Raw genomic sequence first — 54,663 nt, 5'->3', positions numbered from 1 at the left:
ACGGGGACGTGTTGACGGAGGCGGCTTCCGAGGCGAGCGCGGTCGGCCCGCCGGCGCGGCGGACGACCGGTCGCCGTCGGGCAGCGGGTGCCGGATCCTCCGGCGGTGACTCGTTCGCCGCACAGGCCGGAAAGAGGGCTTGGGTCCCGCTACCGGTGCATATGGCGTGATGCGCGTCGCCGACCGGAGGGAGGGTGTTCCGGACGCCCGGGTGGGGCGCCGGGGCCCGCTCGCCGGGCTGCCGGGCCGTGTCCGTGATCGCCCGCCTGACCAGCGGGACTTCGATGCAGCGCGCAGCCATCTCCGCCACGGCGGCGGGCGGGGAGCGGCGGCCGGGGGTGCCGTGCCGCCATATCGGACCAAAAAAGATCGGCATAACCTCGAGGGCCTTGGGTAGCTGCGCGCCCATGGCTCCACCACACAGAACCCCTCCATGGGGCATATCCGTCCGAAGGTCCGGGAGTTCGGGGCCCACTCGCCGATCGCTGCTCGCGGGGGCCGCGGCGCTCGGCGCACTGGGGGCCGCGGGCTGCTCACGGGTCGCCACCGCGTCGAACGTGAAGGGCGGCGACCTGCTCGACCGGCTGAGGGCCCAGGGCGTGGCCCGGCTCGGCATCGCGGGCGAGATCCCCTTCGGATACATCGACAGGAACGGGGAGCTGACCGGCGAGGCGCCGGAACTGGCGAAGGTCATCTTCAAGCGGCTCGGAGTGGACCGCGTGCAGCCGGTCCCGACGGAGTTCGGCTCCCTCATCCCGGGGCTGGCGTCGCAGCAGTTCGACGTCGTGGCGGCCGGCATGTACATCAACCCGGACCGCTGCGAGCAGGTCATCTTCTCCGACCCCGACTACCAGATGCTCGACTCCTTCATCGTGCGCAAGGGGAACCCCCTGGGCCTGCGCGACTACAAGGACGTGGTGGAGAAGAAGGCCAAGTTCGCCACCGGCACCGGGTACGCCGAGATCCAGTACGCCGTCGAGGCCGGGTACAAGGAGGGCGACATCCTCATCGTCCCCGACCAGGTGGCCGGCCTGAACGCCGTCGAGGCCGGGCGCGTGGACGTCTTCGCGGGCACGGCGCTGACCACCCGCGAGGTGGTGAAGAAGTCGTCGAAGGCCGAGGTGACCGAGGCGTTCAAGCCGGTCGTCGGCGGCAGGCCGCACGTCGACGGCGGCGGCTTCGCCTTCCGGCCGACCGAGACCAATCTGCGGGACGCCTTCAACGTCGAGCTCCAGAAGCTCAAGAAGAGCGGCGAACTGCTGCGCATCCTCAAGCCGTTCGGGTTCACCGAGGACGAGATGACCGATCTGACCGCGAAGGAGCTGTGCGGCGGATGACATCCGGACTGTGGGAACTCGTACTCCAGGGCGTCTGGGTCACCGTCCAGCTGCTCTTCTTCAGCGCCCTGCTGGCGACGGCCGTGTCCTTCGCGGCCGGCGTCGCGCGCACCCACCGGCTGTGGATCGTCCGCTTCCTCGCGGGCTTCTACACCGAGGTGTTCCGCGGCACCTCCGCGCTGGTGATGATCTTCTGGGTGTTCTTCGTGCTGCCGCCGGCCTTCGGCTGGCAGCTGGTGCCCATGTGGGCGGGCACGCTGGCGCTGGGCCTGACCTACGGGGCGTACGGCTCCGAGATCGTGCGCGGCGCGCTCGGCGCGGTCGACCCGGCGCAGAGGGAGGGCGGCATCGCCCTCAGCTTCACGCCCTGGCAGCGGATGCGGCTGATCCTGCTGCCGCAGGCGGTGCCGGAGATGATCCCGCCCTTCTCCAACCTGCTGGTCGAGCTGCTCAAGGGCACCGCCCTGGTGTCGATCATGGGCATGGGCGACCTGGCGTTCAGCGGCAACCTGGTGCGCCTGGCACTTCAGGAGAGCGCGGAGATCTACACGTACGTCCTGCTGATCTACTTCGTGATCGCGTTCCTGCTCACGCGGATGATGCGCGGTCTGGAGAAGAAGCTGAAGGCGGGCGTCGGGAAGGCGGTGCCCGAGCGGAGCACCGTCACCCCTGAGCCGGCCGAGATCGGGGGTGTCCGATGAAGTGGGACTGGAACGCGGTCTCCGAGTTCATGCCGCACTTCTGGGACGGCCTGCTGGTCACCCTCCAGATCCTGGTGCTCGGCTCGCTGATCTCCTTCGCCCTGGGCCTGGTGTGGGCGCTGCTGATGCGGACGCCGTCCCGCTGGGTGACCTGGCCGGTCGGGGTCGTCACGGAGTTCGTGCGCAACACCCCGCTGCTGGTGCAGCTGTTCTTCCTGTTCTACGTGCTGCCCGAGTGGGGCGTGACCGCCTCGGCGCTGACCACCGGCGTGATCGGCATCGGCCTGCACTACTCGACTTACACGATGCAGGTCTACCGGGCCGGCATCGAGGCCGTGCCGGTCGGCCAGTGGGAGGCCGCCACGGCGCTGAACCTGCCGCTGGGCCGGACGTGGACCGCGGTGATCCTGCCGCAGGCCGTCCGCCGGGTGGTGCCCGCCCTCGGCAACTACGTGATCTCGATGCTGAAGGACACACCGCTGCTCATGGCGATCACGGTGCTGGAGATGCTCGGTGAGGCGCGTCTGTTCTCCCAGCAGAACTTCCAGTTCACCGAGCCCCTGACGGTGATCGGCGTGGCCTTCATCATCGTCTCCTACCTGGCCTCCCTTGCCCTGCGAGCCCTGGAGCGACGCCTTGCCCACTGACACCCTCCCCAATCCCGAGAAGAGCCCCGAGCGCAGCACCGGCGAGCTGATCCGCCTGGAGCAGGTCACCAAGCGGTTCGGGGACAACACCGTCCTCGACCACCTGGACTTCTCCGTCGACGCCGGCAAGCACGTCACCCTGATCGGCCCGTCCGGGTCGGGCAAGACGACGATCCTGCGGCTGCTGATGACGCTGCTCAAGCCCGACGAGGGCACGATCACCGTCGACGGGCAGCAGCTGTTCCCGGCGAACGAGAAGCAGCGCCGCGAGGTGCGCAAGCAGATCGGGATGGTGTTCCAGCAGTTCAACCTGTTCCCGAACATGAGCGTGCTGCGCAACATCACCGAGGCGCCGGTCACCGTGCTCGGCATGTCCCGGGACGAGGCGGCGGAGCGGGCCAAGGGCCTGCTCGACATGGTGGGCCTGGCCGACAAGTGCGACGCCCGCCCGTCCCAGCTCTCCGGCGGACAGCAGCAGCGGGTGGCGATCGCGCGGGCGCTGGCGATGCGGCCCAAGGTGCTGCTGCTGGACGAGGTGACCTCCGCGCTGGACCCCGAGCTGGTCGCGGGCGTCCTCGACCTGCTGCGGGACATCGCGCGCAGCACCGACATCACCATGCTCTGCGTGACCCACGAGATGAACTTCGCCCGGGACATATCGGACCAGGTCCTGATGTTCGACTCGGGGCGGGTCATCGAGGCCGGCGCGCCGGAGAAGATCTTCAGCGAGCCGGAGCACGACCGGACCCGGGAATTCCTCAGCGCGGTGCTGTGAGGCGGGCGTGCCCCGGCGTCCGAGGTCGGGACGCCGGGGCACGCCACCGGCATATGCCGATCGCCGACGACGCGGCCGGGAGCGCCGGAATCCGGCCAACACCCCCTCGCTCGCGGCTCATTGACGGCTATCGTGAAGGTGACCCGCTGTCCGGACCAGGGCCTACGAAGCGAGCGCAGGGGGAGACCACCGTGGCGCTGCAGCACAAGCCGACCGCGCCGCACCACTCGGTCCAGGACGCCCTGCGCGCCCTGGAGACGGTGACGCGGCACAGCACCGGAATCACCGACACCGAACTGGCCCGCCGGACCGGCCTCGGCCGGGAGCGGCTGACCCCGCTCCTGCTCATGCTGCGCCGCGAGGGCTACGTCGAGCGGACCGCCGACGGGGCCTACGTCACGGGCGCGGCCCTGGCCCGCCTGGGCTCCGCGCAGGGCCGCGAGGAGGCCCTGCGCGACAAGCTCCAGCACACCCTGGACCGGCTGCGCGACTCGGTGGGCGCCGCCGTCTACATCAGCCGCTACGTCGACGGCGAGGTCAGCGTCACCCAGTACGCCGACAGCCCGGCCGCGCCCCGGGTGAACGAGTGGGTGGACTTCCGCGTCTCGGCGCACGCCACCGCGGTCGGCAAGAGCCTGCTGACCCAGCTCGACCACGCGGGCCGCCGCGACCACCTCGCCCGGCACCGGATGGCCCGCCTGACCTCGCGCACGATCACCAGCGATCGCCTGCTGCTGTCCCGGCTGGAGTCCCAGCCGCCCACGGTGCCCGTCCTCGACCTCCAGGAGTACGCGCTGGGCACGGTCTGCGCGGCCGTCCCGCTGACGGCGGGCTCCGCCGCGGGCTGCCTGGCCCTGTCCCTGCCCGTCGCGCACGCGCACCGGCTGCGGCAGGCCGCGGACGCCCTGAACCGGGGCGCGGCACCGGTCCTGCTGTCGATGGCGATCTAGGGTCCGGGGACGTCCGGCCCCGCGGGCGGTGGTCGTGAGCACCCCCGCGGACCAGGTAGTATTTACGTCGTCGCCGACCGCGGAAAGCGGAAGGCGGGAGTCATGCGCCGCTAGCTCAGTTGGTTAGAGCAGCTGACTCTTAATCAGCGGGTCCGGGGTTCGAGTCCCTGGCGGCGCACAGCAGAGGGCCCCTCGCACACGCGAGGGGCCCTCTTCCGTTCGTTCAGAAGGTCACGTCCGAGCAGGCGTAGAACGCGTTGCCCGTGTCGGCGACCGTCCACACCGACAGGATGACGTGGTGGCCGCTCAGCCCGGACGGCAGCGTGCCGCTGTGGGAGAGCGTGGCCGGCGGCTGCTTGCCGCCGTAGGGCACCGTGAAGAACGGCGTCAGGTTGAGGTCGGACCGGGACAGGCCGTGGTCCTGGTTCCAGCCCGGCTTGGTGACGTAGTACTTGAAGTCGGTCGTGGCGTGCCGGGCGGTGAACTGCCAGCGGAAGGTGTAGCTCTGTCCGCCGTTCACCTTGGTGGTCGGCCACGCCTGGCCGTTGGGCTGCCTGGGGGCGTTGAGCGGGGCGAAGGTGCCGTGCCCCGCGGAGCAGATCTGCCCGTCGGCCGGTCCGGCCGCCGGGAAGCCCTTGGGGCCCTCGACGCTCTGCGGCTCCCACTGGATGGAGCCGCAGCCGGTGACGGTGCCGTTCTGGCACACCTTCTGCCGGCTGACGGGGAGGTCGGTGTAGCCGTGGCCGCTGGCGCCGCCGGAGGACAGCACGAGGGCTCCGGTCGTCGCGATGCCCACCGCCGCGGCGGACAACTTGATCCTTTTGCGCATACTGCTTCTCCTGTGACGTGGGGGAAGGGCAGCGAGCTTTTCTGGTCTAGACCAAGTCTCAGGTTATGACCGTCACTTGAACATGTCCATACCAATCGAAGAACCCGGTCCCGGTCCCGCCGCGGCCCCGCTCACGCCCCCGGCTCACCCCGCCCGGCGCAGAACGCGACCGTCAGGTCCTTCACCAGCACCTTGCGCTCGTAGTCGTCGAGCTCCACCAGCCCGCGCATCGTCAGCCGGGTCACCGTGTCCTCCACCGAGTCCACGACCGAGGTGAGCACGCTCGCCCGCTGCGCCGCGTCCAGGGCGGCGATCCGGCGCCGGTGCATCGCGGCGGCCACCTCCGGGGCGTACTCCACCCGGACCGGCCGCACCGAGAACACCTCCAGACCGACCGGCGCCGCGTCCGCCGCCACCAGCCGGGTCAGCGTCTCCCCCGCCACGTCCGCCGCGCCGCGGACCGTGCCCGCCGGCTCCACCGGGATCCGGGCCAGCGCCGCCTCGACGCACTCGCGCAGGTACGCCTCGTGGTCCTCGACGCCCAGCGTGGCCCGCACGGTGTCCCGCACCCGCCACACCACCAGCGTCACCGTCCGGAGCGCGACCCCGTTGCCGTCGGCCGCGGGCATCGGCTCGCTGCGCCAGTGCCGCAGCCGCACATCGACCCGGCGCCGCAGGAACAGCGGGTTCACCCACATCAGACCGGTGCGCCGGACGGTGCCGCGGTAACGGCCGAACAGACCGAGCACCCAGGCCTGCCCGGTCCGCCCCCGGGCCAGCCCGCCGAAGCCGAACAGCCCGAGCGCCCCGGCGGCCGCGTACGCCGCCCACTGCGCGGGCCCGAGCCCGGCACCCGCCTGCGCCGGCACGCCCAGCGCCTCGACGGCGAGCGGCGGCACGATCCCGGCCCACCAGGAGGTGACCGCACAGCCCGCCACCCCGCAGGCCCCGGCGGCCACGCCCGCCGTGCCGGGCAGCACCCGGGCCGGACGCTCCGTCAGCTCCGGGTCGACCGCGGCCACCGGCCGGGGCCGCGCCGCGGTGGGGCGCCGCATCCGCGGCTGCTCCCCCGTGCCCTGCCTGCGGCCGACGACCGCGGCCCGCAGCGGCACCGGCGCCGGGGCGGGGTCGTCCCGGAACAGCAGGTGGACGGGGATCTCCGTGGTCGCCTCGTTGTGGATGATCCGCGCGGACCGGACCGCGCCCTCCCCGGGCCCACCGGCGCCGGGAGCCGGAGAAGCCGGGTCCGAAGCCGGAGCCGACGCCGAAGCCGGAGCCGGAGCCGGCTCCGACGGCGAGGGAGAGGCCGGGACCGATGCCGGGACCGGTGCCGGGGTCGTCGAGGGTGTCGTCGAAGAGGTCGTACTCATGCGTGCTCCAGCCTCCGCGCCAGACGCGCCATGAACGGATGATCACGAACGGTGGCCCCCGGGGCCGGTCACGAGAAGAGCCGCCGCCAGGTCTCCGGGCCCGGGTAGCCGTCCGCCGCGCCGCCGCGCCAGCCCTGGGCGCGCTGGAAGGCCTCGACGTTCCGCCGGTCCGCCTCGCCCCAGCGCGGTCCCGGTCCGTTCGTGTAGTGCCTGCCGAAACCCTTCCTCACCAACTGCGCGCCGAGCCGGGTGACGTGCGGGCTGTCCGTGCCCGGGCGGAACGTCGCCCGGCCCGGATAGCCGGACACCCCGTGCGCGCCGGCCGGGACGTCCCCGCCCCCGCCGGTGGCCGCCGGCCGACGGGCCCCCGGTCCGGGCAGCCCGGCGGTGGCCTCGCCCGTCTGGGCCGTGGGGGCCGCCGCGGTGGCCGGTGCCCCGTCCGCCGCGGGCGTCGTCTCGCTCGTCACTCCCTTGTAGCGGTAGGGGAGGTACTTGGCGGAGTTGCTCCAGTAGGCGTAGGGCGTGGACTGCTTGCGGGTGCTCGGCGGGGTCTGCTCGTAGGCCGTGTAGGAGGTGTGCGCGGCGTCCGTCCAGCCGCCGAAGATCACCACGTGGGAGCCCTGCTGGGGGTCGGCCGTGTTGTGGAAGAGCAGGATGTCGCCGGGCTGGAGCTCCTCCTTGGTGATCCGGTCCGCGAAGGCGCCGAGGCTCCCGGTCCATTCGTTCGTGGGCAGCTTCCAGGCCATCGACACGTAGCCCGAGCAGTCCTGCCGGTAACCGTCGGACCAGTAGGCGGTCATGCTGTAGGGCACCTTCGCGGTGACCCAGGTCCTGGCCCGCTCGATGATGTCCGTACGGGTGATCGCGGGCAGCTGCGTACCGGCCGCGGGAGACGCCGGCCGGCCCGTCGGGCCGTGCAGCGGGGCCCTGGGGCCCTGCGGGGTGTCGGGCTGCCCGTCCGCGGGTACACCCGGCCGGTGGATCGTGGGGGCGGCCGGGGCGGCCGCCGCCTGGCCCGCCCCGAGGGCGGCGGTCGCGGTGGCCGCGGTGGCCACCACCAGGACGCGGTGGGCGGCCGGGTGGATGCCCCGGCCGGCCGGGGCCCGCGGCGGGACGGCGCACCGGGCCCGGCACCCGGGGCAGTCGCAGTCGCTCGCGGGATCGATCTCTTCGAATACCGGAGTCTCCATGCGATTCCCCTCACACAGCAGTGAAAAAGTCCGCGTAGGTGTGCGCAGCGGCGCACCGTGATCAGCCTCTCAACTGTCGTGTTCGCGCGCATGTTGACGGTCCGAATGACGTACCCGGGAGGTGCGCGCGGGGTAGGCCCTCCCCTGACGTGGTCGGGAGCACCCGCCGGCGTCGGGTAAAGTTGTCCGAGTCAGCAGGCGCCGCTAGCTCAGTTGGTTAGAGCAGCTGACTCTTAATCAGCGGGTCCGGGGTTCGAGTCCCTGGCGGCGCACAGACGGTCGAAGGCCCTCCGTAGCACACGGAGGGCCTTCGGCGTATCCGGAGCCGCGGCCTCTTGCGATCATGCCGAACGCCGTAGAAGCCTGGTCCGGGTCGGGGGTCCGGTTGCCGCGGGGGCATCATGCAACCGGGGGGCGCCGTTCCATGTCTATATAAGGTGTGGATGCCGTGGTGACAGCAACCCACCACTGAGACGTCCGTGACGGCAAGGGGGACCCGGCGGACGAAGCAAAGCGACGAAACACGCACTGACCCGCGTGTGGGGGGAAGACTCATGACGTCGACGCCGACGGGCGCCGGGCAGGACCACGACCCGTCCCAGACCACCCAGCTCAGGGTGCCCGCGCACCGGAACTGGAACACCGGCTCGTTCCGCCGGATCAAGAAGGCGCTGCCCAGATACGACTACGAGCACTACAGCCGGCTCGCGGGTCCCCTCACGCAGCCCGACCCGCACAAGCCGTACACGGTGCAGTACCGCTCGCTGCTCTCGCAGGAGCCGCACCGCATCCGGGTCGCCCTGATGCTGGCCGCGGCCCCGCTGCTGTCCGTGGTGCTGCTGGTCTGGCTGCTGCAGCCCGAGCACTGGACGGAGCGCGACTACCCGGCCTTCGACTGGCTGCCCGCCCTCGACATCGTCATGCTCGTCTCGATCGGCCTGATCGAGCTGTTCCGCTGCCTGAACGTGCTGTCGAACGCGCACGCCACACTGGTCGCCCGCGACCCGATACCCGTGGTGCCCGAGACCGGCACCCGGGTCGCCTTCCTCACCTCCTTCGTGCCCGGCAAGGAACCGCTGGAGATGGTGACGAAGACCCTGGAGGCGGCCGTCAGGATCCGCCACCGCGGCCTGATGCACGTCTGGCTCCTCGACGAGGGCGACGACCCCGAGGTGAAGGCGGTCTGCGAGCGCCTCGGCGTGCACCACTTCTCCCGCAAGGGCGTCGCGAAGTGGAACCGGCCCAAGGGACCGCACCGCGCCAGGACCAAGCACGGCAACTACAACGCCTGGCTCGAGGCGCACGGCGACGGCTACGACTTCTTCGCCTCCGTCGACACCGACCACGTGCCGCTGCCGAACTACCTGGAGCGGATGCTCGGCTTCTTCCGCGACCCGGACGTCGGCTTCGTCATCGGCCCGCAGGTCTACGGCAACTACGACAACCCGATCACCAAGGCCGCCGAGTCCCAGCAGTTCCTCTTCCACGCGCTGATCCAGCGCGCGGGCAACCGCTACGGCGCGCCGATGTTCGTGGGCACCTCCAACGCGGTGCGCATCAGGGCGCTCAAGCAGATCGGCGGCCTGTACGACTCGATCACCGAGGACATGGCGACCGGCTTCGAGATCCACCGCCACCGGAACCCGGCCACCGGCCGCAAGTGGCGCTCGGTCTACACCCCGGACGTGCTCGCCGTCGGCGAGGGCCCGAACGCCTGGACGGACTTCTTCACCCAGCAGATGCGCTGGTCGCGAGGGACGTACGAGACGATCCTCAAGCAGTACTGGAAGGGCTGGTACTCGCTGCCGCCGAGCAAGCTCTTCAACTACACGATGATGATCATCTTCTACCCGATGTCGGCCCTGAACTGGATCCTCGCGGCGATGAGCTGCGCGCTGTTCCTGGGCCTGGGCGCCTCGGGTGTGAACATCGACCCCACGGTCTGGCTGATGCTCTACGGCAACGCCTCCGCGCTCCAGATCGGCCTGTACGTCTGGAACCGCCGGCACAACGTCTCGCCGCACGAGCCGGAGGGCTCCGGCGGTGTGGCCGGCATGGTGATGTCCGCGCTGTCGGCGCCGCTGTACGCGAAGGCACTCGTCGACTCCGTGCTGCGGCGCAAGAGCAAGTTCGTGGTCACCCCCAAGGGCGACTCGGCGAGCCCGGACACCCTGTTCGGGACCTTCCGCTACCACTGGTACTTCATCGTCGTCTTCGGCGGCTCGATCACCGCCGGCCTGGTGCTCGGCCACTCCCACCCCGCCATGATCATCTGGGCGACGTTCGCGCTGCTGATCACCGCCTCGCCGATCCTCGCCTGGCGGCACTCCCTGCGGGAGGCGAGGAAGAAGCCCGCCGCGGCGGCTCCCGCGGAGCCGCGCACCCAGCCCGAGGACGCGGCGCCCGCGGGGCCGTACCAGCCGTATCCGCTGCCGGCCCGGGACGTGCCCTACGGGGCGCACGGGGCGCACGGTGCTCACGTGCCGCACATGCCGCACATGCCGCACATGCCGCACATGCCGCACATGCCGCACATGCCGCACATGCCGCAGCAGAAGCCCAACTGGGCCGCCTCCCCCGACGGGGACGGCGACCAGACCATGCAGATCGCCCTTGGTGGACTTGGGGGACGTAAGGAATGAAGGACCGTGCCGGCCGCCGCCGGGCCCGTCGCTTCGCGATAGGCACGGCGGTGGTAGTAGCGCTGGCCGGGATGAACGGACCGTGGCTCTACCGCTTCGGAACCGAGAAATACCACCAGTACGAGATCAACAAGCCGGAGTACAAGGCCGCCAACGGCAAGTGGGAGATCGTCGAGTTTCCCGAGGAGTACCGGCAGAACACCATCCACGCGGCGCTGCTGCGCACCGGCAAGGTGCTGCTCGTCGCGGGGTCGGGCAACAACCAGGACAACTTCGACGACAAGAAGTTCGACACCCGGATCTGGGACCCGGTCAAGGGGACCGTCAAGAAGGTGCCGACGCCCGCCGACCTGTTCTGCACCGGCCACACCCAGCTCGCCAACGGCAATCTGCTGATCGCGGGCGGCACCAAGCGGTACGAGAAGCTCAAGGGCGACGTCACCAAGGCCGGCGGCCTGATGATCGTCCACAACGAGAACCCGGACAGGCCGATCACGCTGCCCGCGGGCACCAGGTTCACCGGCAAGGAGAACGGCAGGACGTTCGTCTCCAAGGACCCGGTGCTGGTGCCGCGCGCCGAGAAGGTCTTCGACCCGGTGACCGGCGAGTTCGTGCGCAACGACCCGGGCCTCGGCCGGATCTACGTCGAGGCGCAGAAGAGCGGCGCCGAGTACGAGACCGGCACCGAGGACAACTACCGGATCCAGGGCCTGTCGGGTGCCGACGCGCGCAACACCTACGGCATCGCGCAGAAGCTCGCCCTCGACAAGAAGGACTTCCAGGGGATCCGGGACGCCTTCGAGTTCGACCCGGTCGCCGAGAAGTACATCAAGGTCGACCCGATGCACGAGGCCCGCTGGTACCCGACGCTCACCACGCTGAGCGACGGCAGGATCCTCAGCGTCTCCGGTCTCGACGACATCGGCCAGCTGGTCCCGGGCAAGAACGAGGTCTACGACCCGGACACCAGGAAGTGGACCTACACCGACCAGGTCCGCCAGTTCCCCACGTACCCGGCGCTGTTCCTGATGCAGAACGGCAAGATCTTCTACTCGGGTTCGAACGCCGGGTACGGCCCCGACGACGTAGGGCGCGACCCGGGCGTCTGGGACGTCGACACCAACAAGTTCCGCAGGATCCCCGGCCTGAGCGACCCGGACATGCTGGAGACCTCGGGCACCGTGCTGCTGCCGCCGGCGCAGGACGAGAAGTACATGGTGATCGGCGGCGGCGGGGTCGGCGAGTCGAAGCTGGCCAGCGAGAAGACCCGGATCGTCGATCTGAAGGCCGACGACCCGAGGTTCGTGGACGGGCCGTCGCTGGAGAAGGGCACGCGCTACCCGCAGGCCTCGATCCTGCCCGACGACACCGTGCTGGTCTCCGGCGGCTCGGAGGACTACCGGGGCCGCGGCGACTCCAACATCCACCAGGCGCGGCTCTACCACCCGGACACCAACCGGTTCGAGAAGGTCGCCGACCCCCTGGTGGGGCGCAACTACCACTCGGGCTCGATCCTGCTGCCCGACGGCCGCCTGATGTTCTTCGGTTCCGACTCGCTCTACGCCGACAAGGCCAACACCAAGCCCGGCAAGTTCGAGCAGCGCGTCGAGATCTACACGCCGCCGTACCTGTACCGGGACTCGCGGCCCGACCTGTCGGGCGGTCCGCAGACCATCGCGCGCGGCGCGTCGGGGACGTTCACCTCGCGGGCGGCCTCGACGGTCAAGAAGGTGCGGCTGATCCGGCCGAGCGCCTCGACGCACGTCACGGACGTCGACCAGCGGTCCATCGCGCTGGACTTCAAGGCGGACGGGGACAAGCTGACGGTGACCGTGCCGGAGGGCAGGAACCTGGTCCAGTCGGGCTGGTACATGCTGTTCGCCACGGACGGGGAGGGGACGCCCTCCAAGGCGCAGTGGGTACGGGTGCCGTAGCGCCTCGGGGGGATTCGCTCCCCCCGGGGCGTCAGCCCCCGGCCAGCTTCAGGGCGTAGTCGGGCCACCAGGCGCCCGCCTTCGGGCCGCCCTTGCACTCGCCGTCCGACTCACCGGGGCGCTTGATCCACAGGTAGGCGTCGACCAGGGGGTCGGCCGTCCGGACGGTCGGGGTCTCGCCGAGGGCGCGGCCCGGTGGGTTGCACCACTGCTTGTCGGGGGCGCCCCCGGTGTAGGGGCCGTTGCCGTTGCGGCTGGTGTCGACGACGAAGTGCTTGCCGCCCACCTTGGCGGAGAGCCGCTTGCCGTAGGCGATGGACTCCTGGGTGGAGTAGAAGTTGGACACGTTGACGGCGAAGCCGTCGGCCTGGTCGATGCCGGCCCGCCGGAGCGGCTCGAAGATCTGGTCGGGGTGGCCCCAGCCGGCGTTGCCCGCGTCCAGGTAGACCTTGGTGTTCTTCAGCGCCGTGAGCTTGGCGACGGCGCCCTTGAGGAGGTCGTAGCGCTCCTCGTGGAACTCGTCCGGGGTGCAGCCGTCGACCAGGTGGAGCACCGCGTCCGGTTCGAGGACGACGGTGGCGGCCCGGTCGCCGATGCCCTCGGCCACGCCGTCGACGAACGAGCGGTAGGTGTCGCCGTCGGCGGCGCCGCCCTGCGAGTACTGGCCGCAGTCGCGGTGCGGGATGTTGTAGAGGACGAGCAGCGCGGTGCGCCCGGCCTTGTCGGCGGCCTCGGTGAAGCCGCGGGTCTGCTCCTCCGGGTTGTCCGGGCTGATCCACTCGCCGGTCGGCTGCTCGGCGATCCTGCGGATCCGGTCGGCCTGGTCCTGCTTGCCCGCCTTCTCCAGGGACACCACCTGCCGGGCCGCGGTGCCGTCGGGATTGACCCAGAAGGGGTCGGTCTCCCTGGGCTGCTGGGTGATGCCGGCCCCCGCGTCCTTGTCCCCGTCCCCGTCGCCGGACGAGCACCCCGCGATCAGCAGCGCCGCCCCCAGCACCGCCGCGGACGCCCGCCTCGCGGTCGTCCCTCCGGCCCCCCTGCTGCCGTACATCCAACCCCCCGGTGCACTGTTCGGAGGCTCAATCCTGACATACCCGGGTCATGGGCCGGTGCCCGTGAGATAGGCCGAGACGACGACGTTGGCCGTGTAGCCGCCGGTGGCGCGGTCGAAGGTGCCGCCGCAGGTGATCAGCCGCAGTTCGGCCCGTCCCGTGGTCCGCGGCGCGTAGGCCTGGCGGGCGTCGAAGCCGTCGCGGTCGAGGACCCGGACGTCGTCGACGGTGAACTCGGCGGTCCCGCCGCCGTCGCGGACCACCCGGATCGTCGCGCCGGGTTCGATGCCGCTGAGCCGGTAGAAGACGGCGGGGCGGGTCTCGGTGTCGACGTGCCCGACCATCAGGGCGGCCCCGGCCTCCCCCGGTGTCACGCCGGCCGCGTACCAGCCGACGGCGTCGGCCCGGTCGAAGGAGGGCGGCTCGATCCCGCCCCTGCCGTCGAGGCCGCGCGCGAGCACCGGGGCGCTGATGCCGAGTCCGGGGACGTCGAGCCGTTCGGGCAGGGCGTCGCCGAGGGGCGCGTGGGCGGGCGGCAGCGGCAGGTCGGGGGGCCGGCCGGCCGCCGCCATGTCGCCGGTGGCCGGCCGGGACATGCCCGCGTGCACGTCGGTGGCGTCGCGGCCCCACAGCCACAGTCCGAGGAACAGCACCACCCAGGCGGTGCCGCTCACCAGGCGGCCGGGGCCGGCGGGGCGTATCGGGACCTCTCCCCGCCGTCGGTCCTGGTCGGACATGGTCAGTCCGCCCTGCGGCTCCGGCTGCGCACCCCGCGCAGCCCCACGGCGACGGCGGCGATCCCGGCGAGCACCAGACCGGTCACGGTGTGCGCGGTGCCGGGCGGGTCGACGCGCGCCCCGTCCCCGGCGTCCGCGGCGGCCGGCACCGCGGCACCGCCGCCGCCCGCGTCGACGGGGGCGACGGGAGAGGCGTGGCTGTCCGGGCGGTCCGCCGGGCGGTGCGGCCCGACGGTGATGGTGCCCCTGCGGGCGTTCTCGCCGCACGTGACCTGCACGGTGTAGACACCGACCGCCACCGTGGTGCGGACCCGGCCGGCGCCGACGAGGACGCCGTCCTCGGCGGCCACGGCGAGCCGTACGTCGGACTCGAACGCCGCGGACACGGCGACCGCCGTCCGCTCGGTGCAGCCGGGGACGCGGAGCGTGACGTCGGTGCCGGGCACCGGTGACGCCGGAGACACCGAGACCCCGCCCCCGTCCGCCGCGTACGCCGCCGGGGCGACCGGTGCGCACAGCGCGGCCAGCGCGGCTCCGGCACAGACAGTTACCTTCAGTGAGCCCATCATGTACCTCCAGTCACCTGGAGGCTGCCCCGCGACGGCCGCCCCCGCATCCGGGCGGGGGGCGACGCTGCTCCGAACGGGCGACGCGGGGAACGGGCCGGTCTCAGACCCGGTCGACGAGGTCCGCGATCGAGTCGACGACCTTGGACGGCCGGTACGGGAAGTCCTCGACCTGCTCGGACCGGGTCAGGCCGGTGAGCACCAGGAAGGTCTGCATCCCGGCCTCTATGCCGGCCAGCACGTCGGTGTCCATGCGGTCGCCGATCATGGCGCTGGTCTCGGAGTGGGCGCCGATCGCGTTGAGCCCGGTGCGCATCATCAGCGGGTTGGGCTTGCCGGCGAAGTAGGGCTGCTTGCCAGTCGCCTTGGTGATCAGCGCGGCCACCGCCCCGGTCGCCGGGAGCGGGCCCTCGGCGGAGGGGCCGGTCTCGTCGGGGTTGGTGCAGATGAACCGGGCGCCGGCGTTGATCAGCCGTACCGCCTTCGTCATGGCCTCGAAGGAGTAGGTGCGGGTCTCGCCGAGGACCACGTAGTCGGGCTCGTGGTCGGTGAGGATGTAGCCGATGTCGTGCAGGGCGGTGGTCATGCCGGCCTCGCCGATGACGTACGCCGAGCCGCCCGGCCGCTGGTCGTCCAGGAACTTCGCGGTCGCCAGCGCCGAGGTCCAGATCGCCTCGACCGGGACCTCCAAACCCATGCGGCGCAGCCGGGCGTGCAGGTCGCGCGGCGTGTAGATGGAGTTGTTGGTCAGGACGAGGAAGGGCTTGCCGGACTCGCGCAGCTTCCTGATGAAGGCGTCGGCGCCGGGGATGGGGACGCCCTCGTGGATGAGCACCCCGTCCATGTCGGTGAGCCATGACTCGATGGGCTTGCGGTCTGCCATGTGCGGGATCTCCTGCCGTACGCGGTCCAGCCTGCGCCCCACCCTAAACAGAGCGGGATCTTGGCGGAACGGCCGTCTCATGGACCGGCGGGGAGGAGCCGGCGGCCGAGGGTCCGGCGGCCACGCGTCAGCGGCGTCCGCGGGCGAGCAGGACGGCCGCGGTGCCGGTGGCGAGGAGCAGGGCGGCGGCCGCGAGGGCCGCGTCCAGGCGGCCCATGCCGGTGCCGGCGAGCTCGTCGGCGAACGGGAAGCCGGTGTCCCCGCCGTCGGGCGTGGAGGCGACGGAGGGTGCCACGGGCTCGGCGCTGCGGGTGCCGGACGGTGCGTCGGCGGGCTCGTCGGGCGCGCCGCCGGTGCCGATGCGGAAGCGGTAGTCGTTCGACTTGCCGACCCAGTCGCCGTCGTCGCCGCGGCGCCGGACGACGGCGGCGTTGGCGGTGACCTCGCCGGGCGCGGTGTCCGAGGTGAGCGCGAGCCGCACCTTCACGGTGAGGGTCCTGCCCGGGCCGACGGTGAAGCCGGGGAAGGCGGCGTCGCCCTGGCCCTCGCCGAAGGCGCCGATCAGCTCACCGCGGTCGGTCTCCTCGAAGGTGACGGGGCGGGGGTGGTCGCCGTCGAAGAACTCCAGGCGGGCCTGCGCCGGCCGGAGGGCCCGTAGCTCGTCGACCAGGACGACGACCGGGTGGACGGCCTCGCAGGTGCGGGACGTGGTGTTGGTGAGGTCCAGGTACCAGACGCCGTAGCCGCCGCCGGTCTCGTAGGCGCCCGGGCCGCCGTGGATGCGGGTGGTGAGCGGGAAGGTGTGGTCGTCGGGCGCCGTACAGGCGGGCAGCGGGGCGACGGAGCCCGGGGACGCGGCGGCGGCCGGGGCGGTGGGCGCCGGGGGTGCGGCGGTGCCCGGGCCGGGAGCGGCCGGGGCGGCTGGCGCTGGGGGCGCGGCGGCCAGGGCGATGGGGGCCAGGGGCGCGGCTGCGGCAGGCGCCAGAGGTGCGGCGGCCAGGGCGGCAGGCATCGGGGCCACGGCGGTGCCCGGGCCGGACGCGGCCGGGGCGGCTGGCGCTGGGGGCGCGGCGGCCAGGGCGATGGGGGCCAGGGGCGCGGCTGCGGCAGGCGCCAGAGGTGCGGCGGCCGGGCCGGCAGGCGTCGGGGCCACGGCGGTGCCCGGGCCGGACACGGCCAGGGACGCGGCGCCGGCCACGGCGGCAGGCGCCAGAAGTGCGGCGGTGCCCGGGCCGGACACGGCCAGGGGCGCGGCGGCGGCCACGGCGGCAGGCGCCAGAAGTGCGGCGGTGCCCGGGCCGGACGCGGCCAGGGGCGCGGCGGCGGCCGAGGCGGCCGGGGGCGCGGACGAGGTCGGGCCGGCGGGCGTCAGGGACGCTGCGGCGGCCGGGGCGGCGGTGGCCAGGAGGGCGGCTGCCGCTGCCAGGCAGGGGGTCGCGGGCGTGAACAGTCGCATAAGCACATGAGCGTGCCGGACCGCCCCGCCCGCCGGGACCGCCGTTCGGGGCGTGCCCCTCGAACGGCCCCCGCGATGCCCTCGTCCGGCGTACGCCCCGGCGGCCGTTCAGCCGCCGTCGCCCCGCCCGAACAGCGGCGCGAGCAGCAACTGGGCCGCGCCCTCCGCGACCCCCCGCACCCCGCCGGGCGCGATCCGCACCGGCACGGCGCCGTCGTGCCCGCCCTCCCTCCGGGCCCGGGCGTCGAGGACGGCGCCGACCCCCCGGACGAAGGCGTCGGGCGCGGCGGCGACGGTACGGCCGCCGAGCAGGACCAGGTCGATGTCCAGCAGCCCGGCGAGGTTCGCGGCGCCCGCGCCCAGGACCCGGGCCGCCTCCGCGAGGTCGCCCCGGGCGACGGCACCGAGGCACAGGGCCTCTATGCAGCCGCGGGCGCCGCAGGTGCAGGGCGGGCCGTCGAGCTGGACGACCTGGTGGCCGAACTCGCCGGCCCCGGTCCGGGCCCCCCGGTGCACACCGCCGCCGAAGACGAGGCCGGCGCCGAGTCCCGTGCCGAGGTGCAGATAGGCGAAGGAGCCGCCCTCGCCGCCCGCCTCGCCCCCGACCGCCAGTGCCAGGGCCGCCGCGTTGGTGTCCTTGTCCACCACGACCGGTACACCGAGGCGCCGGGTCAGCGCGTCCCGCAGCGGGAAGCCGTCCCACTCCGGGAAGCCGGTGACCCGGTGCAGTACGCCCCGGACGTGGTCGAGGGGCCCCGGCAGGGCGACGCCGAGCCCGAGGAGCGTGGGCGCGTCGGTCAGCCGTCCGCCGGGCGCGCGCAGCACGTCGGCGGCCAGCTCCCCGGCCGCCCGCGCCACCCCCTCCAGCACGGCCGGCGCCCCCGCGCCCAGGTCCAGCGGGTACCGCCGCTCCCCCACGGCCGTCCCCTCGAGGTCGACCAGCACGGCCCGCAGCTCGTCCCGGTCCAGGTGCACGCCCACCGCGTGGCCCGCCTCCGGCACCAGCCGCAGGACCGTGCGCGGCTTGCCGCCCGTGGAGGCGCGGCGCCCGGCCTCGGCGGCGAGGCCCTCCGCCCGCAGCCGGGCGGTGATCTTGCTGACCGCCTGCGGGGTGAGCCCGGTGCGCTCGGCGAGCTCCAGCCGGCTGATGCCCTCCGTCCCGGCGGTGCGCAGCAGGTCGAGGACGAGGGCGGTGTTGTGGCTGCGCAGGGCGAGCAGGTTCGCGCCGCCCGCCGCGGGCCGCACGCCCCCGGCGGCACGCCCGCCGCCACTCGCCGCGCCGCCGCGCGCGCCGTCGCCCGTTCCCTCGCCGTCAGCCCTGTTCACGCCCCCATTGTCCCCGCCGCTTGCACTTTGGCAACAGCGTTGCGAAAGTGGATGCCATGACTGGTACTCCTCCCGGCACCCCGCTGCGCGTCGGTCTCGTCGGCTACGGCCTCGCGGGCTCCGTCTTCCACGCCCCGCTGATCGCCGCCACCGAGGGCCTGGCCCTGGACACGGTGGTCACCTCGAACCCGGACCGGCAGCGGCAGGCCCGCGACGAGTTCCCGGACGTGCGGACCGCCGCCACGCCGGACGAGCTGTTCGACCGGGCCGCCGAGCTGGACCTGATCGTCGTCGCGTCCCCGAACAAGACCCACGTGCCGCTCGCCACGCGTGCCCTCGAGGCCGGTCTGCCGGTCGTCGTGGACAAGCCGGTCGCGGGCACGGCGGCCGAGGCACGCGGGCTGGCCGAGCTCGCCGAGCAGCGCGGCCTGCTGCTCTCCGTCTTCCAGAACCGCCGCTGGGACAACGACTTCCGCACCCTCCGCAAGCTCCTCGACGAGGGCACGCTGGGCGACGTGTGGCGCTTCGAGTCGCGCTTCGAGCGCTGGCGGCCCGAGCCCAAGGGCGGCTGGCGCGAGTCGGGCGACCCGGCGGAGATCGGGGGTCTCCTCTACGACCTCGGCAGCCACGTCGTCGACCAGGCGCTCGTCCTGTTCGGCCCGGCCACCCAGGTGTACGCGGAGTCGGTGGTGCGGCGCGCCGGCGCCGAGGCGGACGACGACACGTTCATCGCGATCACGCACGCGAACGGCGTCCGCTCGCACCTCTACGTCTCCTCCACCGCCGCCCAGCTCGGCCCCCGTTTCCGGGTGCTGGGCTCCCGGGCGGGCTACGTCAAGTACGGCCTGGACCCGCAGGAGGCCGCGCTGCGCGAGGGCAAGCGGCCGGGCCCCGGCTGGGGCGAGGAGGACGAGTCGCTGTGGGGCCGCGTGGGTTCAGGGGAGTCCCCCCTGACCGGCGGCGGGCGCGTGGAGGCGACCGTTCCGGGCGACTACCCGGCCTACTACGCGGCCGTCGCCGACGCGCTGCGCGGGCGGGGCCCCAACCCGGTGGACGTGCGGGAGGCGGCTGCCGCCCTGGACGTCCTGGAGGCGGCCCGCCGTTCGGCCCGCGACGGAGTGGCGGTGGCCCTGTGACGCGCGAGCAGCCCCCCGCCCCGACCGTGGCGGAGCTGGAGGAGCAGGAACGCCGCCTGGTCTTCCGCCGGTTCACCCACGAGGACGCGTGGACGCTGGGCTCACTCCTGGTCGAGCTGGCCCGGGAGCGCCGGGCGCCCGTCGCCGTCGACATCCACCGGGCCGGCCAGCAGCTCTTCCACGCGGCCCTGCCCGGCTCGACCCCCGACAACGACGCCTGGATCGCCCGCAAGCGCCGGGTGGTGGAGCGGTACGGCTCCGCGTCGTACCTGGTGGGTGCCCGTTTCCGGGCCAAGGGCACGACCTTCGAGGACTCCTCGCGGCTCGACCCCGACGTGTACGCCGCGCACGGCGGCTCCTTCCCGGTCACCGTGGAGGGCGTCGGCGTGGTCGGGGCGGTGACGGTGTCGGGGCTGCCGCAGGTGGAGGACCACCGGCTGGTGGTGGAGGCGCTGGAGCGGTTCCTGGGCGAGTAGCCCGGACGGCCGTCCCGGGAATCATCTCCGGCTCCCTCCGGTTGGCACGCGACAACAGACGATCACGTGCCACCGGAGGGATCGGAACCGATGAACGACGCGACGGCCGCACTGAAGGAATCCGTCGGACGGTACGGGATCTGGAGCCCGCACCTGCGCGCCGAGGGCCCGGAGGGCCGGGACGAACGGGCCGAGGCGACCGCCGAGTTGGAGCGTCTCGGGTTCGGCGCCCTGTGGCTGGGCGGCAACAGCTCGGCCCCGCACGCCGCCCCGCTGATCGAGGCGACCTCGCGGATCGTGGTCGGCACCAGTATCCAGAGCGTCTGGGAGCACGAGGCCCCCGCCACCGCGGCGGCCTTCGCCGAGCTGGAGGTGTCCCACCCCGGCCGCTTCGTGCTCGGCCTCGGGGTGAGCCACGGCCCGCGCGTCGAGGGGTACAGCCGCCCGTACTCGAAGATGGCCGGCTACCTCGACGAGCTGGACAGGGACGGGATGCGGTCCGGGCACCGGGTGCTGGCCGCGCTGGGCCCGAGGATGCTGGAGCTGTCCCGGGACCGGGCGGCGGGCGCGATCCCGTACCTGGTCACGCCCGAGCACACCGCGCGGGCCCGCGAGACGCTCGGCGACGGCCCGCTGCTCGCCCCGGAGTTCAAGGTCGTCCTCGACTCCGACCCGGTCCGCGCCCGCGCGACGGCCCGCGCCTATCTCGCCCGGTACCTCCAGTTCCCGAACTACACGCGGAACTTCCTGCGTCTCGGCTTCACGGACGCCGACCTGGCCGACGGCGGCAGCGACCGCCTGATCGACGCCCTCTTCGCCTGGGGCGACGACGACACGGTCCGCGCCCGCGTGACCGCCTTCCACGACGCGGGCGCCGACCACGTCGCCCTCCAGGTGGTGGAGGCCGACATGACGTCCGCCCCGAGGGAGGGGTGGCGCAGGCTCGCCGCACTGCTGGGCTGAGCGAGAACGCGCCCCGAAGGGGGGCGGGGCTGTGACACGTGCGGCTCCGCCGCGTGGGCGCGACCAGCCGCAACCGGCCCGCAGCCGACAACGCACCGCGGTTCCCCTCCATCCAGCGGAGCGCTTACGCGTCCTTCAGCTCCTGCCGCTGCCGGCCCAGTCCCCCGATCTCCAGCTCGACCACGTCGCCCGCCCGCAGGTACGGCTTGGGCTCCGGCCGGCCCATCGCCACCCCCGCCGGCGTCCCGGTGTTGATCACGTCACCGGGACGCAGCACCATGAACCGGCTCAGGTACCGCACGACCTCCCCCACCGGGAAGATCTGCTCCGCGGTCGTCCCGTCCTGCTTCAGCTCGCCGTTCACCCACAGCCGCAGCGGCAGCCGCTGCGGGTCGGGCACCTCGTCGGCGGTCACCAGCCACGGGCCCAGTGGGTTGAACGTCTCGCAGTTCTTGCCCTTGTCCCAGGTCCCGCCCCGCTCGATCTGGAACTCCCGCTCGGACACGTCGTGCGCGACCGCGTACCCGGCGACGCATGCGAGCCCCTCCTCGGCCGAGTCCAGGTAGCGGGCCGTGCGCCCGATCACGACCGCCAGCTCCACCTCCCAGTCGGTCTTGCGGGACCCGCGCGGCACCAGCACGGTGTCGTCCGGTCCGACGACCGTGTCCGGCGTCTTGAGGAAGACGACCGGCTCGGCGGGCGGCTCGGCCCCGGTCTCGCGGGCGTGGTCGTGGTAGTTCAGCCCGATGCACACGATCTTGCCGATGCGGCCCACGGGCGGTCCGACGCGCAGCCCCGTGGCGTCCAGGGCGGGCAGCTCGCCGGCGTCGGCGGCGGCCCGTACCCGGTCGAGTGCCGCGTCGTCGGCGAGCAGTTCGCCGTCGATGTCCGTCACCACGCCCGACAGGTCACGCAGGATCCCGTCGGCGTCGAGCAGGGCGGGACGTTCCGAACCCGCCGTACCGACTCGCAGCAACTTCATGATCCCCAACTCCCTCTTTCGCGGGCGCCCGCCCGATGGGGTGCGACCTGGTTGCGGCAGGGCGCGGCCATCGGGGGACTTGTTCGATCGTCCAAGGTCGGCTTCCACTCCGCAAGACCCGGTTCACGTACTGGACCGTAGGCAGGGGCCGGGGCCCGCCTCACCGGTACAGGGCGGCCCGTTCGAGGGCGCTCCACGTGGTGCTGGTGACGATGTACAGGGCGGCGGCCAGCGGCACGACGGCCACGGTGACGAGGGTGAAGAAGGACATGAACGGCATGACCTTGGTGATCGCGCCCAACCCGGGCACCTGCTGGTCCCCGTCACCGGCGGCGGGCAGCACGGGCCGGTCGGCCATGGTCCGCCGGGTGAGCCGGTAGCTGAAGGCGGCGACGCAGGCGACCAGCGCGAACAGCGCCACGTACACGAGCCCGGCGCCGCCGAGCATCCCGCCGTCCCCGAGCGCGTCGGCCCACCGTCCGCCGAGCGGCGCGGCGAGCAGCTGGTGGGACAGGAGGGCGTTGGCCTCGCCGCCGATCGTGCCGCTCGAGAAGAGGTGGTAGAGGAGGAAGAAGGCGGGGAGCTGGCACAGGCTGGGCAGGCAGCCCGACAGCGGCGACACCTTCTCCTCGGCGTGCAGTTCCAGGACGGCCTTCTGGAGTTTCTCGGGGTTCTTCGCGTGCTTGCGCCGCAGTTCGGCGATCCTCGGCTGGAGTTCGGTGCGCGCCTTCTGCCCGCGTGCGGCGGCCCGTGACAGGGGGTGGACGAGGAGCCGTACGAGGGCGGTGAACAGGACGATGGCGGCGGCCGCGGCGGAGGCGCCGAACAGCGGCTGGAGCAGGTCGGCGAGGTGCTCGACCAGGCTGGCGAAAACGGACATGGGTGAGGAGCCCTCCGGGGGTCTCGTCGTGCCGGGGCGATCGGTGATCGGGTGTGCGGCATGACGACCCGCGCGGGTGCACGGTCCTTGCGAGGTGAAGGGATGCCCTACGCGGCGGTCGCCGGGAGGGCGTGTCCGGGTGCTCGTGGCCGGCGGCGGCCGGCGGCGTCGGGATCGCGTTGCGGCAGGAAGGCCGTACGGCGGTCCCGGTCCCTGATGGCCGTGCGCACCCGGGTGGGCGGCACGGCGGGCACGCAGCGCGCGGCGATCAGGGCGCAGACGGCGAGCGCGGAGCCGGCCGCGGCGGTCGCGGCGAGCGCGACGGTGGCGGAGAGGCTGCCGACGTCGACGAGGGCGACGGGCAGGATCAGGAGCAGCAGCACGAGCAGGGGGCTCGGGACGGCCCGGTCGCGGGTCATCGGCGGCTCCTCCCCTCGTACGCGTGTTTGCCCCAGTTATACAGGACCCCGAGCGGCGCCCGACAGCGTGCGTGCGGGCCCCTGGCCGCCGCCTAGGCGGGATCCGGCTGCGACGGGCGGTCGCTGTCGCTCCGCGGATCGGTGTCGATCGGCTTCAGGAGCCGCCGCGGCTTGAGCAGGGCCTTGCTGACCGGGTCCGCCGGGTGCGGATCGAGTCCGGGTCCCGGCACCATTTCGACGTCCCGGACGGCCACGACGGTTCCGCAGGCGGGGCATTCGCCGTACGGGCCGAGCTCGGTGCCGCAGTCGGCGTGCCGGAAGGAGCGCAACGGCTGCCCGCCGAGGTGCTCGCGGCCCCACAGGCCGAGCGCGCGCAGGGCCGGCCACAGGGCGATGCCACGGTCGGTGACGACGTACTCGTCCCGGGGTGGCGACTCCTGGTACCGGCGCTTCTCGAGGACGCCTTCGGCGGTGAGCGTCTGGAGGCGGTTGGCCAGGACGGCGCGCGGGATGCCGAGGTGGACGAGGAAGTCGTTGTAGCGCCGGACGCCGTAGAGCGCGTCGCGGATCACCAGCAGCGTCCACCGTTCGCCGACGACCTCCAGCGCGCGGGCGATCGCGCATTCCTGCGCCGCGTAGTCCTTGCCCAGTGCCATGGGTTCCACTGTAGCCACTTTCCGACGAGTGGGTTCATTCACCGAACCAAGGGTGCTAGGTTGCCAGCCGGGGTGGGTTCATTCAAAGAACCGACTGACGCCCGGGCTTCCAAGGACCCCGGACCCAGCGGACCACCCACGGCCCCAGGGACCCACGGACCGAGAAGAGCGGACAGACATGACCGACATCGGCACGGACTCCACCGCGACCGCCCCCACCGGCAGCCAAGGCACCAGCGGCCAGGGCACCGGCGCCGTACGCCGGAAGGGCCGCCCCGACCGGCACGCGCCACCACGCCCCGGCCTCACCCTCGGCCTCACCAGCGCCGCGACCGCAGTGGCCCTGATGACGTACACCGCGCCGATGGTCACGCTCCCCGAGACGGCCGCCGACCTGCACACCCCGCTGTCCGCCCAGGCCTGGCTGCTGAACGGCACCCCGCTGGGCCTGGCCGCCCTGCTCCTGGTGGCCGGCTCCCTGGCCGACGACTACGGACGCCGCCGGATCTTCCTCTCCGGCACCCTGGCCCTCGGCATCACCACCGGCCTGGGCGCGTTCGCCACCACGACGTGGCTGTTCACCCTGGCCCGCGTCGCGCAGGGCGCGGCGAGCGCGGCACTGCTGGCCAGCAGCCTGGGCCTGCTGGTGCACGCCTTCCCCACCCCGGCCGGACGGCTGCGCGCGACCGGCGTGTGGGGCGCCTTCGTGAGCGGCGGCATCGCGGTGGGCCCCCTGGTGACCGGCGCGCTCCCGAACTGGCGGCTGTCGTACGGCATCCTCGGCGCGGCCACGCTGATCGTCGCGGCGCTGGGGGCGCGGTCCCTGTCGGAGTCGCGCTCACCGCGGGGCGGCCGGCCGGACCTCGCCGGGGCGGTGACGTTCGGACTGGCGCTGGTCGCGCTGGTGGCGGCGGTGACGCTGGGCCGGGACGGCTGGCTGCGGGCACCGGTGGGTCTGCTGCTGGCGGCGACCGTGCTGCTGGGCGGCCTGTTCGTCCTGCTGGAGCGCCGCGCGGCCACCCCGATGATCGACCTGTCCCTGCTGCGCCGCGCGCCCTTCCTGGCGTCCTCCGTCGGCGGCCTGTTCACGGGCCTGGCGGTGATCGGGCTGTTCAGCTTCCTGCCCGCGCTGCTGCAACAGCGGCTCGGTCTCTCCCCGATGGACACGGCGTGGCTGTTCCTGCTGTGGTCCGGCCTGTCCTTCGCCGTCGCCCTCCAGGCCCGCCGCATCGCCCACCGCGTGCCGCCGCGCCACCAACTGGCCGTCGGCTTCGCCCTGCACGCGGTCGGCGCCCTGACGATGCTCGGCGCGGTCGGCGCCGGTTCCTGGACCCGCCTGCTGCCCGGCCTGGTCGTGGCCGGAGTGGGCAGCGGCCTGCTGAACGCCGCGCTGCCGCTGCTCGCCGTGGAGTCGGTACCGGCGGCCCGGGCGGCGATGGGGTCGGGGGCGCAGCAGACGTTCCGCTACATCGGCTCGTGCGCCGGCGTCGCCCTGACCATCGCGATCGCCACGTCGGCGGGCGACCTGGGGCGGGGCACGGACGTCGCCCTCTGGGTGTCGGCGGGGCTGGCGGTGACGGCTGCGGTGCTGGTGGGGGTACTGCGGGAGCGGGGGTGAGCGGCGGGCGCGTCGGCGCGGGGGCGGGTGCCGGGGCCGCGCCTCCGCCCGGGCGGCACCGGGTGGCCCCGGACGGCCCGCGGAGTACCGCCGCCGGAGACCGCCCTAGGCTCTGCGCCCATGACCGCGTACTGGCTGCTGGCCCTCATACCCTTCCTCGGCGGACTCGCCCTCACGGCCGTGGAGGCCAGGATCGCGCTCACCGAGCACGTGGTGCGCCGCCTGGGCCGGCACGCCGAGGGCGTGGTGAGCGACCACGTCGCGTCCCGCGAGGGCACCTACCCGACGCTGCACCTGGTGGTCCGCTGGACCGACGCCGACGGCACCGAGCACGAGCACGCCCTCCCCGACGCGGCGGACGCCCACCGGATCGCCAAGGGCACCCGCGTCCACCTGCGCCATCTTCCCGGCGCCCCCGAGAGCGTGGTCCTGGACTCGCCGGAGCGCTACCGGACGGCGGTGCTCGGCATGTGGCTCGGCGTGCTGGTGTGGGTGGGGACGCTGACGGCGGTCCTGATCCGCATCGCGAACCTGTACACCTTCTAGCCTCCGCGTCGTCCCCGGCCACCGCCTCTGACCTGCGGGCCCCTGACTCCCGTCACCTCGCGGCAGTACGGTGTCACCCATGCGCCCCGACACGCCTGCCGAAAACGTCGACCACACCGCCGAAGCCGCCCGCCTGGAGCGGACCGCCGGCCTGTACCCGGAGGACGCCGAGGCCCTCCTGGTACGCGCCGCGGCCCACCTGGAGCTGTCCGGCGACCGCCCCTCCGCGACCAAGCTGTACGACCGCCTGCTGTCCTCGCCGGACGGGCTGGAGAACCCGTCCCTGGTCCGCGCCCTCAAGGCGTCGAACCTCTGGGAGTACGGCCACGAGGCGGAGGCCAGGGCGATCATCGAGGGCGTCCGCACGACGGCCCCGCGCGACCCGGCGCCGTGGGTGATCGTGGCCGAGGCCCTGGAGTCCCACGACGAACTGGAGGCGGCCCAGGAGACGTTCACGGAGGGCGCCCGCCTGCTGCTGTCGGACGTGGCCGAGCCCCCGTACACCACGCATCCGCTGCTGTACGGGCGTCACCGGGTGCGGCGCATGCTGGGCGTGCCCCACGACGACTGGGACCGGCTGGCGGACACCCTGCACTCGATGCCGGTGTCCCTGGACGAGCTGCACGACCCGAAGCGCGTCTGGTCCCTCGGCTCGGACGACCCGGCCGACCTGGAGGCGGAGATCTCCCGCCTGCGCGCCGAGCTGGGCGCGTACCGCGAGGCCCTGTCCCGTCCCTTCCCCGTGGCCATGCTGCACTGGCCGGCGGAGGAGCTGACGGAGCTGCTCGAGGCGTACCCGTCGCTGTCCGCCGAGTACCCCTCCTACGAGGAGCACCTGGCGACGATAGAGACGGCGCTGCGTGAACTCGCGTCGTCGGGCACCCCGAACCTGGGCGTCGTGCCCGGCACGGTCCCGTCGTACGAGGCGTTCGCGGCCTCGGAGGGCGCGTCCCCGGCCGACGCGACGCTGCTGCCGCAGTACGCGACGACCCTGGCGGCCCGGGGCCGCGCGACGGCGTGGCCCCCGCAGCGGGGTGCGGCCTGCTGGTGCGGGTCGGGCCGGGCCTACGGGGAGTGCCACGGGGAGGCCGCCTCGGCGGGGTGAGGTTCCGTCGCGTCCTCCGGGGGCGGGCGGGCGCCCCCGCCGGCCCTCGCCGCGCCCCACGGCCGGTGTCCGCGGCCGTACCGCGATGCGCGCCCCCCTCGGCCGCACGGCCGCGTCCGCACACCTTGGCGGACCCGCACCCGGAAAGTGCTCCCGGTCCCACCGATGAGATTCGGCGCCGGGGGACGTCTACCCGTGCGACCCCCTCACACGAGCAGTGAGGGCCCGGAACAGGAGGTACCCCATGAGCACCGAGCAGACCACCGCGGCCGACGGCTTCCCCTACGCCCTGACCCGCACCCTGGACGCCCCCGCGGCCCGGGTCTGGCAGGCCTGGACCACCCCCGAGCAGTACGCCCAATGGGCGCACGCCGTCCCCGGCTCCGTCGAGATGGACGTCCGCCCGGGCGGCGCCTGGAAGGCCACGATGCTCACGCCCGACGGCAGCGCCTTCCCGCTGACCGGCTCCTACGTGGAGGTGGCCGAGCCCCACCGCCTGGTCCTCGGCATGGACGTCCCGGGCCGCCCGGACCAGGTCACGATGACCCTGGAACTCACCGAGCGGGGCCCGGAGCGCACGGAGATCGTCCTCGGCCAGACCAGCGACACGGCGGAGGAGCGGGACATGGCGGAGCAGGGCAGCGGGATGCTGCTGGACGGGCTGGAGCGGTTCCTGGCGGAGGGGGCGCGGGGTTGATCCCCTCCCTCCGCCCCCGCCGTCAGGAACTGTGCAGCATCGCGTCGCCGAGCGCGAGGGTCGCGGACTCGTTGTCGCTCTGGACCGCCTCGATGTGGAGGATGGCGACGCCGGTCAGGTCCACGGTCACCTGCACGGGCCGGTTGATCTGCGCGGTCGCGGTCTTGAGCGTCTTCTCGCCGTCCGCACCGGCCTTGAAGGCCACCGTGACCGGATAGGCCGCGCTGTTGTCGTCCAGACCGACGGTGACGGTGAGGCTCCTGTAGTGCTCGTTGATGCTCCAGCCGACGCTCTCGAACCAGCCGGGTTCGGTGGTGAGGGCGTTGTCGAAGCGCTTCCCGCCCATGATCACGGGCTTGAGCTCCCAGTTGCTGTACAGCCCGCTGAGCGGCGTGATGTCGGTCAGCGGCACGTCGCCCGTCGGCAAGGGGACCGGCGGCTCCGCCGAGGTGCCGGCGTCCGCCTCGGGCGGTTCCGCGGCGGCCGTGACCGTCGCCGTGACGGTGGCGGTCACCGTGGCCGTGGCCGTCACCGACTGCGCCGTGGGCGAGTCGACCACGGTCGGCAGCCCGAAGAACCCGAGCAGCAGACCCGCCACGGCCGCGAGCGCCGAGACCAGCGCGGCGACGTCCCCCAGCCGACGGGCCGGAGACACCGGGGGCGGGGGCGGAGCGGGGTCCGGTGCCGGGCCGGGCGCGGGGCTCGGCGCGGGGTCAGGCGCGGGTCCGGGTGGCGGGGGCGGCGCGGGATCCGGTGCCGGGCCCGGCGCGGGTAACGGCGGGACCGGTGCACCCGGCCCCGGGGCCGGCGGCTCCCCCGGCATCGGCGGCACCCCACCCGACGGCGACGCTCCACTCACGTTCTGCCCCCTCCGGACGTGACCCGACCGCGCGCCCATTGAACCCGATGGCAACAGAGCCGGACAGGGCTTAACAGGACTCGACACGCTTCGCCTGTCGGTGGTTCCTGTTAAAACTGGGGCACGTCGACGTGTGACCGAGGGGGTCTTAGTGGGAGACGCGGGGGAGCAGGCGCAGCCGGTCTCGGGGGTCTACGAGAAGCTGATCACGCAAGACGTGCGTGACGAGCTCAAGCAGCTCGAAGCGACGGGGTGGAAAGCCGTCGACGCGGAGGTCAGTGCGGAGTCCTCGCCTCACGTGCTGGCCCGGCACGTCGGAGAGATGGTGGCCCGCCGCCTCGGTCAGCTCCCGACCGCGCAGCAGGTTCCCTTCGCCAACCAGATCCTGGAGTCTCTTGCCTCGCACTCTGAAGGCCAGGGCGGCACCGGGTCCGCCGGCACGGTCGTCGAGGGGCCCCGGCAGTTGCTGGCTCTCGCCCAGCAGGAAGCTCCGGGCGCTTACGCGATCCGCCCGCTCACTCCACTGTCCGAGACGTCGTTGCTCACCAATTCTCCCGAGGACGTCAGCCTCGGCTCCGAGCTGAGAGCCGAGTTGGCCACCGCGGACCGAATCGATCTGCTGTGCGCGTTCGTGAAGTGGTACGGCATTCGCGTCCTGGAGGACTCCCTGCGTGCCGCCAAAGAGCGGGGCGTACCGATCCGCGTCATCACGACGACCTACATGGGTGCTACCGACCGTCACGCGCTCGACCGGCTCGTTCGGGACTTCGGTGCCACCGTCAAGGTCAACTACGAGATCCGCTCGACGCGACTCCATGCCAAGGCATGGCTCTTCCGCCGGAATACGGGTTTCGACACGGCGTACGTCGGGAGCTCCAACCTGTCCCGGGCCGCGCTCCTCGACGGCCTGGAGTGGAACGTGAGGCTGTCGTCAGTGGCCACGCCTGCCGTACTCGACAAGTTCGAGGCGACCTTTGACGCGTACTGGAACGACACTGCCTTCGAGACGTACGACCCCGACCTTCACGGGGAGCGCCTGGACGGAGCGCTCGCCCACGCGAACGGGTCCACCTCGACCACCGATCTGAGGATCAGCCTCTCCGGCCTCGAGGTGCGCCCCTTCCCGCACCAGCGGGACATGCTGGAACGGCTGGATGTCGAGCGCGAAATCCGCGGACGGCACCGAAATCTGCTCGTTGCGGCCACGGGGACCGGTAAGACCGTGATGGCCGCCCTCGACTACCGCCGACTCTGCAAGAAGTCGACCGGCGGTCGGCCGAGGCTGCTGTTCGTGGCACATCGCAAGGAGATTCTCAAGCAGTCCCTGCGGACCTACCGTGAGGTGCTGGATGACGCGTCATTCGGCGAGCTGCTGCACGGCGGCGTGGATCCACGCGAATGGAACCATGTGTTCGCCAGTGTCCAGTCGCTCAACGTCCAGAGACTGGAGCACTTGGCTCCGGAACACTTCGACGTCATCGTCATCGATGAATTCCACCACGCCACAGCCTCCACCTACCGGCGGGTGATCAAGCACTTCGCGCCGAAGGAGCTCCTGGGCCTGACCGCCACTCCGGAACGGATGGATGGGCTCAATGTCCAGGACGAGTTCTTCGAGGGCCGCATCGCTGCCGAGATGCGCCTCTGGGAAGCCCTGGAGAACGACCTGCTCTGTCCCTTCCACTACTTCGGCATTCCTGACGGCACGGACTTGTCGAACATCGGCTGGCAAAAGGGCTCGTACGCCGACCAGGAGCTCGGGAACCTGTTCACGGGAAACGACGCCCGGGCCCGCATCGTCGTCAAGCAGATCATGGACAAGGTCTCGGACCCAGGCGCCATGCGTGCGCTCGGCTTCTGCGTCACCAGGGCGCACGCCCACTACATGGCGGACTTCTTCCGCAAGGCCAGCTTCGAGGCTGTGGCGCTCGACAGTGACTCGCCAGCCGACGTCCGCGCCCAGGCACTGACCGACCTGCGGGACGGCAAGCTGCAGGTGATCTTCTCCGTGAACCTGTTCAACGAGGGGCTCGACATCCCGGATGTCGACACCCTTCTCCTGCTGCGGCCCACCAACAGCGCCACCGTGTTCCTCCAGCAACTGGGACGAGGGCTACGGCGGACCGAGACGAAGCCTGTGCTCACCGTCCTCGACTTCATCGGCCAGCACCGGGCGGAGTTCCGCTTCGAGGAACAGTTCCGAGCCCTGACCAACCTCTCGCGGAACCGGCTCGTCGAGCACATCGAGCGGGACTTCCCGCAGCTGCCGTCCGGCTCGCAGATCATCCTGGAAGGCAAGTCGAAGGACATCATCCTCGACAACATCCGGACCCAATTGGGCGCCACGGTGAACACGCTGGTGAAGGAGGTCAAGGAGTACAGCACTCCACGTCTCGCCGACTACCTCCGGGAAAGCCGCCGAGAGATCAAAGAGCTGTACAAGGGTGGTAATTCCTGGACGACCGTCCTTCGTCGTGCCGGTCTGCGGCAGGAGCCGGTGCCGCAGGGCGAAGAGGCTCTGCTCAAGCGAGCCCACGCATTCCTCCACGTGGACGATCCGGAACGTGCTCAGGCCTACCTCCGTCTACTCGCAGACGACGCCCCGCGTTACAGCGATCTGGGACCGAAGGACCAGACGTACGCCCGCATGCTGTTCTTCAACCTCTGGGACAACGCCGGCGGATTCACCAGCTATCAGGAGGGGCTGGAGTCCCTGCGGACCCAGGGCGCGGTCCGCGACGAGCTGCGGCAGTTGCTGGCCTGCGTGATCGAGCAGGCCGACCACCTTCCCCTGCCCCTGGCCGGTTCTCTCGGCCGAGTCCCCCTCAAGGTCCACAGCGCCTACAACCGGTCCGAGATCCTCGCGGCGCTCGGCGTCGCCCGCATCGGTGGCCAGATGCCCCGGTCCTTCGCACAGGGCGTCCAGTGGGTCGAAGAGCTTCAGACGGACGCTCTCCTCATCACGCAGGAGAAGAACGAGAAGGACTTCTCCCCCACGGTCCGGTACAAGGACTACGCGCTGAGCCCGACGCTCTACCACTGGGAGTCACAGAACGCGACGGCTGCCGACTCCCGCACCGGGTTGCGCTATCAGCAGCATGCCCAGCGTGGCAGCCATGTCCTGCTGTTCATGCGCCGCTACAAGAACACCGACATAGGAAAGCCGCAGCCCTGGATGCTCCTCGGCCCGGCGACCTACCAGAGCCACACCGGCAGCAAGCCCATGGCGATCACCTGGCGCCTGGGGCACCAACTGCCGGCCGACGTGTGGACATACTCGGCCATCAACGCAAGCTGACCAGCAGGAGCCCACGCTCACGCTCAGTGGGCTGCGACCTGCGCCTCGAAGTGTGCCTGGGCCCGGTCCAGTACGTCGTCGGGGTCCCGGCCGTGGGCCCTGAGCCAGTGGAGGAGATCGGCGATGACGTCGATCGCCGTCTCCTCCGCGACGGTCGCCCCCAGTCTGCTGAAGGTCGTGCCCCGCGGCGGCATCGGCACACAGGCGTAGAGCTCCAGCACATCCGCTGCCCGGGCCACGCGAGGCGGGACCGTGTGGCCCTTGGTCGCCGTGGGGCCCGTGCGGAGTTCGCACCAAGTCGACTTCCGGTCGGCGGTGAGGTCGACGCCCCAGCGATCGGTGACGGCGTCGATGAGCGCCAGACCCCGTCCGCCCTCGGCGTCCGTGCCCGCGTCGGTCAGTACGGGGAGAACCCGGGAGTTCGGGTCGGTGACCTCGATCCGCAGGCGGGTTCCGTTCGCGGAGACGGCGAGCAGGGACGGTGTTCCCGGCCCGACGTGCTTGATGACGTTCGCCACCAACTCGCTGACGCAGAGCTGGGCTACGTCGGCCAGATCGTGCAGGTTCCAGATCTCCAGGTGCAGTCGCACGAGGCGGCGCAACCCGGCCACTTCCTCCGCTTCCGCCGAGAAGGGCAGCTTCCATGCCCGCCTCGCCCTCTGGACGGCACTCCCCATGGAGTCGCTCACTCTCTTACTCCTTCGACCTGGACGCCTCGCGCTCTCCGTGACGTCTTCGCCACTAAGAGTTGCAGTGAAACTCTCAAAATGGAACTCTCACAGCTCTCGGGAAGGAGCGTGGAGGCTCAGTACGCGCCCCCGGCGCACACCGTCTTGCCGTTCCTCTCCATGGACAGGACGATCTACGGCATCGACATGAAGGGCCGTTGGCATGGCAGTTGGACCCACCACTCGCAGGCGTCAGCTAGGCGCCGACCTGCGTCGACTCCGCGAGGCGAAAGGCTTGACGCTGGAGGAGGCAGGGGCTCTGGTCGGCATCTCCAAGGCAACACTCAGTCGTTACGAGACGAAGGAGGGCACGGTCAAGTGGCCGGCCGTCGACGCCTTGTGCCGTGAGTACGGCGCCACCGACGCGGAGCGCTCAGCACTGGTCGAGCTCGCCAAGGGTGCCAAGATCCAGGGCTGGTGGCGCTCCCTCGCCGACCCCATTCCCGAGTCCATGAACCTCATGCTGACCCTCGAGGACGAGGTCGTACGTGAGGACCACTACGCCTCCATGTACGTGCCCGGTCTGCTGCAGACCCGCGCCTACGCCGAGGCCGTCCACCGAGCATCGGAAGTGCAGTGCGAGGAGCGCGAGGTGCGGCTCATGGTCGACATCCGCATGAAACGCCAGGAGTTGCTGGACCGCGAGGAGCCGCCGCACATCTGGTGCGTCATCGACGAGGCGGCGATCAGACGGCGAGTCGGCGGCAAGGAGGTCATGAAAGGGCAGCTCGAGCACCTTCTCGCCATGGCCGAACGACCACACGTCACGGTGCAGGTGCTGCCGTTCGCACGCGGCGCGCACGCAGCGGCGGTTGGCAGCTTCGCCCTTCTCCACGGACAGACCCCCGAACTGGACGTCGTGTACGTGGACCTCCTCGGCGGTGGGCTCTTCATGGAGAAGCCGCAGGAGTTGGAGCGTTATAGGTTGGCGTTCCAGTACCTCAGCGCACAGGCGCTCGACTTCGAGTCGTCAGCCGAACTCGTCGATCGGATCAGCAGGGAGCCATGATGACGGCAGCGTCCGAGCTGCACTGGTTCACGTCCTCCTACAGCGGAGGCAGCGGCACCGAGTGCGTGGAGGCCGCGTTCATACCGGCCGGCATACTGATCCGCGACTCCAAGCGCCCCGACGGACCTCTCGTGCGGGTCTCCGACGACGCGTGGCGCCGGTTCCTGGCCGTCCCTCTGCAACCCTGATCCGTACCTCTACACAGACTCAACCACCCGAAACCGCAGGCACACCAGCATCGTGTCCTCGTCCACCGGCGTGCCGATGGCGTCCCAGAAGCGGCTGTGGCCGGTCCGCCACTCGTCCAGGGAGCGGTCGCCCTCTCCCTCGGCCGCCGCGTGTTCCCACGTGACCGCGGCGAAGGGGGCGAGCTCGACGCCGGTGATCTCGATCGTGGCGACGCGGTCACCGTCGTTGCCGAGCAGCGCCAGGCGCTCGCCCGCGAACTCCAGGCCCTCCGTCTCCTCGACGTACTCGGCCAGCAGCCCGGTGGTGGCGGTCTTCCTCCCGGCCAGGACGAGCCCGTTGAGTCGCTCCCGCATCTCACCCGCCGTACCGAGCTCCAGCGCCCGCATGCCGTCCACCCGTGGCCACATGGTTCCACCGCCCCTTCCGGGCACCCGCGCCCGCCCGCCCCGTCACCGACCGTTCCGCCTGGAGTCCAGCCAACCGCCGTGCGAGGGCGGAGGGCTGGGCACCGTCAGGAGGCCGTCCCCGCGCCGTCCGCCTCCAGCTGGTGGTCCGCCCAGACGTACGTCTCCGGCAGGAGGTCGGTGATGGCCACCGTCCTGATGTCGGCGCCCCTGCCGACGACGACCTTCAGGTCGGGGAAGTAGTCGGCCAGGACCTGCCGGCACCGGCCGCACGGGGGGACCACGCCCCGGTCGCGGTCGCCCACGGCGACGATCGTGTCCAGCTCGTAGGCGCCCTGCGCGGCCGCCGCGCCGACGACGACCAGCTCGGCGCAGGGGCCTCCGGTGAAGTGGTAGGCGTTCACGGCGGTGACGATCCGGCCGTCCCGGGCGCGGGCCGCGGCCGCCATGGTGTGGTTGTCGCCCCGGCAGCGCGTGCGCGCGACGTCGGCCGCGGCCTGGATCAGTTCGTGGTCGACGGGATGCGTCACGGCGGGGTCTCCTGGCAGGTGGCGGGCGGTGCTTCGGCCTGCCAACCTAACGCCGCGGTCTGTCCCTTCGGCACCGAATATCGGCGGGTGCTCCCTACAGGCCGGGACGGCCCCGCCCGGGACGGCCCCGCCCGGGGACGGTGAAAGAGTCGGCACCATGACGAGAACCACGCCGCCCCGCCCGCTCGACATCGAGGCCGTCTTCCCCGAGCTCGCCCGCCACCGCGGCACCACCACCCGGCTGCACCCACGGGCCGGCCACCCCGGCGCGGAGGACAGTTCCGTCGGCGGGCCCATACTGTGGCCCGTGGACGAGGCCTGGCCCGTGTGCGTGGAGCCGCACGGGCGGGACCGGGGGCGGCGGCTCGCGGACATCCGTCGGGAGCGGGAAGTCTGGGCGGCGGCGCAGGAGCGTGGAACCGGACTCACGGATGCCGAGCGCGACCTTCTGGACGAGCTCAAGCGCACGCACCGGGTGCCCGGCGTCTCCGAGACGGCTCCCGTACCGATGATCGGCCTCGCCCAGTTGTACCGGCGGCACGTGCCGGACCTCCTCCCCGGGCCGGACGGCGCCGACCTGCTCCAGGTGTTCTGGTGCCCCTTCGAGGCGCACGGCGCCACGGGATACGGGCCGCACCTGCACCTGCGGTGGCGCAGGTCGGCGGAGGTCGGCGAGGTGCTGACCGCGCCGCCGCTGCCGGAGCTGGTCGGCTACGCCGGTTACGTGCCCGAGGCCTGTGTGCTGCACCCCGAGCAGGTCGTCACCTATCCCTTCGCCGGTCTGCTCCCCCACGAGTTGTGCGACCGGCTCGACGCCTGGGACGAGGCGATGGAGGAGGAGGCCGAAGGAGCGGCCGACTCCTCCTGCGGCTGCGGCGCGGTCGAGCCGGTCGGGTACCAGTACGACCTCTCCATACCGCCCGGCTGGCACGCGGGCGGTTACGCCTCCTGGCACCGGACCGACCCGTACGCCGTGGACTGCGGGACCTGCGCGGCCCCCATGGAGCTGCTGCTCACCGTCGACAGCACCGAGTGGGACGGCGGCAGCGCGAGCTGGAAGCCCGTCGAGGACCGGGACCTGCCGCCCCACCCCTTCGCCAGGCCCACGGAGGTCGTCGTCGGCAACCACGGCGAGCTCAACGTCTTCGCCTGCCCGGCCGACCCCGGGCACCCGCACCGCTGGAGCGTCCAGTGAACATCCGCGAGGGCTAACGGAACGCCGCCGCGTTGCGGGTCGCCCAGTCGGCGAAGTCGCGCGGTGCGCGGCCGAGGATGCGCTCGACGTCGGGGCTGACGCGCTGTTCCGCGGGGGTCGGCTCGCCCAGTATGGACAGGGTCGTCTCCACCACGGGCTCGGGCATGAAGCCGAGGAACCGGGCGGCGGCCTCCTCACGGGTGAGTTCCGTGAAGCGGACCGGTTCGCCCAGGGCCTCGGCGATCGCCTGTGCCTGCCGACGCGGCGTGACGAGGGTAGGGCCCGTCAGTTCATACGTCCGGCCCGCGTGGCCGCCCGCCCCGTCGCCGCCCTGCCGCAGGATCGCCGCCGCGACCTCGGCGATGTCCGCCGGGTCGACGGTCGGCAGACCGACGTCCCCGAAGGGCGCGGCGACGGTCCGGTGGGCACGGACCTGCCCGGCCCAGGCGTACGCGTTGGAGTGGAAGCCACCGGGGCGCAGGATCGTCCAGATCAGGCCCGATTGCCGCACGGCCTCTTCTATGGAGCGGCCGACCTGTCCGTGGGACGGCGACTCCGGCCGGGTGGCCACGCCCTGGGAGGACAGGAGAACGACCCGCTCCACACCTCCCGCCTTCGCCGCGTCGAGGATCGCGTGCGGGTCGATCAGGTGCGCACTGGCGCCGCCGTTCTGCAGGAACAGTGCGTCTGCGCCGTCGAGAAGCGGCCGGAGGGACTCGGCGTCGGTCAGGTCCGCCTGCCGGTGCCGGACGCCTCGCGGCACGTCCGCGGCCGTGATCCCGCGGGACGTCGCGGTGACCGCCTCGCCGGCCGCGGCGAGGATGCCGACCAGTGAACGGCCGACGCCGCCGGTCGCCCCCGTAACGGTGATCATGCTTAACTCCTTTGCTCATCAGGCACGTTGTTGGCTCGGTGAGGAGCACGAGGAGACGCTAACAGCGTCGGTATAGTAGGTACCCAGAGGAAAGTGACTTTCCGAAAGGGATGCGCACGTGGCCCGTGACACCGCCCGCAAGGCCGCCCCGGCGGCTCCGGTGGACGATCCCGAGCTGGCCTGTCCGGTCAGTCCCGTGGTGGACATCGTGTTCAGCCGGTGGACCACCCCGATCCTGTGGTCCCTGCACACGTACGGGCGACAGCGGTTCGTGGAGCTGGAGCGGCGGATCGCCCGCATCACGCCGAAGGTGCTGACCCAGCGGCTGCGGCAGCTGGAGCGGGACGGCCTGGTCGTGCGCACGTACCACGCCGAGGTGCCGCCCCGGGTCGAGTACGAGATCAGCGACCTCGGCCGCAGCCTCGCCCCGCTCTTCGCGCATCTGTCCGAGTGGGCCACCGAGAACCTGGTCAAGGTCGAGCGGGCCCGGGTCGCCTACGACTCCGAACCCGGCCACTGACTAACAGAACGCCGATTCCGCGACCAACTACTTTCCAGCCATTGCGAGTTGGCGGTCAACCGCGCATTTTTCGCCTCAAACCTCCAAGGACGGCCATCCGTAGTCACTGAGCTGCCACAACGCGTGAGCACAAGCGGTAGGGTCCCTGCCGAATGCCCTTGGCGGGCCCGGTAGTTCAGGTGTCTGAAGGAACGAACCTGCGCTGCCGCGGGCCCGTCGCCGCCGTCGACCCGCCGCTCGCGCAGGCCCGCGCTCGCGCCCTGGAGATCCATGTCGTGCACCGTCACCGTTGACAGCACCGTTGAGTCCTCGGCGCGTGGAGGCGTGACGGGGGCCCGGTCCCGGGCCATGCCGCGCGAGAGCGGCGAGGGCCGTCGCGTCCCCGTGCCGCGGTCCGGGAGACGCGGGCCTTTTCTGGCTTGTTGAGGCCCCTGGCCGCCGCCGGGCGGATGCCGACGCGCCCCCGGGGGCCGCGGCACCGGTCCGCCCGGCCCGCCCCAGCCCTCCCGCCGTTCTCCCGCCCCGGCCGTTCCCGCCGCCGCGGCCGGTCGTCCCACCGGCTCAGCCGGGGCCGGCCGGCACCCCCACACCGACGGCTTCCCGATCCGTGAGGACCTGATGACTGAACTGGTATTGACCGGCGCCGTGCTGCTCGCGGTGGCCGCAGCCGGGGCCGCCTGGTACTTCCGGCACAAACGCGGTCAGGCCCGGCGCGAGGCCGAGCTGCTGCGCCGGCACGCCGACCGGCTCACCCTGCAACTGCTGTCGGCCGAGCAGTGCGTCGGCCACTTCGCGACCACCGTGATCCCCGCGGCGGCCGGCGCCGCACAGGACGGTGACGGCCGTCAGGGCGGACTCGTCGTACCGCCGAACCTCGAGGGCACGCCGCTCGCCGAACGGCTGCGCACCCTGCCCGGGGCACTGGCCTCGGCGGTCGGCGAGATCCGGGCCCAGGAACGGGCCGCGGCCGCCCGCACCGCCGACCAGTTCCGGCAGGAGACGGAACGGCAGATCGCGCAGGTGCGGCACGAGTCCGTGGGCGTGGCCCGGGCCGCCGTGCGCGGCTTCGCCAACAACGTGGTGGCGCGGGCGGCGCGGCTCGGCCGGTCCGTCAGCCAGGGCGTGCGGCGGCACATCTCGGACGAGGCGTACGCCACGCTCGTGGAGATCGACCACCTCGCGCAGCAGATGCTGCTCACCGCGTCCGGCTACGCCGTGCTCGCCGGGGACAAGCTGTCGCGGCGCTGGCCCGCCACCTCGCTGAACGACATCGTGCGGGCGGCGATGGGCCGGATCGAGGGGTACGAGCGGATCAAGCACCCCGAGATGGGGTCGGTCGCGGTCGAGGGCCGCGCCGTGGAGGCGGTCGTGCACGCCCTCGCGGTGCTGCTGGACAACGCGCTGCGCTACTCCCCGCCCGCCGCCAGCGTCCACGTCTCGCTCGAGCAGGGCCACCACGCGTTCTTCCTGATCGTGGACGACGCCGGCCTGCGCATGGACGACGAGCGGCTGCTGTGGGCCAGCAACGTGATGTCCGGCGAGCAGCGCGACGACATCACCCGCCTCGGCGCCCACCCCCAGACGGGGCTGCGCGTGGCCTCCCTGCTCGCGGAGAACTACGGCTTCCGCGTGGAACTGACCGCACCCAACATCTACCAGGGCACCCGGGCCATGATCGTGCTGCCGAAGAACCTGCTCGCCACCTCGGGACCGGCCGGCCCCGCCGTCGTCTCCGCGTCGTCGGCACCCGCGGCGCAGCCCGCGCCGCCCGCTACCCCGCCCGCCGCCGCGCCGCCCGCCGCCGTGCCCGCCGCTCCGGCTCCCGTGGCCGAGCCGACACCGCGGGCCGTGCCGGCGGCCCCCGTCGCCGAGCCGGAGCCGCAGGCCGCTCCGGCGGCCACCACCGCCAGCGGCCTGACCGTCCGCCGGCGCACCACGGCGCCCGCCACCGCGCGCCGCACCGCCGGGCCCGCCCCCGTGGCCGGGCCCGGCCGTCCCGCCATCGCCGCGGCCTGGGCGGAAGGCACCCGCCGCGGCCGGCAGGACCAGCCCTCCCCCACCCCCGCCGGGTCCGACGCGGCACACCGGACGGCACCCGGACCCGACCCCGCACACGACGAAGGAAACTGATCGTGCGAGACACACACAGCAACAGCCTGGGCTGGCTGCTCGACCAGGAGCTCGGCACCGTCGAAGGCGTCCGCTTCGCCGTACTGATGAGCAGCGACGGTCTGCTGACAGCCCGGACCGAGACGATCGGCCAGGACGACGGGGAGAAGTTCGCCGCGCTGACGGCGGCGCTGCGAGCCGCGGGCAAGGCGTGGGACGAGTTCACCGGCGGCCAGGGCATGCGCCAGCTGCTGATCGAGTCGGTCGGCTGCATCGGCCTGACGACCACCGCGGCGAGGAACACCATGCTGTCGGTGTGCACGACGGGCCCGGACGCCGACGTCGGCCTGATCTCCCATCACATGGTGCGGCTCGCGACCCGGGTGGGGCACGAGCTGGGGACCGCGGAGCGGGTACCGGCCGCGGAAGGCGGCCGGCCGGCATGACGGGGCCGCGGCGTGACCCCGACATGGTCAGGCCCTACGTCCGCACCGGCGGTCAGGTCCGCGCCCGTGACGACGTGCGCCTGGAGAGCGTGCTCATCGCCGCGACCGGGCCCACGGACGCCCTGGGCCCGGACGCCCGCCGCGTGATGCGCCTGTTCGCCGGCGCGGAGGGCGGCCTGGCCGTCGCCGACATCGCCGCCGCGCTGGAGCTGCCGCCCTCCACGGTACGCATCCTCGTCTCCTCGCTGATGGACTCCGGCCTCCTGGCCAGCCCGGCCGCGGCGAGCGACCACATGCCCGAACCCGACCTGTTGCAGGAGGTACTGCGTGGACTGCGCTCCTTGGTCTGACCCGCCCGTCACCTACGTCCCGGCCACGGTGACACGGTCGGCCAAGATCGTGGTCGCGGGGGGGTTCGGCGTCGGCAAGACGACGTTCATCGGCAGCGTCTCGGAAGTGAAGCCACTGCGGATGGAGGAACCCATCACGCAGGCCAGCGCCGGTGTGGACGATCTGCGGGGCACCCCGCACAAGACCACGACCACGGTGGCGATGGACTTCGGCCGCATCCACATGGCCGGCGGGCGCCTCGCGCTGTACCTGTTCGGTCTGCCGGGGCAGGCCCGGTTCCAGCCGCTGTGGGAGGACCTGGCCGAGGGCGCGCTCGGCTGCCTGGTCCTGGCCGACACCCGCGACCTCGACGCCTCCCACGACGCCCTCGGTCTCCTGGACAGCGGCGGCATACCGTACGCCGTCGCCATCAACACCTTCCCCGGCGCTCCGGGTTACCCGGCGGAGGAGCTGCGCGAGGCGCTGGCCCTCGACCCGGCGACTCCGCTGACGACCTGCGACGCCCGGGACCGCACGTCCTCCCTGCACGCCCTGATCACGCTCACCGAGTACCTCTCCGAGCACCGCTCGGCCGCCCTGATGGAGTCCCGCCGATGACGATGCCCTCCGCCGCGTCCGTGCCGACGAGCCCACCGGACCGGATCGCCCTGTACTCCGCGGAGTTCGCCGCCGACCCGCACGCCGCCTACCGGCGCATGCGCCAGGTCCACGGCCCCCTGGTGCCCGTGGACCTGGCGCCCGGCGTCCCGGCGACCCTGGTGATCGGCTACTACCAGGCCCGCCGCATCCTCAACGACCCGCTGCACTTCCCCGCCGACCCCCGCGCCTGGGAGAAGCTGATCCCGGCGTCCTGCCCGGTCAAGCCCATGATGGAGTGGCGCCCCAACGCGCTGCGTTCCGGCGGCGCCGAGCACGCCCGCTACCGCGGCGCGAACACCGCCGCGATCGGGGCCGTCGACCAGCACGGGCTGCGGTCCCTCGTCGAGCGGGTCGCCTCCGGCGCGATCGACGACTTCCGCGCCAAGGGCGAGGCGGACCTGCTGTCGCAGTACGCCTTCCCGATCGCCTTCCGCGTCCTGAGCGCGCTGCTCGGCTGCCCGGACGAGATCGGCATGCGCATCGCCGACGGCATGGCGAAGATCTTCGACACCACCCACGCCGAGCAGGGCAACCGGATCCTCGGGCAGGCCGTCGCCGACCTGGTGTCCCTGCGCCGGCAGCACCCCGGTGACGACATCACCTCCCGGCTCGTCCTGCACTCCGCCCGGCTGACCGACGAGGAGATGGGCCACCAGCTCGTCACGCTCTACGGCGCCGGGATCGAGCCGCTGACCAACCTGATCAGCAACACCGTGCTGAAGATCCTCACCGACGAGGAGTTCTCCGCCGACCTGCACGCCGGGCTGTCCACGGTGCGCGACGCGCTGGACACCGTCCTCTACACCGACCCGCCCATGGCGAACTACTGCATCTCGTACCCGCCGTTCCCGATCGACGTGGACGGGTTCCTCCTGCCCGCCGACCAGCCGGTCGTGATCTCCATGGCGGCCGCCAACAACGACCCGGCCCTCACCGACGGCGTGCCCGAGGGACGCCACACGGGCAACCGCGCCCACCTGGCCTGGAGCGTCGGCCCGCACACCTGCCCCGCCCGCTCGCACGCCTACCTCATCGCGGAGACCGCGGTCACCCATCTCCTCGACGCGCTGCCGGAGACGGACCTCGCCGTGCCCGCCGCCGGCCTCGTCTGGCGGCCCGGCCCGTTCCACCGCGCCCTGGAATCCCTGCCCGTCACCTTCCCCGCCGCTTCCTAAGGAGCCCGCCATGGCCGACCAGCAGTCTCCCCTCGTCCTGGACCCCGCCGGCGCCGACCACCACGCCGAGCACCGTGCCCTGCACGCCCGCGGCCCGGCCACCCGGGTGGACGTACTCGGCGTGGAAGCCTGGTCGGTCAGCGACCCCGCCCTGCTCAAGCAGCTCCTCACCGGTCCCGACGTCTCCAAGGACGCCCGGGCGCACTGGCCCGACTACGCGCAGCGGGTCGGCACCTGGCCGCTCGCCCTGTGGGTGGCGGTGGAGAACATGTTCACCGCCTACGGCCCCAACCACCGCAAGCTGCGGCGCCTGGTGGCGCCCGCCTTCAGCTCCCGCCGCATAGCCCACATGCGGCCGGCCGTCGAGGGCATGGTGGACCAGCTGATCGACCGCCTCGCGGGCCTCCCCGCGGGCGAGCCGGCCGACCTGCGCCAGGAGCTGGCCTACCCGCTGCCCATCGCGGTGATCGGCCACCTCATGGGCGTGCCCGAGAGCCAGCGGGACGACTTCCGGGCCCTCGTGGACGGTGTCTTCGACACCACGCTGAGCCAGGACGAGGCGATGACCAACACCGCCCGGCTGTACGGGGTCCTGGACCAGCTCATCGCCGACAAGCGCGGCACCCCCGGCGACGACATGACGTCCCTGCTCATCGCCGCGCGGGACGACGAGAGCGACGGCGCCCGCCTGTCGCCCGAGGAGCTGCGCGACACCCTGCTGCTGATGATCAGCGCCGGCTACGAGACGACCGTCAACGTCATCGACCAGGCCGTCCACACCCTGCTGACCCGTCCCGACCAGCTCGAACTGGTCCGCAAGGGTGCCGTCACCTGGGACGACGTCGTGGAGGAGACGCTGCGTCACGAGCCGGCGGTCAAGCACCTGCCGCTCCGGTTCGCCGTCACGGACATCCCGCTGCCGGACGGGCGGACCATCGCCCGCGGTGACGCGATCCTCGCGTCCTACGCCGCCGCCAACCGTCACCCCGGGTGGCACGACGACGCCGACACGTTCGACGCGGCCCGCACCGTCAAGGACCACCTGGCGTTCGGGCACGGCGTGCACTTCTGCCTCGGCGCGCCCCTCGCCCGCATGGAGGTCACCCTCGTGCTCCAGCGGCTGTTCGACCGCTTCCCCGACATCCGTCTCGCCGTGCCCTCGGCCGAGCTCGGAACGGTGCCGTCCCTGATCAGCAACGGCCACCAGCGGCTCCCGGTGCTGCTGCACGGCTGAGCCCTCGCGAACGGCCCGCCCCGTGCTGTCGGGGCGGGCCGTTCGGCGTCCCGCGGGCGTCAGCCGAACATGCCGGGCTCGTAGTCGCCCGCCGGCTGCCGGGTGATGACGTTCAGCCGGTTGTAGGTGTTGATGACGGCGATCAGCCCGACCAGTGCCGCGAGCTGGTCCTCGTCGTAGTGCTTCGCCGCGTTCGCCCAGGCCTCGTCGGTGACGCCGCCGGCGTCCGCGATGCGGGTGCCCTGCTCGGTCAGCTCCAGGGCGGCGCGTTCGGCGTCGGTGAAGACCGTGGCCTCCCGCCAGGCCGCGACCAGGTTGAGGCGCAGCGAGGTCTCCCCCGCCGCCGCGGCGTCCTTGGTGTGCATGTCGAGGCAGAAGCCGCAGCCGTTGATCTGGCTGGCGCGGATCTTCACCAGCTCCTGGGTGGCGGCCGGCAGCGCCGAGTCCGCCACGACCTTGCCCGCCGAGTTGATGTGCCGCAGGAGCTTGCCGGCGATCGGGCTGCCGAAGAGGCTGAGGCGAGCGTCCATGGTGGTTCCTCCGTCGTGGGTCGTCGGCGGTTGCCGTACCGCGTTACACAGTTACGACGGGATGCGGCGGCCCGGTGTGACAGACCGGCCGCCCGAAACGGTGTGACCTGCGCCACAGTGCGCGGGTGGCCGGCCGTGCGCCCCGGCGCCGGTGACGGGCCCGGCGGGGATTAGCCTCGGTCCGAGAGGCCGGAGAAGAGCCGGAGAAGAGCCGGACAAGAGCCGGCGAACGGCCGGAGCGAAGCAGGAGGCAGGCATGGCGAAGGTTCCCAGCGCGGTGGTCGCGGCGGGCGGTCTCGTCGGCGGGTACGGCGTGGCCCGCTGGACCGGGAAGCGGCAGCTCGGCGGGGCCGTGCTCGCCGTCGCCGGGGCCGCGGCCGCGCAGCAGTGGCGCGAGCGGGCCGGCGGGCGGGCCGCCGGGGCGCTGTCGGCCGCGTACGTGACCGCTTTCGCCGGGTCCCACCCGCTGGCCAGGAAGGTCGGCGCCTGGCCCGCCGTGTTCGGTGTCGCCGGTGCCGTCGCCCTGGCCTCCTGGGCGGTCGCCGACCGGCGGGCCTGACCGGACCCGGTCCTAGGAGCGGTGCGTCAGCACGTTCACCACGCGCCCGCTCGGGTCGCGCACGAAGAAGCGCCGCACGCCCCACTCCTCGTCCCGCGGCTCCCGCACGATCTCCGCGCCCGACGCGACGAGCCGGGCGTGGACCGCGTCGACGTCCTCGACCTCCACGCTGAAGTCGGGGACGACGGGCGCGGTGCGCTCCTCGGTGAAGAAGCTGATCTGGGCGGCGGGACTGGACGGTGAGGCCAGGGTCGTCACCCAGCCCATGTCCATGACCTCCTCGAAGCCCAGCAGGCCGTAGAAGTCACGGCCGGCGGCCAGTTCGTCCGGGGACTCGGCCCGGATGTTGGGGACGATCCTGCGGATGGTCATCGGGGCTCCTCGCGGTCGCTCGGGTCGGAGGCGGTGCCCGGACTCTACGCCGTCGCCGTCCCCGTTTCCGGCGTGTCCTTCGTTCCCGTCCCCGCCCCGGCGGCCGACAGCGGCTCCGCGATGTCCTCCAGGGAGCGGCGTTCCGCCTTCACCGCGAGGAACGCCGCCACCAGGCCGGCCGCGCACATCAGTCCGGCGCCGATCTGGAAGGCGAGCACCGTGTCGCCGACCACGCCGGACTCCGTGAGGTCGGCGAAGAGCAGCGGGCCGCTGATGCCGCCGGCGGCGGTGCCGAGGGCGTAGAAGAAGGCGATGGCCATCGCCCGGGTCTCCATGGGGAAGATCTCGGAGACGGTCAGATACGCGCTGGAGGCGCCCGCGGAGGCGAAGAACAGCACCACGCACCAGCAGGCCGTCATGGTGTCGGCCGTCAGCGAGCCGCGGTCGAAGAGCCACGCCGTGACGAACAGCAGCACACCCGACAGCAGGTACGTGCCCGAGATCATGATCCGGCGGCCGACCGTGTCGAACAGCTTGCCGAGCAGCAGCGGGCCGAGGAAGTTGCCCGCGGCGATGACGGCGAAGTAGTAGCCGGTGTGGCCGGTCGGCACGTCGAAGAAGGTGATGAGGATGGTGCCGAAGCCGAAGGTGATGGCGTTGTAGAGGAACGCCTGGCCGATGAAGAGCGACAGGCCGAGGATCGCGCGCCGCGGGTACGTGCCGAAGACGGTCTTGGCGATCAGGCCGAAGCCGATGCCCTTGCGCTGGTGGATGGTGATCTCACCGGCCGGCGGCGGCAGCGGCTCGCCCTTCTCCTGCTCGATCTCCCGTTCCACGGAGGAGACGAGCCGCTCGGCCTCGTCGCCGTAGCCGTGGATGAACTGCCAGCGCGGACTCTCCGGGACGTGCCGGCGCACCAGCAGGATGACCAGGCCGAGGACCACACCGAGGGCGAAGCTGAGCCGCCAGCCGAGGTCCTTGGGGAAGATGTCGGTGTCCAGCATGACGATGGACAGCAGGGAACCGCCGATCGCGCCCAGCCAGTAGCTGCCGTTGATGATCAGGTCGACCCGGCCCCGGAACTTGGAGGGGATCAGCTCGTCGATCGCCGAGTTGATGGCCGCGTACTCGCCGCCGATGCCGAAACCGGTCAGGAACCGGAACAGGAAGAACCACCAGGACTCGAACGACACCGCCGTCAGCGCGGTCGCCAGCAGGTACACGACCAGCGTCAGCATGAACAGCTTCTTGCGGCCGTGCCGGTCGGTCAGCCAGCCGAAGAACAGGGCGCCCGAGCAGGCACCGGCCACGTAGAGGGCGGCGGCCAGGCCGGTGATCTGGGCGGAGCTGATGTCCAGTCCGCTGCCGTCCTCGGCGATCCGGCCGGCCACGTTGCCGACGATCGTGACCTCGAGGCCGTCCAGGATCCAGACGGTGCCGAGGCCGATCACGATCATCCAGTGCCACCGGGACCAGGGCAGCCGGTCCAGCCGGGCGGGGACCGCGGTGGTGACGGTCCCCCCGGAGGCGCGACCGGAGCCCGGCGACGACGATTCCGCTGACATGACTCCCTCTCCGTCGAGGACCGTGGGCTGCGACTCGCCCGGTCCCGCGGTGCCGTGCGGCGCCGTCGGAGCGGGCGATCGGAACCCGTGTGCCCCCAACCGCGGCGGACAAGCGCGGCCGCTCGGGGGGCCTACGCCCCCAGGACGCGGGAGACCGTGTAGATCAGCAGCCCGGCCAGCGAGCCGACCACCGTGCCGTTGATCCGGATGAACTGGAGGTCCCGGCCGATGTTGGCCTCGATCTTCTTCGTGGTGTGCTCCGCGTCCCAGCCCGCCACGGTGTCGGTGATCAGCGACGTGATCTCCCGCCGATAGGTGGTCACGACGTACACCGCGGCACCCTCGACCCACCCGTCGACCTTGCCCTGCACCTTCGGGTCGGAGGCCATCCGGGCCCCCAGCGACAGCAGCGACGCCCGCACCCGCAGCCGCAGCTCGCTGCGCTCGTCCTCCGCCGCCGAGACGATCATGGAGCGTACGGCGGTCCAGGCGGACGCGATCAGGTCCTGGACCTCGCCGCGGCCCAGCACCTCCGTCTTCAGCCGCTCCACGCGTGCCCGGGTCTCGGTGTCGGACTGGAGGTCGGAGGCGAAGTCGGTGAGGAAGCGGTCGAGGGCACCGCGCGCAGGGTGGGCGGGCATGTCGCGCATCTCGGTGACGAAGCGCAGCAGCTCCTTGTAGACGCGCTCGCCGACCTTCTTGTCCACGAACCGGGGCGTCCAGCCGGGCGCCCCGCCCTGCACGGCGTCCATCACCGAGTCGCCGTGCAGCACCAGCCAGTCGTGGGCGCGGGAGACGATCAGGTCCACGGCCCGCCGGTGGCCGCCGTCGGCGACGACCCGGCCCAGCAGCTTGCCGATGCCCGGGGCGATCTCCTGCGCGTCGGCCCGCCGGGTGATGGCCTCGCCGACCACCGCCTGCACGTCGGAGTCCCGCAGCACGGTCAGGGCACCGCGCAGGGCGGCGGACAGCTCGGCCGTCACCCGGTCGGCGTGCTCGGGCACCGCCAGCCAGGCGCCGAGCCGGCTGCCGATGCCGACGGCGCGCAGCCGCCCGCGCACGACGTCCTCGGAGAGGAAGTTCTCGCCGACGAACTCGCCCAGCGAGACGCCCAGCTGGTCCTTCTTCCGGGGGATGATCGCGGTGTGCGGGATGGGCAGCCCGAGGGGGTGGCGGAAGAGGGCGGTGACCGCGAACCAGTCGGCCAGCGCGCCGACCATGCCCGCCTCGGCGGCGGCCGAGACGTAGCCCGCCCAGGCGCCCGCGCCCCGGTGGGAGGCCCACTCGGCCAGCACGTAGACCACGGCCACGAACAGCAGCAGGCCGGCGGCGGTGAGCTTCATGCGGCGCACGCCGCGCCGCTTCTCCTCGTCGGCCGGGCTGAACGCCGTCATCGCCCGGTCGCGGACGGGACCGGACCGGGCGGAGGACTGGCTGTAGGCCGTCCCGGTGTCCTGCCCGCTACCCATGGAACCCTCCGGACGTTCTGCCTTCGTGCGTGCCATCCGCTCCACCGTTCGCCGATCCGTCCCGCACACATTGTCCCTTCCCGTACGACTCCCGGAACGGAACACACGTTCCCGGCGTCTGACGGGGAAGGGGAAAGCACGGGGGGTCACGAGGCCTTCTCCGGGCCCATGCCGCATCATGGGCTCATCGGACCGGAGCCTCGGAGCTCCCCTCGCCCGAGGAGAACGACACAGCATGACCCAGGGTCATGACGGAGGCGTGGGGGCGCCTCCTCCCAGCAAGCAGCGTGCCCTGCTGGCCGCGATCGTCGCCCTGGTGGTGGCGATCTCCGCGGCCATATACGCCACGGTGGCCTCCGACGACGGCACCCGCGACCGCACCCCGGTCGCCGGCGGCCGGGCCCCGCACAACGACGCCGCGCCCGCCTCCACGGGCACCTGGGTCGGAGCCTGGTCCACCTCGCCCGTCGGCCCGGAACCGGGCACCGCGGCGCGGGGCATGGCGGGCCGGTCGGTGCGCAACGTCGTGCACGCCGGCATCGGCGGCAACAGCGCCCGGATCACCCTGTCGAACCTGTACGGCCACTCGCCGCTGACCGTCACCCACGCGTCCATCGCGCTGGCCGCCGACGACGGCACCGCCGCCGCGGCCGAGGGCAGCATGCGCCGGCTCACCTTCGGCGGCAGCCCCCGGGTGGTCGTCCCGGCGGGCGGCCAGGTGATGAGCGACGTCGCCCGCATCGCCGTCCCCCACGGCAGCGACGTGCTGATCACCACCTACTCCCCGGTGCCGTCCGGCCCGGTCACCTACCACCCGCAGGCGCGGCAGACCAGCTACGTCGCCGAGGGCGACCGCGCCGAGGACGTCACCGCCGACGCCTACACGGGCCGGACCTCGTACTGGCGGTACGTGACGGCGCTGGACGTGCTGAGCCACGAGGCCGTGGGCACCGTCGTGGCCCTCGGGGACTCGATCACCGACGGCTACCTCTCCACCATGGACGCCAACCACCGCTGGACCGACTTCCTCGCCGAGCGCTTGCGCACGGCGGCCGGCGCCGGGCGGAACGTGCCCCGCTACAGCGTCGTCAACCAGGGCATCAGCAGCAACCGGCTGCTCACCAGCGGCCCGGGCACGCCCCCCGCCAACCCCAGCACGCTGTCCCGGTTCCCCCGGGACGTGCTGGGCCGCACCAACGCCCGGGTGGTCGTCGTCGCCATCGGGGTCAACGACATCCTGCACAGCCCGGAGCTCGCCGACCGGGACTCGGTCCTCGCGGGCCTGCGCACGCTCGTCGACATGGCCCACGCCCACGGGCTCAAGGTCGTCGGCGCGACCGTGATGCCGTTCGGCGGGCACAGCGGCTACACCGCCGCCCGCGAGAGCATGCGGCAGGAGATCAACGAGGAGATCCGCGAGGGGCGGGTGTTCGACGAGGTCGTCGACTTCGACGCGGCGCTGCGCGATCCGTACGACCCGCGGCGGCTGAGCGCGGAGTACGACTGCGGCGACCACCTCCACCCCAGCGACCGCGGCTACGCCCGCATGGCCGCGGCCCTCGACCTGACCGACCTGCACCCGAGAACCCCGGCAACCCTGTAACCCCACCGCCGCCCCACCCACCTCAGCCGCGGGCAGTCGTGCCTCCCCCAGTGCCTGAACGGCCTGGGAGGTACCCCCAGGGCGGCACGGGTGGGCGCGGCGGCACCCCGCCCGCGCCGGGCCGCGCGACCCACCCGCGGCGGCACCCGGTCGCGCGGTCAGTCCTCGCGCCGGCGCCGCTCCTCGCGCCGCTCCCGCATCAGATCCCGGTGCCCGTCCAGCATCGTGCGATGGGCCTCCTCCACGTCCTCACGGAACGAGGAGTGCAGCTCCCGCCGCGCCGCCCTGCGGTCCAGCTTCTCCTGCCGGCGCTCCTCCTTCAGCCGCAGCCGCTCCGCCCGCGTCACCTTGCGCTCGACGCCGACCCCGCCCCAGAAGGCGAAGCCGGTGACCACCACGCGCGGGGCACCCGGCTCCGCGGGGACGCCCTCCTCGCGGTGGTCGAACCCGCCCATGATGCCGATGCCGCGCACGACCACCTCGACACCCGGCGGCACGATCACGTTCAGGCCGCCCATGACCGCGACGCAGTTGATCACGACCTCGCCGTCCGCGAAGTTCGCCTCCCGCAGGTCCAGCTCACCGCCGCCGCAGAACGCGAAGCAGTTGAACCGCTTCGGCACCGTCCAGCGCCCCTTGCGCTCGAACCCGGACAGCACGGCGACCGCCCACGACGACGTCCCCTCGCCGCCGGTGATCCGCCCCGCCCAGCCCCCGCTCTCCGCGGGCTCCTTGGTCATCGACACCCGCGGCACCGGCGCCGCGGCGCCCTGCCCGGCCGGCAGGTCCCGGGTGATCGGCGCCAGGTCCCCGTACGTCCGCGCACGGTAGGTGGCGTCCAGCCGCTCCTCGAACTCGGCCATGTCCAGGCGGCCTTCGGCGAGGGCGTCCCGCAGGATCTCGGCGACTCGTTCACGGTCGGCGTCGGATGCACGGAGGTCCGGGGCGTCGTCGGTCATGTACAGCAGCCTACGAGCTCACCCCGCCGGGCACTACGCGCTCGCCCGTTCCGCGTACATCTTGGCGATCACCGCTTCGATGTCGGGCTCCCGCACCGAGAGGTCCACCAGCGGGTACCGGGCCGCCACGTCCGCCACCAGCCCCGCGGCCGACGCCGACGCGGGGAACGCCAGCCACTGCCGCGGCCCCTCCACCCGCACCACCCGCGCCGGGGCCGGCACCTCCACCGGCGGCAACTCCCGCTCCAGGTCCACCACCAGGGTCCGCTCGCTCTCCCCCGCCTCGTGCAGCCCGGCGAGCGGGCCGTCGTACATCAGCCGCCCGTGGTCGATGACCATCACCCGCGAGCACAGCTGCTCGATGTCCTGGAGATCGTGCGTGGTCAGCAGCACCGTCGTACCGCGCTCCGCGTTCAACTCCCGCAGGAAGCCGCGCACCTGGGCCTTCGACACGACGTCCAGGCCGATCGTCGGCTCGTCCAGGTACAGCACGTCAGGGTCGTGCAGCAGCGCCGCCGCCACGTCGCCGCGCATCCGCTGGCCCAGCGACAGCTGCCGCACCGGCACGTCCAGCAGGGACCCGAGCCGCAGGAGCTCCACGCAGCGCTCCAGGTTCGCCCGGTAACGCGCGTCCGGGATCCGGTACATGCGGTGCACCAGCCGGTAGGAGTCGATCAGCGGCAGGTCCCACCACAGCGTCGTCCGCTGCCCGAACACCACCCCGATGCGGTGCGCCAGCCGCGTCCGCTCCCGCGACGGGTCGATGCCGGCCACCCGCAGCCGCCCGCCGCTCGGCGTCAGGATGCCGGTGAGCATCTTGATCGTCGTCGACTTCCCGGCACCGTTCGGGCCGATGTAGCCGACCATCTCGCCCCGCGCCACGGTGAACGACAGCCCGTCCACCGCCCGCACCCGCCGCCGCTCCCGCTTCAGGAACCCGGTCCTCCTGCGCACGTCGAAGACCTTCTCGACGCCCTCCAGCTCGATGAAGCCCGCACCCGTTCCCCCGGTGACGCCGGTGATGTCCATCTCCCGCTAACTCCCTGTACTCCGGTACGAACGAAGCCCCGCCCGCCACGCCAGGCCCGCCACCGCGCAGCAGGCCACGGCCACCAGCGGCGTCGTGAACGCCACCCACCCGGGCAGCCCCACCGGGTACGGCCGCTCCAGCACATAGCTCGCCGGCAGCCAGTTGACGAAGGCCAGCGGCACCACGAACGTCACCCCCCGCACCAGCTCCTGCGCGAACACCGTCGGCGGGTACTGGAGCATCGTCGTACCGCCGTACGTGAAGGCGTTGGACACCTCCGAGGCGTCCTGCGCCACGAACTGGAAGGCCGCCGCCGCCACGAACACCGCGCAGAAGATCCCCGCCCCGCCGAGCAGCATCACCGGCATCAGCAGCAGCTTCGCCGCCGACCAGTCGATGTCCAGCACCACCAGCGCGTAGCCCAGCACCAGCGCGCCCTGCGTCACCCGGCCCAGCCGGCGCAGCGCGAACCGGTCCGCGGCCACCTGCGCCAGCACCGGCACCGGACGCACCAGCAGCGTGTCCAGCGTGCCGTCCCGCACCCGCCGCCCCAGCCGCTCCATCGAGCCCACCGCCAGATCGGCCAGCCCGAAGGAGACCCCGGACAGCCCGTAGAGGAACGCCACCTCGGGCAGCGCGTAACCGCCCAGCGCGTCGACCCGGGAGAACATCAGCAGGACCGCCACGAAGTCCAACAGCGTCACCGCAAAGTTCGCGAACACCGCCAGCGCGAAGGACGCCCGGTACGCCATCGTCGACCGGATCCACATGCCCGCGATCAGCCCGTAGGCCCGCAGCCCCGCCGCGACCCGGCCGCCCCCGGCCACCCGCGTCCCGGCCGTCTCAGCCACCCTGCACCACCACCCGCCGCGTCGCCGCCGACTGCACCAGCCGCCCCACCGCCAGCAGCGCCACCGCCCACCCCGCCTGGAACGCGAAGGTCCCCAGGGGGTCCGCCTCCCCCAGCAGCACATCGGCCGGCGCCTGGAGCAGGGACGACCACGGGAGCACCCGGACGACCTCGCCGAGCGCCCCCGGGAACACGTTCAGCGGCAGCAGCATCCCCGAGCAGAACAGCCCCGCGATCCACGCCATCTGCGCCGCCCCGGTGCCGTCCATCAGCCAGAACGCCGACAGCGCCACCAGGTAGCGCAGCGCGAACCCCACCACCATGGCGAGCCCCACCGCCACCAGGAACGCCAGCCACCTGGACGCCTCCCGCGGCAGCGCCACCGGGAAGAACAGCGCCCCGAAGACGAACGGCACCACCCCGCGCCCCAGCAACTGGAACAGCGCGCGCCCGGCATCCGCCGCCAGCCACCACAGCTGGAGATCGGCCGGCCGGTACAGATCGACGGCGATGTCACCCGTACGGATGCGCTCCATCAACTCGGTCTCGACCCCGCCGCCACCGATCGCCAGCGCCGCCAGCAACGCCTGCCCCAGCCACACGAACGTCACCGCCTGCGCCTGGTCGTAGCCCCCGAGCTGCGGTTTCTCGTCCCACAGGGCCAAGTAGGTGCACACGAGGACCAGCCCGAAGACCGTGTTGGTGAACACCCCGGCGGCGGTGGCCGCCCGATACGTCGCGTACCGTCGGAATCCTCCCACCGCGACGGCCGCGTACAACCGCCCCGAACCCACGCCCACAGCCCTCACCTCCGCCCGGCGGCAAAGCGCAGGAGCCTAGTACGACGGCGACGGGGCACGCCACGGAATTACCGGGCGGGGGGTTAGGAATCCGGGACGACGGCACCCAGTTTCACGGGTGTGCCGCGGAACGGGAACGGAACGCCCGGTGCGAGAGTCTTCAACAGAGGACGCAGAAGCGTACAAGGCCGTACGAGACCGTACGACGCGAAACAGGAGTCCGTGCACGAGATGAGCGACGAGCCGCAGCAGCCTGACCAGGGCTCGGAACCGGGAACGGCGAAGGCGAAGAAGCCGAAGAGGCCCAAGCGGACCGGATGGCGCCGGCTGATCCCCACCTGGCGCATGACGCTGGGCGCCTTCGTCGTCGGCGTCCTGCTGGTGATCGGCGGCTTCTTCCTCGGCTACCAGCTGGTCCAGATCCCGTCGTCGGCCAACACCCTCGCCACCCAGCAGAGCAACGTCTACCTGTACGCCGACGGCAGCGTCCTCGCCCGCGACGGCGAGATCAACCGGGAGAGCGTCGCCCTCTCGCGGATCTCCAAGGACGCCCAGCACGCCGTCCTCGCCGCCGAGGACCGCGACTTCTACACCGAGTCCGCCATCGACCCCCAGGCGATGATCCGGGCCGGCTGGAACACCGCCACCGGCAAGGGCAAGCAGTCCGGCTCCACGATCACCCAGCAGTACGTCAAGAACTACTACCTGGCACAGGAGCAGACCGTCACCCGCAAGGTGAAGGAGTTCTTCATCTCGATCAAGCTCGACCGGCAGAAGAGCAAGGACGAGATCCTCGAGGGCTACCTCAACACCAGCTTCTTCGGCCGCGGCGCCTACGGCATCCAGGCCGCCGCCCAGGCCTACTACGGCATCGACGCCGCCAAGCTCACCGCCGCCCAGGGCGCCTACCTCGCGTCCCTGCTCAACGCCCCCAGCGAGTACGACGTCGTCGCCCACCCGGAGAACAAGGCCGCCGCCGAGGCCCGCTGGAACTACGTGCTGGACGGCATGGTCAAGATGAAGTGGCTCACCCAGGCCGACCGCGCCGGGCTGACGTTCCCCGCGCCCAGGAAGACCACCGTCTCCACCAGCATGTCCGGACAGCGCGGCTACGTCGTCACCATCGTCAAGGACTACCTGATCAAGAACGGCATCGTCGACGAGGAGGACCTCGACCGCGGCGGCTACCGGATCACCACGACCCTCCAGAAGGACAAGCAGGACGCCTTCGTCGAGGCCGTCGACGACAAGCTGATGTCCGAGCTGGACAAGGACCGCAAGGTCGACTCCTACGTCCGCGCCGGCGGCGCCTCCGTCGACCCGCGGACCGGCAAGGTCGTCGCGATGTACAACGGCATCGACTACGTCAAGCAGTACACCCCCAACGCCACCCGTCGCGACTTCCAGGTCGGCTCCACCTTCAAGCCCTTCGTCTTCACCGCGGCCGTCGAGAACCACTCCGACACCCAGGACGGCCGCATGATCAACCCGAA

54 protein-coding genes and 2 tRNA genes (1 of these 56 running past the window's edge) are annotated in these 54,663 nt (G+C 72.4%); 30 read left to right on the top strand and 26 right to left on the bottom strand.

Annotated features, from left to right (window positions below):
* Positions 1-407 precede the first annotated feature (407 nt).
* The 6 genes from ehuB (at position 408) to ACFWJB_RS03595 (ending at position 4,588) form a co-directional block, all read left to right on the top strand.
* Entirely contained in the window at positions 408-1,337 is a 930-nt protein-coding gene (gene ehuB, locus ACFWJB_RS03620) for an ectoine/hydroxyectoine ABC transporter substrate-binding protein EhuB (RefSeq protein ID WP_385464712.1), read from the top strand.
* Complete coding sequence (gene ehuC, locus ACFWJB_RS03615; protein ID WP_386920039.1) at positions 1,334-2,038, top strand: ectoine/hydroxyectoine ABC transporter permease subunit EhuC; 705 nt, start codon at positions 1,334-1,336, stop codon at positions 2,036-2,038. The genes ehuB and ehuC overlap by 4 nt, the downstream gene beginning before the upstream one ends.
* Positions 2,035-2,685 (top strand): ectoine/hydroxyectoine ABC transporter permease subunit EhuD, encoded by a 651-nt coding sequence (gene ehuD, locus ACFWJB_RS03610; RefSeq protein ID WP_385464718.1) that lies wholly within the window; start codon positions 2,035-2,037, stop codon positions 2,683-2,685. The genes ehuC and ehuD overlap by 4 nt, the downstream gene beginning before the upstream one ends.
* Positions 2,675-3,460, top strand: a complete 786-nt coding sequence (ehuA, locus tag ACFWJB_RS03605; protein ID WP_386920036.1) for an ectoine/hydroxyectoine ABC transporter ATP-binding protein EhuA — start codon at positions 2,675-2,677, stop codon at positions 3,458-3,460. The genes ehuD and ehuA overlap by 11 nt, the downstream gene beginning before the upstream one ends.
* A gap of 191 nt (positions 3,461-3,651) precedes the next feature.
* Positions 3,652-4,410 (top strand): IclR family transcriptional regulator, encoded by a 759-nt coding sequence (locus ACFWJB_RS03600; RefSeq protein ID WP_385464724.1) that lies wholly within the window; start codon positions 3,652-3,654, stop codon positions 4,408-4,410.
* Positions 4,411-4,514: 104 nt separating this feature from the next.
* Positions 4,515-4,588: transfer RNA gene (locus ACFWJB_RS03595), tRNA-Lys, on the top strand.
* A gap of 45 nt (positions 4,589-4,633) precedes the next feature.
* On the opposite strand, the gene ACFWJB_RS03590 is transcribed toward ACFWJB_RS03595, so the two are convergent.
* The 3 genes from ACFWJB_RS03590 to ACFWJB_RS03580 form a co-directional block, all read right to left on the bottom strand.
* Complete coding sequence (locus ACFWJB_RS03590) at positions 4,634-5,239, bottom strand: lytic polysaccharide monooxygenase (RefSeq protein WP_386920033.1); 606 nt, start codon at positions 5,237-5,239, stop codon at positions 4,634-4,636.
* A gap of 131 nt (positions 5,240-5,370) precedes the next feature.
* Complete coding sequence (locus tag ACFWJB_RS03585; protein ID WP_386920031.1) at positions 5,371-6,609, bottom strand: SPFH domain-containing protein; 1,239 nt, start codon at positions 6,607-6,609, stop codon at positions 5,371-5,373.
* Between the two features lie 68 nt (positions 6,610-6,677).
* Positions 6,678-7,799, bottom strand: a complete 1,122-nt coding sequence (locus ACFWJB_RS03580) for a peptidoglycan-binding protein (RefSeq protein WP_386920029.1) — start codon at positions 7,797-7,799, stop codon at positions 6,678-6,680.
* A gap of 198 nt (positions 7,800-7,997) precedes the next feature.
* On the opposite strand from ACFWJB_RS03580, the gene ACFWJB_RS03575 reads away from it, so the two are divergent.
* The 3 genes from ACFWJB_RS03575 to ACFWJB_RS03565 all read left to right on the top strand — a co-directional run bounded on the left by ACFWJB_RS03575 (position 7,998) and on the right by ACFWJB_RS03565 (position 12,375).
* A tRNA-Lys gene (locus ACFWJB_RS03575) sits at positions 7,998-8,071 on the top strand.
* A 282-nt stretch (positions 8,072-8,353) separates the two neighbouring features.
* Positions 8,354-10,441 (top strand): glycosyltransferase family 2 protein, encoded by a 2,088-nt coding sequence (locus tag ACFWJB_RS03570; protein ID WP_386920027.1) that lies wholly within the window; start codon positions 8,354-8,356, stop codon positions 10,439-10,441.
* Positions 10,438-12,375, top strand: a complete 1,938-nt coding sequence (locus ACFWJB_RS03565) for a galactose oxidase-like domain-containing protein (RefSeq protein ID WP_386920025.1) — start codon at positions 10,438-10,440, stop codon at positions 12,373-12,375. The genes ACFWJB_RS03570 and ACFWJB_RS03565 overlap by 4 nt, the downstream gene beginning before the upstream one ends.
* Positions 12,376-12,406: 31 nt before the next feature.
* Here ACFWJB_RS03565 and ACFWJB_RS03560 read toward each other — a convergent pair whose 3' ends face one another.
* The 6 genes from ACFWJB_RS03560 to ACFWJB_RS03535 all read right to left on the bottom strand — a co-directional run bounded on the left by ACFWJB_RS03560 (position 12,407) and on the right by ACFWJB_RS03535 (position 18,395).
* Complete coding sequence (locus ACFWJB_RS03560) at positions 12,407-13,426, bottom strand: glycoside hydrolase family 6 protein (protein ID WP_386920023.1); 1,020 nt, start codon at positions 13,424-13,426, stop codon at positions 12,407-12,409.
* 48 nt (positions 13,427-13,474) lie between these two features.
* A complete protein-coding gene (locus tag ACFWJB_RS03555) occupies positions 13,475-14,164 on the bottom strand; it encodes a class F sortase (protein ID WP_386920021.1) in 690 nt (229 codons plus the stop codon).
* 2 nt (positions 14,165-14,166) lie between these two features.
* Positions 14,167-14,730, bottom strand: coding sequence for a hypothetical protein (locus ACFWJB_RS03550; RefSeq protein WP_385464819.1), 564 nt, complete (start codon positions 14,728-14,730; stop codon positions 14,167-14,169).
* A gap of 103 nt (positions 14,731-14,833) precedes the next feature.
* The gene (locus ACFWJB_RS03545; RefSeq protein ID WP_385464748.1) at positions 14,834-15,613 is read right to left on the bottom strand and encodes an HAD-IIA family hydrolase; all 780 of its coding nucleotides are present in this window, start codon (positions 15,611-15,613) and stop codon (positions 14,834-14,836) included.
* A 127-nt stretch (positions 15,614-15,740) separates the two neighbouring features.
* On the bottom strand, positions 15,741-17,069 hold the full coding sequence (locus tag ACFWJB_RS03540; RefSeq protein WP_386920019.1) for a hypothetical protein: 1,329 nt from the start codon (positions 17,067-17,069) through the stop codon (positions 15,741-15,743).
* A gap of 108 nt (positions 17,070-17,177) precedes the next feature.
* Positions 17,178-18,395 (bottom strand): ROK family protein, encoded by a 1,218-nt coding sequence (locus ACFWJB_RS03535; protein WP_385464753.1) that lies wholly within the window; start codon positions 18,393-18,395, stop codon positions 17,178-17,180.
* A gap of 56 nt (positions 18,396-18,451) precedes the next feature.
* On the opposite strand from ACFWJB_RS03535, the gene ACFWJB_RS03530 reads away from it, so the two are divergent.
* The 3 genes from ACFWJB_RS03530 to ACFWJB_RS03520 all read left to right on the top strand — a co-directional run bounded on the left by ACFWJB_RS03530 (position 18,452) and on the right by ACFWJB_RS03520 (position 20,970).
* On the top strand, positions 18,452-19,531 hold the full coding sequence (locus ACFWJB_RS03530) for a Gfo/Idh/MocA family oxidoreductase (protein ID WP_386920017.1): 1,080 nt from the start codon (positions 18,452-18,454) through the stop codon (positions 19,529-19,531).
* Positions 19,528-20,007, top strand: a complete 480-nt coding sequence (locus ACFWJB_RS03525) for a heme-degrading domain-containing protein (protein ID WP_385464758.1) — start codon at positions 19,528-19,530, stop codon at positions 20,005-20,007. Before ACFWJB_RS03530 ends, ACFWJB_RS03525 begins: the two co-directional genes overlap by 4 nt.
* Before the next feature lie 90 nt (positions 20,008-20,097).
* Positions 20,098-20,970 (top strand): LLM class F420-dependent oxidoreductase, encoded by an 873-nt coding sequence (locus ACFWJB_RS03520; protein ID WP_386920014.1) that lies wholly within the window; start codon positions 20,098-20,100, stop codon positions 20,968-20,970.
* Between the two features lie 124 nt (positions 20,971-21,094).
* Here the strand turns inward: ACFWJB_RS03520 and ACFWJB_RS03515 are convergent, their stop codons facing one another.
* From ACFWJB_RS03515 to ACFWJB_RS03500, 4 genes are all read right to left on the bottom strand, one after another.
* Positions 21,095-21,952 (bottom strand): fumarylacetoacetate hydrolase family protein, encoded by an 858-nt coding sequence (locus ACFWJB_RS03515; protein ID WP_385464764.1) that lies wholly within the window; start codon positions 21,950-21,952, stop codon positions 21,095-21,097.
* Between the two features lie 160 nt (positions 21,953-22,112).
* A complete protein-coding gene (locus tag ACFWJB_RS03510; RefSeq protein WP_386920012.1) occupies positions 22,113-22,832 on the bottom strand; it encodes a YidC/Oxa1 family membrane protein insertase in 720 nt (239 codons plus the stop codon).
* Positions 22,833-22,939: 107 nt separating this feature from the next.
* The gene (locus ACFWJB_RS03505) at positions 22,940-23,251 is read right to left on the bottom strand and encodes a DUF6412 domain-containing protein (RefSeq protein ID WP_386920010.1); all 312 of its coding nucleotides are present in this window, start codon (positions 23,249-23,251) and stop codon (positions 22,940-22,942) included.
* Between the two features lie 92 nt (positions 23,252-23,343).
* Positions 23,344-23,907 (bottom strand): winged helix-turn-helix transcriptional regulator, encoded by a 564-nt coding sequence (locus tag ACFWJB_RS03500; protein ID WP_386920008.1) that lies wholly within the window; start codon positions 23,905-23,907, stop codon positions 23,344-23,346.
* 178 nt (positions 23,908-24,085) lie between these two features.
* On the opposite strand from ACFWJB_RS03500, the gene ACFWJB_RS03495 reads away from it, so the two are divergent.
* From ACFWJB_RS03495 to ACFWJB_RS03480, 4 genes are all read left to right on the top strand, one after another.
* Complete coding sequence (locus ACFWJB_RS03495) at positions 24,086-25,525, top strand: MFS transporter (protein WP_386920006.1); 1,440 nt, start codon at positions 24,086-24,088, stop codon at positions 25,523-25,525.
* 120 nt (positions 25,526-25,645) lie between these two features.
* The gene (locus tag ACFWJB_RS03490; RefSeq protein WP_385464778.1) at positions 25,646-26,071 is read left to right on the top strand and encodes a DUF3592 domain-containing protein; all 426 of its coding nucleotides are present in this window, start codon (positions 25,646-25,648) and stop codon (positions 26,069-26,071) included.
* Positions 26,072-26,150: 79 nt separating this feature from the next.
* Positions 26,151-27,176 (top strand): SEC-C metal-binding domain-containing protein, encoded by a 1,026-nt coding sequence (locus tag ACFWJB_RS03485; RefSeq protein WP_385464781.1) that lies wholly within the window; start codon positions 26,151-26,153, stop codon positions 27,174-27,176.
* 244 nt (positions 27,177-27,420) lie between these two features.
* Entirely contained in the window at positions 27,421-27,873 is a 453-nt protein-coding gene (locus ACFWJB_RS03480) for an SRPBCC domain-containing protein (RefSeq protein WP_386920003.1), read from the top strand.
* A 22-nt stretch (positions 27,874-27,895) separates the two neighbouring features.
* Here ACFWJB_RS03480 and ACFWJB_RS03475 read toward each other — a convergent pair whose 3' ends face one another.
* Positions 27,896-28,528 carry an NPCBM/NEW2 domain-containing protein gene (locus tag ACFWJB_RS03475; protein WP_386920001.1) on the bottom strand — a complete coding sequence of 211 codons (633 nt, stop codon included), beginning with the start codon at positions 28,526-28,528 and terminating at the stop codon, positions 27,896-27,898.
* Between the two features lie 355 nt (positions 28,529-28,883).
* On the opposite strand from ACFWJB_RS03475, the gene ACFWJB_RS03470 reads away from it, so the two are divergent.
* A complete protein-coding gene (locus tag ACFWJB_RS03470) occupies positions 28,884-32,030 on the top strand; it encodes a DUF3427 domain-containing protein (protein WP_386920267.1) in 3,147 nt (1,048 codons plus the stop codon).
* 23 nt (positions 32,031-32,053) lie between these two features.
* Here the strand turns inward: ACFWJB_RS03470 and ACFWJB_RS03465 are convergent, their stop codons facing one another.
* Positions 32,054-32,707 (bottom strand): ATP-binding protein, encoded by a 654-nt coding sequence (locus tag ACFWJB_RS03465; RefSeq protein WP_386920265.1) that lies wholly within the window; start codon positions 32,705-32,707, stop codon positions 32,054-32,056.
* Between the two features lie 214 nt (positions 32,708-32,921).
* Here ACFWJB_RS03465 and ACFWJB_RS03460 point away from each other — a divergent pair, with 214 nt between their 5' ends.
* Both ACFWJB_RS03460 and ACFWJB_RS03455 read left to right on the top strand, forming a co-directional pair.
* Positions 32,922-33,767 (top strand): helix-turn-helix domain-containing protein, encoded by an 846-nt coding sequence (locus tag ACFWJB_RS03460; protein WP_386919997.1) that lies wholly within the window; start codon positions 32,922-32,924, stop codon positions 33,765-33,767.
* Positions 33,767-33,955: a DUF397 domain-containing protein gene (locus tag ACFWJB_RS03455; protein ID WP_386919995.1), complete on the top strand. Its 189-nt coding sequence runs from the start codon at positions 33,767-33,769 to the stop codon at positions 33,953-33,955. The genes ACFWJB_RS03460 and ACFWJB_RS03455 overlap by 1 nt, the downstream gene beginning before the upstream one ends.
* Before the next feature lie 9 nt (positions 33,956-33,964).
* Here ACFWJB_RS03455 and ACFWJB_RS03450 read toward each other — a convergent pair whose 3' ends face one another.
* Positions 33,965-34,363 carry an ASCH domain-containing protein gene (locus ACFWJB_RS03450; protein WP_386919993.1) on the bottom strand — a complete coding sequence of 133 codons (399 nt, stop codon included), beginning with the start codon at positions 34,361-34,363 and terminating at the stop codon, positions 33,965-33,967.
* Between the two features lie 104 nt (positions 34,364-34,467).
* Entirely contained in the window at positions 34,468-34,890 is a 423-nt protein-coding gene (locus ACFWJB_RS03445; protein WP_386919991.1) for a cytidine deaminase, read from the bottom strand.
* A gap of 157 nt (positions 34,891-35,047) precedes the next feature.
* On the opposite strand from ACFWJB_RS03445, the gene ACFWJB_RS03440 reads away from it, so the two are divergent.
* Complete coding sequence (locus ACFWJB_RS03440) at positions 35,048-36,085, top strand: hypothetical protein (protein WP_386919989.1); 1,038 nt, start codon at positions 35,048-35,050, stop codon at positions 36,083-36,085.
* Positions 36,086-36,098: 13 nt separating this feature from the next.
* On the opposite strand, the gene ACFWJB_RS03435 is transcribed toward ACFWJB_RS03440, so the two are convergent.
* A complete protein-coding gene (locus ACFWJB_RS03435; RefSeq protein WP_386919987.1) occupies positions 36,099-36,959 on the bottom strand; it encodes an NAD(P)H-binding protein in 861 nt (286 codons plus the stop codon).
* 118 nt (positions 36,960-37,077) lie between these two features.
* Here ACFWJB_RS03435 and ACFWJB_RS03430 point away from each other — a divergent pair, with 118 nt between their 5' ends.
* From ACFWJB_RS03430 to ACFWJB_RS03400, 7 genes are all read left to right on the top strand, one after another.
* A complete protein-coding gene (locus tag ACFWJB_RS03430; protein ID WP_386919985.1) occupies positions 37,078-37,479 on the top strand; it encodes a winged helix-turn-helix transcriptional regulator in 402 nt (133 codons plus the stop codon).
* Positions 37,480-38,097: 618 nt separating this feature from the next.
* The gene (locus ACFWJB_RS03425; RefSeq protein ID WP_386919983.1) at positions 38,098-39,609 is read left to right on the top strand and encodes an ATP-binding protein; all 1,512 of its coding nucleotides are present in this window, start codon (positions 38,098-38,100) and stop codon (positions 39,607-39,609) included.
* 2 nt (positions 39,610-39,611) lie between these two features.
* Positions 39,612-40,034 carry a roadblock/LC7 domain-containing protein gene (locus tag ACFWJB_RS03420; protein WP_386919981.1) on the top strand — a complete coding sequence of 141 codons (423 nt, stop codon included), beginning with the start codon at positions 39,612-39,614 and terminating at the stop codon, positions 40,032-40,034.
* Positions 40,031-40,384: a DUF742 domain-containing protein gene (locus tag ACFWJB_RS03415; protein ID WP_386919979.1), complete on the top strand. Its 354-nt coding sequence runs from the start codon at positions 40,031-40,033 to the stop codon at positions 40,382-40,384. The genes ACFWJB_RS03420 and ACFWJB_RS03415 overlap by 4 nt, the downstream gene beginning before the upstream one ends.
* A complete protein-coding gene (locus tag ACFWJB_RS03410) occupies positions 40,362-40,982 on the top strand; it encodes an ATP/GTP-binding protein (protein WP_385461320.1) in 621 nt (206 codons plus the stop codon). The genes ACFWJB_RS03415 and ACFWJB_RS03410 overlap by 23 nt, the downstream gene beginning before the upstream one ends.
* Positions 40,979-42,199 carry a cytochrome P450 gene (locus tag ACFWJB_RS03405; RefSeq protein ID WP_386919977.1) on the top strand — a complete coding sequence of 407 codons (1,221 nt, stop codon included), beginning with the start codon at positions 40,979-40,981 and terminating at the stop codon, positions 42,197-42,199. Before ACFWJB_RS03410 ends, ACFWJB_RS03405 begins: the two co-directional genes overlap by 4 nt.
* A gap of 10 nt (positions 42,200-42,209) precedes the next feature.
* Positions 42,210-43,433, top strand: coding sequence for a cytochrome P450 (locus ACFWJB_RS03400; protein WP_385461326.1), 1,224 nt, complete (start codon positions 42,210-42,212; stop codon positions 43,431-43,433).
* A gap of 59 nt (positions 43,434-43,492) precedes the next feature.
* On the opposite strand, the gene ACFWJB_RS03395 is transcribed toward ACFWJB_RS03400, so the two are convergent.
* The gene (locus ACFWJB_RS03395) at positions 43,493-43,963 is read right to left on the bottom strand and encodes a carboxymuconolactone decarboxylase family protein (protein ID WP_386919975.1); all 471 of its coding nucleotides are present in this window, start codon (positions 43,961-43,963) and stop codon (positions 43,493-43,495) included.
* A gap of 256 nt (positions 43,964-44,219) precedes the next feature.
* Between ACFWJB_RS03395 and ACFWJB_RS03390 the strand changes: the two genes are divergently transcribed.
* A complete protein-coding gene (locus ACFWJB_RS03390; RefSeq protein WP_385461332.1) occupies positions 44,220-44,522 on the top strand; it encodes a hypothetical protein in 303 nt (100 codons plus the stop codon).
* A gap of 12 nt (positions 44,523-44,534) precedes the next feature.
* On the opposite strand, the gene ACFWJB_RS03385 is transcribed toward ACFWJB_RS03390, so the two are convergent.
* The 3 genes from ACFWJB_RS03385 to ACFWJB_RS03375 form a co-directional block, all read right to left on the bottom strand.
* Positions 44,535-44,894: a VOC family protein gene (locus ACFWJB_RS03385; protein WP_385461335.1), complete on the bottom strand. Its 360-nt coding sequence runs from the start codon at positions 44,892-44,894 to the stop codon at positions 44,535-44,537.
* Positions 44,895-44,938: 44 nt separating this feature from the next.
* Positions 44,939-46,459: an MFS transporter gene (locus ACFWJB_RS03380; protein ID WP_386919972.1), complete on the bottom strand. Its 1,521-nt coding sequence runs from the start codon at positions 46,457-46,459 to the stop codon at positions 44,939-44,941.
* Between the two features lie 131 nt (positions 46,460-46,590).
* Positions 46,591-47,964, bottom strand: a complete 1,374-nt coding sequence (locus tag ACFWJB_RS03375) for a DUF445 domain-containing protein (protein ID WP_385461341.1) — start codon at positions 47,962-47,964, stop codon at positions 46,591-46,593.
* Between the two features lie 199 nt (positions 47,965-48,163).
* Between ACFWJB_RS03375 and ACFWJB_RS03370 the strand changes: the two genes are divergently transcribed.
* Positions 48,164-49,531, top strand: coding sequence for an SGNH/GDSL hydrolase family protein (locus tag ACFWJB_RS03370; RefSeq protein WP_386919970.1), 1,368 nt, complete (start codon positions 48,164-48,166; stop codon positions 49,529-49,531).
* A gap of 158 nt (positions 49,532-49,689) precedes the next feature.
* On the opposite strand, the gene ACFWJB_RS03365 is transcribed toward ACFWJB_RS03370, so the two are convergent.
* The 4 genes from ACFWJB_RS03365 to ACFWJB_RS03350 are packed head-to-tail and all read right to left on the bottom strand — an operon-like array spanning position 49,690 to position 53,170.
* Positions 49,690-50,490: a DUF1707 domain-containing protein gene (locus tag ACFWJB_RS03365; protein WP_386919969.1), complete on the bottom strand. Its 801-nt coding sequence runs from the start codon at positions 50,488-50,490 to the stop codon at positions 49,690-49,692.
* 33 nt (positions 50,491-50,523) lie between these two features.
* A complete protein-coding gene (locus ACFWJB_RS03360) occupies positions 50,524-51,519 on the bottom strand; it encodes an ATP-binding cassette domain-containing protein (RefSeq protein WP_386919968.1) in 996 nt (331 codons plus the stop codon).
* A gap of 6 nt (positions 51,520-51,525) precedes the next feature.
* Entirely contained in the window at positions 51,526-52,371 is an 846-nt protein-coding gene (locus ACFWJB_RS03355) for an ABC transporter permease (RefSeq protein WP_385461353.1), read from the bottom strand.
* On the bottom strand, positions 52,364-53,170 hold the full coding sequence (locus ACFWJB_RS03350) for an ABC transporter permease (protein WP_386919966.1): 807 nt from the start codon (positions 53,168-53,170) through the stop codon (positions 52,364-52,366). Before ACFWJB_RS03350 ends, ACFWJB_RS03355 begins: the two co-directional genes overlap by 8 nt.
* 231 nt (positions 53,171-53,401) lie before the next feature.
* On the opposite strand from ACFWJB_RS03350, the gene ACFWJB_RS03345 reads away from it, so the two are divergent.
* Positions 53,402-54,663, top strand: the 5' portion of a protein-coding gene (locus ACFWJB_RS03345) for a transglycosylase domain-containing protein (protein ID WP_386919965.1). 1,102 nt of this gene lie beyond the right edge of the window; the window shows 1,262 of its 2,364 coding nt (coding positions 1-1,262); its start codon is at positions 53,402-53,404; the stop codon falls past the right edge of the window.

Source organism: Streptomyces sp. NPDC127100 (genome assembly GCF_042724095.1).
Lineage (GTDB): Bacteria > Actinomycetota > Actinomycetes > Streptomycetales > Streptomycetaceae > Streptomyces.
This window is presented reverse-complemented; position numbering and strand designations above follow the sequence as displayed.

What these genes read in the sequence shown, in the direction of transcription:
- ACFWJB_RS03465 (WP_386920265.1), bottom strand. Translation starts at nt 32,707, where the DNA reads ATGGGGAGTGCCGTCCAGAGGGCGAGGCGGGCATGGAAGCTGCCCTTC.
- ehuD (WP_385464718.1), top strand. Translation starts at nt 2,035, where the DNA reads ATGAAGTGGGACTGGAACGCGGTCTCCGAGTTCATGCCGCACTTCTGG.
- ACFWJB_RS03425 (WP_386919983.1), top strand. Translation starts at nt 38,098, where the DNA reads ATGACTGAACTGGTATTGACCGGCGCCGTGCTGCTCGCGGTGGCCGCA.
- ACFWJB_RS03440 (WP_386919989.1), top strand. Translation starts at nt 35,048, where the DNA reads ATGACGAGAACCACGCCGCCCCGCCCGCTCGACATCGAGGCCGTCTTC.
- ACFWJB_RS03585 (WP_386920031.1), bottom strand. Translation starts at nt 6,609, where the DNA reads ATGAGTACGACCTCTTCGACGACACCCTCGACGACCCCGGCACCGGTC.
- ACFWJB_RS03395 (WP_386919975.1), bottom strand. Translation starts at nt 43,963, where the DNA reads ATGGACGCTCGCCTCAGCCTCTTCGGCAGCCCGATCGCCGGCAAGCTC.
- ACFWJB_RS03580 (WP_386920029.1), bottom strand. Translation starts at nt 7,799, where the DNA reads ATGGAGACTCCGGTATTCGAAGAGATCGATCCCGCGAGCGACTGCGAC.
- ACFWJB_RS03485 (WP_385464781.1), top strand. Translation starts at nt 26,151, where the DNA reads ATGCGCCCCGACACGCCTGCCGAAAACGTCGACCACACCGCCGAAGCC.
- ACFWJB_RS03520 (WP_386920014.1), top strand. Translation starts at nt 20,098, where the DNA reads ATGAACGACGCGACGGCCGCACTGAAGGAATCCGTCGGACGGTACGGG.
- ACFWJB_RS03385 (WP_385461335.1), bottom strand. Translation starts at nt 44,894, where the DNA reads ATGACCATCCGCAGGATCGTCCCCAACATCCGGGCCGAGTCCCCGGAC.
- ACFWJB_RS03510 (WP_386920012.1), bottom strand. Translation starts at nt 22,832, where the DNA reads ATGTCCGTTTTCGCCAGCCTGGTCGAGCACCTCGCCGACCTGCTCCAG.
- ACFWJB_RS03560 (WP_386920023.1), bottom strand. Translation starts at nt 13,426, where the DNA reads ATGTACGGCAGCAGGGGGGCCGGAGGGACGACCGCGAGGCGGGCGTCC.
- ACFWJB_RS03375 (WP_385461341.1), bottom strand. Translation starts at nt 47,964, where the DNA reads ATGGCACGCACGAAGGCAGAACGTCCGGAGGGTTCCATGGGTAGCGGG.
- ACFWJB_RS03515 (WP_385464764.1), bottom strand. Translation starts at nt 21,952, where the DNA reads ATGAAGTTGCTGCGAGTCGGTACGGCGGGTTCGGAACGTCCCGCCCTG.
- ACFWJB_RS03590 (WP_386920033.1), bottom strand. Translation starts at nt 5,239, where the DNA reads ATGCGCAAAAGGATCAAGTTGTCCGCCGCGGCGGTGGGCATCGCGACG.
- ACFWJB_RS03490 (WP_385464778.1), top strand. Translation starts at nt 25,646, where the DNA reads ATGACCGCGTACTGGCTGCTGGCCCTCATACCCTTCCTCGGCGGACTC.
- ACFWJB_RS03555 (WP_386920021.1), bottom strand. Translation starts at nt 14,164, where the DNA reads ATGTCCGACCAGGACCGACGGCGGGGAGAGGTCCCGATACGCCCCGCC.
- ACFWJB_RS03480 (WP_386920003.1), top strand. Translation starts at nt 27,421, where the DNA reads ATGAGCACCGAGCAGACCACCGCGGCCGACGGCTTCCCCTACGCCCTG.
- ACFWJB_RS03380 (WP_386919972.1), bottom strand. Translation starts at nt 46,459, where the DNA reads ATGTCAGCGGAATCGTCGTCGCCGGGCTCCGGTCGCGCCTCCGGGGGG.
- ACFWJB_RS03495 (WP_386920006.1), top strand. Translation starts at nt 24,086, where the DNA reads ATGACCGACATCGGCACGGACTCCACCGCGACCGCCCCCACCGGCAGC.
- ACFWJB_RS03455 (WP_386919995.1), top strand. Translation starts at nt 33,767, where the DNA reads ATGACGGCAGCGTCCGAGCTGCACTGGTTCACGTCCTCCTACAGCGGA.
- ACFWJB_RS03540 (WP_386920019.1), bottom strand. Translation starts at nt 17,069, where the DNA reads ATGCGACTGTTCACGCCCGCGACCCCCTGCCTGGCAGCGGCAGCCGCC.
- ACFWJB_RS03400 (WP_385461326.1), top strand. Translation starts at nt 42,210, where the DNA reads ATGGCCGACCAGCAGTCTCCCCTCGTCCTGGACCCCGCCGGCGCCGAC.
- ACFWJB_RS03370 (WP_386919970.1), top strand. Translation starts at nt 48,164, where the DNA reads ATGACCCAGGGTCATGACGGAGGCGTGGGGGCGCCTCCTCCCAGCAAG.
- ACFWJB_RS03530 (WP_386920017.1), top strand. Translation starts at nt 18,452, where the DNA reads ATGACTGGTACTCCTCCCGGCACCCCGCTGCGCGTCGGTCTCGTCGGC.
- ACFWJB_RS03415 (WP_386919979.1), top strand. Translation starts at nt 40,031, where the DNA reads ATGACGGGGCCGCGGCGTGACCCCGACATGGTCAGGCCCTACGTCCGC.
- ACFWJB_RS03450 (WP_386919993.1), bottom strand. Translation starts at nt 34,363, where the DNA reads ATGTGGCCACGGGTGGACGGCATGCGGGCGCTGGAGCTCGGTACGGCG.
- ACFWJB_RS03545 (WP_385464748.1), bottom strand. Translation starts at nt 15,613, where the DNA reads ATGGCAGACCGCAAGCCCATCGAGTCATGGCTCACCGACATGGACGGG.
- ACFWJB_RS03500 (WP_386920008.1), bottom strand. Translation starts at nt 23,907, where the DNA reads ATGGCACTGGGCAAGGACTACGCGGCGCAGGAATGCGCGATCGCCCGC.
- ACFWJB_RS03570 (WP_386920027.1), top strand. Translation starts at nt 8,354, where the DNA reads ATGACGTCGACGCCGACGGGCGCCGGGCAGGACCACGACCCGTCCCAG.
- ACFWJB_RS03360 (WP_386919968.1), bottom strand. Translation starts at nt 51,519, where the DNA reads ATGGACATCACCGGCGTCACCGGGGGAACGGGTGCGGGCTTCATCGAG.
- ACFWJB_RS03550 (WP_385464819.1), bottom strand. Translation starts at nt 14,730, where the DNA reads ATGGGCTCACTGAAGGTAACTGTCTGTGCCGGAGCCGCGCTGGCCGCG.
- ACFWJB_RS03390 (WP_385461332.1), top strand. Translation starts at nt 44,220, where the DNA reads ATGGCGAAGGTTCCCAGCGCGGTGGTCGCGGCGGGCGGTCTCGTCGGC.
- ACFWJB_RS03435 (WP_386919987.1), bottom strand. Translation starts at nt 36,959, where the DNA reads ATGATCACCGTTACGGGGGCGACCGGCGGCGTCGGCCGTTCACTGGTC.
- ehuC (WP_386920039.1), top strand. Translation starts at nt 1,334, where the DNA reads ATGACATCCGGACTGTGGGAACTCGTACTCCAGGGCGTCTGGGTCACC.
- ehuB (WP_385464712.1), top strand. Translation starts at nt 408, where the DNA reads ATGGCTCCACCACACAGAACCCCTCCATGGGGCATATCCGTCCGAAGG.
- ACFWJB_RS03505 (WP_386920010.1), bottom strand. Translation starts at nt 23,251, where the DNA reads ATGACCCGCGACCGGGCCGTCCCGAGCCCCCTGCTCGTGCTGCTGCTC.
- ACFWJB_RS03405 (WP_386919977.1), top strand. Translation starts at nt 40,979, where the DNA reads ATGACGATGCCCTCCGCCGCGTCCGTGCCGACGAGCCCACCGGACCGG.
- ACFWJB_RS03460 (WP_386919997.1), top strand. Translation starts at nt 32,922, where the DNA reads ATGGCAGTTGGACCCACCACTCGCAGGCGTCAGCTAGGCGCCGACCTG.
- ACFWJB_RS03565 (WP_386920025.1), top strand. Translation starts at nt 10,438, where the DNA reads ATGAAGGACCGTGCCGGCCGCCGCCGGGCCCGTCGCTTCGCGATAGGC.
- ACFWJB_RS03365 (WP_386919969.1), bottom strand. Translation starts at nt 50,490, where the DNA reads ATGACCGACGACGCCCCGGACCTCCGTGCATCCGACGCCGACCGTGAA.